Genomic DNA, 53,751 nt, shown 5'->3' with positions numbered 1-53,751 from the left:
GGGCCGCGAGCCCCGGCCAAGCCTCGAGCACGCGCGCCGCGAGTTCCTCGAACGCCACGGCGGTCGGGTCGAAGGTCAGCGTGAGGTTGTTCATGCCCGGCAGCGCTTCGCCGACGCCGGGCCAGGCCATCACCTCGGCGGCCAGCGCCCAGATGCGCTGCTGCTGCGCCAACGTGGCGGGCGCGGGCAGGTCGCACACCAGCGCCGCATCGCCCAGCGGATGCAGGCGGGGCAAGGGGGTGGCGCTCACCTCAGCGCGAAGCCTGGAGCGGGCTCATTCCCTGCCCAGGCTGCGGACTTTGGCGGTCAGCTGCTGCTCGACGTTCGGCGAGACGAACTTGTTGACCTCGCCGCCGAGCATGGCGATCTCGCGCACGAAGGTGCTGGAGATGAACTGGTACTTGTCGCTCGGGGTCAGGAACACGGTCTCGACGTCGGGCATCAGCGAGCGGTTCATGCCGGCGAGCTGGAACTCGTAGTCGAAGTCGGTCACGGCGCGCAGGCCGCGCACCATGGCCTTGCCGCCGCGCGCGACGACGAAGTCGCGCAGCAGGCCCGAGAAGCTCTCGACCGTGACCTGGTCGCTGTAGGGCTTCACCGCCTCGCGGGCCATGTCCATGCGCTCGGAGAGCGTGAACAGCGCCTTCTTGTGGTGGCCCGCCGCGACGGCGACGATCACCTTGGAGAAGAGTTGGGTTGCACGCCGCACCACGTCCTCGTGACCGAGGGTGATGGGGTCGAAAGTGCCGGGATAAACCGCGATCACGTTGCTGGCCATGGTTGGTTCTTCCTCATGCTGCCGGTGCGGCTTGTCCGGCGGATTATGCAGGCACGGACACAGCGCGGCGCAGCAGATGGGCATGCACGGCGCCGGCCTTCAGGTAGCGGAATTCCATGAGGCCCAGCGCGGCGAGTTCCTCGGCGGCCCAGCGGCGCGGCGCCTCGAGGTAGATCGCGCCGTCGGCGTGCAGCGCGCGCGCGGCGGCGCGCAGGGCCGGCTCGTACAGCGCGAGGTTGTCGAAGGGCGGATCGAGAAACACCGCCTGCAGGCTGCCCGCCGCCGCACGCTCGAGCGCGGTGACGCCGTTGCCGCGCTCCACGCGCACGGCCTCGGCCGAGAGCTTGGCCTTGGCGGCTTGCAGCTGGGCGACCAGCGCGGCGTCCTGCTCGCACAGCAGCACGTGGGCCGCGCCGCGCGAGGCAGCTTCGAGGCCGAGCGCGCCGGTGCCCGCGAAGGCGTCGATGCAGTGCCACCCCGGCAAGGCACCGCCGCCCACGCCGGCCAGGCTCGCGAGCCAGTTGAACAGCGTTTCGCGCACGCGGTCGGGCGTGGGGCGCAGGCCGGGCTTGTCGGCCACGGCGAGGCGGGTGCGCTTCCATTCGCCGCCGATGATGCGGACCTCGCTGGGCCGCGACGGGCGCTTGGCGGCGGGGGCACGCGAGACGGGCGCGGCGGCGTTCTTCTTCGGGGGCTTCTGGGGCATGCGGCGAGCTTAACGCCGCAGCTGGCCCCCCTTCACTCAGTAGCCCATGAACGCGCGACGCGCCAGCAGCGCGGCCAGCACGAGCATGGTGCCGCCGATGAGCGCATCGAGCATCTGCCAGGCGCGCGGGCGTGCAAACACCGGCGCCAGCAGCCGCGCGCCGAAGCCCAGCGCGGTGAACCACAGCACGCTGGCCAGCGTCGACCCGACCACGAACCAGGCCTTGAGCAGGCCCGGGTACTGCGCCCCGGCCGTGCCCACGAGCAGCACGGTGTCCAGGTAGACGTGCGGGTTCAGCAGCGTGAAGCCGGCGGCCTGCGCGACCACCGCGGCGCGCGAGCGCGAGGCGCCCTGCGACACCGTCTGCAACGCGCCCGGCTGGCGCGAGCGCCACAGCGCGCGCAGGCCGTAGCCGCAGAGAAAGGCCGCGCCGAAGCCCGCGAGCAGCGTCGCCAGCATCGGCCGCCCCTTCAGCGCCTGCGCCATGCCGGCCACGCCCGCGGCGACCAGCACCGCGTCGCAGACGGCGCAGAACAGCACCACAGCGCTCACGTGCTCGCGGCGCAAGCCCTGGCGCAGCACGTAGGCGTTCTGGGCGCCGATGGCGACGATGAGCACCAGGCTCATGAAGAGCCCGTTGAGGAAAGCGGTGGAGGCGTGAACGGCGGTCATGGTCCGAGCTTGCCGTCCGCAGCCGATTCAATCAAACTAAACTTTCTAACGCCAATTCAGTTTTACTTCATTCACGACCATGCTCGACTACGCCGCCCTGCACGCCCTTGCCGCCGTGGTGCGCGAAGGCAGTTTCGAGCGCGCCGCCCGCGCGCTGCATGTCACGCCCTCGGCGGTGTCGCAGCGCGTGAAGCTGCTCGAGGAGCGCACCGGCGGCGCGCTGCTGGTGCGCGGCCAGCCCTGCGTGGCGACCGAGGCCGGCCTGCAGCTGTGCCGGCACGTCGAACGCGTGGGCATGCTGGAGCACGAGCTGCGCGAGGCCCTGCCCGCGTTGGGCATGGGCAGCGGCGAGGCGCACGAGCGGGTCACGGTGCGGGTGGCGGTCAACGCCGACAGCCTCGCGACCTGGTTCATGGCGGGCGCCGCCGCCTTTGCTGCGCAGGCGCCCGACGCCCTGCTCGACCTCACGGCCGACGACCAGGACCACACGGCCGAACGGCTGCGCAGCGGCGCGGTGCTGGCGGCCGTGACCGCGCTGGCCCAGCCGGTCACGGGCTGCAACAGCGAGGCGCTGGGCACGGTGCACTACGTGGCCGCCGCGAGTCCCGGTTTCGTGGAACGCTATTTCGCCAAGGGCGTGGGGGCGCGCACGCTGGCCGCCGCGCCGAACCTGGTGTTCGACCGCAAGGACCGGCTGCAGGCGCGCTGGGTGCGCCGCATCTGCCACCGCAACGTGGAGACGCCGCGCCACTGGGTGCCCTCGCCCGCCGCCTTCGTCGAGGCGGCTTGCCGCGGCATCGGCTGGGGCATGCACCCGACCAGCATGGTGGCCGATGCGCTGCGCGACGGCACGCTGGTGGAACTGGTGCCCGGCGCGACGTTGCCGGTGCCGCTGTACTGGCAGCATGCCCGAGCTGCGCCGCGCCTGCTGGCGCAGCTCGGTGCCGCGGTGCGCGAGGCCGCGCGCAGCGGGCCGCACGCGCTGGCCTGAACTTTTCTTACTGCACCGCGGCGGCCGGCTTGCCGCCCACCACCACCGTCACCATGCGCTGCGGCTGCAGCTTGCGGGCGAACGCGGCCTGGATGTCGGCGGCCGTGACCGCGTTCATGCGCGCGGTCCAGGTGTCGAGGTAGTCCAGTGGCAGGTCGTACCAGGCGATGTTGGCGACGTTGCCGATCAGCTTGCGATTGCTGTCCAGCAGCAGCGGGAAGCCGCCGATCAGGTTGTCCTTCGCGGCCTTCAGCTCCTTCTCGGTCGGGCCTTCGGCCACGAACTTCGCGAGCACGTCGCGCGAGACCTTCGTCGCCGCCTCGGCCTGGTCGGGCCGGGTCTGGAAGCCGATGCGGAAGGCGCCCGCCTCGAGCCCCGGCGCGAAGCCGCTGTACACGCTGTAGGCCAGGCCGCGCTTCTCGCGCACCTCTTCGGTCAGCCGCGAGACAAAGCCGCCGCCGCCGAGCACGTAGTTGCCGAGCGTGAGCGCGAAGTGGTCCGGGTCCTGGCGCGGGTAGCCGGGCTGGCCGATGAAGACGTGGGCCTGGGCCGAATCGAACGCGATGCGCTCGTCCTTCGGTGCCGTGAGCGCCGCCACCGGCGCGATGGTCGGCAGCGGTGCGCAGGCGCCGGGACTGGGCAGGCGCGACAGCAGCGTGGTCGCGAGCGCCTCGGCCTCGGCGCGCGTGACCGCGCCCACGATGCTGAGCTTGGCGCGGCACGGCAGGATCAGCTGCTCGTAGCGCTGGCGCATGGCGGCGGTGTCGATGCGCGCGAGCGTCTCTTCCGTCACTTCCTGGCCGTAGGGATGCGTGCCGTACACGGCCTGCGCGAAGGCGCGGCCGACGACGGTGGCGGGCTTGGTGTTGGCTTCCTTGATGGCGGCGTTGATGCGCTCGCGCTCGCGCGACCAGATGTCGTCGGGGAACGAGGGCTCGCCGATCTCGCGTGCGGCCAGGGCCACGGCCTTGGTCAGCAGCGCCGGATCGGACAGCGTGCGCAGCGTGTAGCTGGTGCGGTCGGTGCCGGCGCTCACGTCGAAGCTGGCGCCCAGATCGGCCCAGGCCTCGCCCAGCGCGTTCTGGTCGAGCGCGGGCTCGCCGTTGCGGCCGGCGCGCACGCCCTTCTCGACCATCGCGGCGCTGGTGCTGGCCAGCCCTGCCTGCGCGGCCGGATCGCGCCGGCTGCCGGCGTCGAAATCGATCTGCACGTCGACGATCGGCAATGCGTTGGTCGACACCAGGTACACCTTGGCGCCGTTGGCCAGCGTCCAGTGCTGGATGGGCAGCGCAGCCTGCGCGCTGCCCATGCCGAACAGCGCGGTGATGCCCGCCAGGAGGGCGGTGCTTGCAATCTTCTTGAGGTTCTTCATGAGGGAATCCGGTGCCTTTCAGCGCATCTCGCCCACGGGGGCTGCGAAGCCGCGGCCGCGCTTGGGTTCGGGCGGCAGGGGCCGCAGCGTGGCGACCGTGAGCTGGTCGTCGCCGAAGTACTTGGCGGCCACGGCCTGCACCTGCGCCGCCGTCACGGCCTGCAGCCGGGCGACGATGCGCTCGCTGGCGTCCAGCGGCAGACCCATGATCCAGTTGCTGCCGAGTTCGCGCGCCTGCGCCATCACCGAATCGCGCTTGTAGGTTTCGCTCGCCACCCACTGCGTCTTGACGCGGGCCAGCTCGGCCTCGCCGACACCGTCTTTCGCCACGCGCGCCACCTGGGCGCGCAGCGCGGCCTCGACCGTCTCGGCGGTCTTGCCGGCGGCCGGCACGCCGTCGAGCATGAAGAGTTGCGGACCGCGACCGATGAAGCCCGCGTACGCGCCGGCCGAATCGGCCACGCGGCCGGGGCCCTGCGTGAGGGCGCGGTCGAGCCGCGCGCCGGCGTAGCCGTCGAGCACGGCCGAGAGCACCACCAGCGCCCAGGCGTCGCTGTTCGCGTCGTCGATGTTCGTGAGCTGCGGCACGCGGAAGGCGAGCGACACGTAGGCCTGCTCGGCCGGGGCCTTGAACTCGAGGCGGCGGATGCCGCGCTGCGCGGGCTCGGTGCGCGGCTTGCGCTCCGGCACGGCGCGCGCGGGGATGCTGCCGTAGTACTTCTCGGCCAGCGCGCGCACGCGCGCCACGTCGACATCGCCGGCCACCACGAGCACGGCGTTGGCCGGCACGTACCAGCGCTGGAAGAAGGCGCGCGCGTCGGCCGGCGTCATCGATTCGAGGTCGCTCATCCAGCCCACCACCGGACGGCGGTAGGGCGACGAGGTGAAGACGGCCGCGTTCTGCTGCTCGCCGAGCAGCGCGCGCGGCTGGTCGTCGGTGCGCAGGCGGCGCTCTTCCTTGACCACCTCGATCTCGCGCTTGAACTCGTCGTCGGGCCACTGGTTGTTGGCGAAGCGGTCCGATTCGAGCTTCATCACCTGTTCGAGGCTGCCGACCGGGATCTGCTGGTAGTAGCCCGTGGCGTCGCGCATGGTGAAGGCGTTTTCCTGGCCGCCCAGCGCCGCCACGCGGCGCGAGAACTCGCCGGCCGGCACGCTCTTCGTGCCCTTGAACAGCATGTGCTCCAGCACGTGCGCCACGCCCGAGGTGCCGTCGACCTCGTCCATGGAGCCGACCCGCACCCACACCATCTGCACCGCGGTCGGCGAGCGCCGGTCGGGCTGCACGATCACGGTCATGCCGTTGGCGAGGGTGAATTGCTGGGGGCCCGGAGCGGCGGCAGTCGAGGCCGACGCGGCGGGAGCGGGGGTGGACTGGGCCTGCGCGGGCACGGTCCACAGCGCAGAAAGCGCCAGGGCCAGCACCGCACCAGACGCAGCGCGGCGTGGCGAGAGGTGTTTCATAGAATGGGTCGGATTGTAAAAAGCTCCCGATGTTCAGTTTCTTCAAGAAAAAACCACCTGCCGATGCCCCGGTGACACCGGCCCCGCCGCCGACCACCGAACCCGCGCCCTCCCCGGCCGCGGAACCCGCACCGGCACGCTCGGTGTTCTCGCCGTCGAGCTGGTTCGGGTCGAAGCCTGCAGCGGAAGCGCCTGTTCCCGCACCCGCACCCGCACCCGCACCCGCCCCTGCGCCGCCCCCCGAGCCGGCACCGGCCGCGCCCGTGGTGGCGCCGACGCCCGCGCCAGTTCCGGTCGCCGCACCTGCGCCGATCCCTGCGCCAGCGCCCGCCCCCGTTCCTGCACCCGCCCCTGTTCCTGCACCCGCGCCCGTCATCGCGCCACCGCCGCCCCCTCCGGCGCCCGTGCCCGCACCGCCTCCCGCACCTGTCGCCGTCGCCGAACCGGCCCCCATCGCCACCGAGCGCAAGAGCTGGTTCGACAAGCTCAAGACTGGCCTGCGCAAGACCGGCACCGGCATCCAGGCCGTGTTCGTCAATGCGCAGATCGACGACGCGCTGTATGAAGAACTCGAATCGGCGCTCCTGATGGCCGACACCGGCGTCAAGGCCACCGAGTACCTGCTCGCCGACCTGAAGGTGCGCGTCAAACGCCAGATGGCCACCGACGCCGCGCAGGTCAAGCTGCTGCTGGCCGACGCCGTCACCGACCTGCTCAAGCCGCTCGAGAAGCCGCTGGTCATCGGCGAATACACGCCCACCGTGATCATGGTGGCGGGCGTCAACGGCGCGGGCAAGACCACCTCCATCGGCAAGCTCACCAAGCACCTGGCCACCGAAGGCGCCTCGGTGCTGCTGGCCGCGGCCGACACCTTCCGGGCGGCGGCGCGCGAGCAGCTGCTGGTCTGGGCCGACCGCAACACCGTCGAGATCGTGAGCAACGAAGGCGGCGACCCCTCGGCCGTGAGCTTCGACGCGGTGAACGCCGGCAAGGCACGCGGCAAGGACGTGGTGCTGGTCGACACGGCCGGGCGCCTGCCGACGCAACTGCACCTGATGGACGAGCTCAAGAAGATCAAGCGCGTCGTCACCAAGGCCGACGCCACCGCGCCGCACGAGGTGCTGCTGGTGATCGACGGCAACACCGGCCAGAACGCGCTGGCGCAGGTCAGGGCCTTCGACGAGACCCTGGGCCTCACGGGCCTCATCGTGACCAAGCTCGACGGCACCGCCAAAGGTGGCGTGCTGTGCGCCATCGCGCGCGAGCGGCCGATTCCGGTGTACTTCATCGGCGTGGGCGAAAAGCTCGAAGACCTCGAGACCTTCAACGCCCGCGAGTTCGCGCAGGCGCTGCTCGGCTGAGGCTTTCGCTTCGGATAAAAAAAACGGCCCCCGGCTTTCGCCGGAGGCCGTCAGCTCCCTGTCTTTCTTATTTCTCCCTTGTATTCCCCCTGCGTGTGGCCTGTGCGGCGTCGCGCCTCGTGTGCGAAGGCACCGGTGGTCGACGCCTGCAACGCCCCCTGATTTCGCTTCCCTGAAACCCGAAATTACGACGGGAGGCGAACGCCCGGCAGTGCCAAAAGTCATTGCATGTGTGGCCAACCGATGGGATCGGCACGCAATGAACTACAACGTATTCACTTTCAGCCGCAGGCTGTGTGCCAAACGCTACGGTGCCGGCACAAGCCCCGCCATGGCCTGCAGCAGCGCATCGGGCGCCACGGGCTTGAACAGCACCGGCACGCCCGACTCGCGCACGCGCTGCAGGCGGTCGGGCGAGGTCTCGCCGGTGATCAGCAGCAGCGGCAGTTCGGTGCCCAGGTGCCGACTCAGGCGCAGGCCCACGTCGAGGCCGTCGACGCCGTCGGCCAGGCGGTAGTCGCACATCAGCAGGCCGAAGGGCCGGCCTTCGGCGCGAGCCTGGTGCAGCGCCTCGGCCGCGGCGGCCTCGTCGGCGACGGCGTGCGCATCGATCGCGTGCGAGCGCAGCAGGCCGGTCATGGCTTCGCGGATTTCAAGTTCGTCGTCCATCAGCAGCACGCGACCGGGCAGCATGGCCGCGCGCCGACGTGCAGCCAGTTCGACACTGCCGGCCGGAAACGGGCCCACGAGCGCGCTGACCTGCGGCGGCACGGTCGGCAGCACGACGCGGAAGTGCGTGCCCCGGCCCGGGCGCGAATGCATCTGCACCGGATGGCCGAGCAGGCGCGACAGGCGGCGCACGATCGACAGGCCGATGCCCAGGCCGCGCGCACGGTCGCGGCCCGGGTTATCGATTTGGTAGAACTCTTCGAAGATGCGGTGCGACTGCTCGGGCGCGATGCCGATGCCGGTGTCGCGCACCTCGATCCACACGGTGTCGCCGCGGTCGCGCGCCGTGACGGTCACGCCGCCCTGCACGGTGTACTTCAGGGCGTTGTCCATCAGGTTGGACAGCATGCGGTGCAGCAGCTGCGGATCGCTGCGCACCCACAGGCCGCTGGCACGCACGCGCAGCTGCAGCTCCTTCTGCTCGGCCTGCGCCGAGAAGGTGTGGTTGAGCGGCAGGAACAGCGCATCGAGCTCCACCGGCTGCGGCGAAGGCGTGATGACGCCCGCGTCGAGCCGGGACACATCGAGCATGGTGTCCAGCGACGCGCCCAGCGAGTTCACCGCGCGCATCAGGCGCTCGGCGTTGCGGCTCTCGGGCCGGCCGCGCAGTTCGTTCTCGAGCGCGGCGCCGAACAGCGCGATGGCGTGCAGCGGCTGACGCAGGTCGTGGCTGGCGGCACCGAGGAAGCGGGTCTTTTCTTCGCTGGCGCGCTCGGTGGCGGCGATCTGCTCGCCCAGGCGCGCGGCCAGCGCCTCGTTCTCGAAGCGCAGCATGAGCGAGTCGGTCAGCAGCCGGTGCTGGCGCACGCCGGCGTGCAGCGTGAGCATCAGGTAGGCCGAGCCGGCCGCGGCCAGGAACAGGTGCAGGCCATCGCCCTGCCAGGCCAGCGCGATGATCATGCCCAGCGACATGGGCAGCGTGTAGCCGAACAGCGCGGGCTTGAGCGGCCACAGCGACTGCGCGGCGCGCGCGCAGCTGCCGACGATCACGGCCATCAGCAGCGAGGTCATGGGCAGGTTCTCGTGCGGCACGATGAACCAGGGCACCACCGCCGTGATCATGCTCACCAGCGTGACCATGCGCGAGATCTTGCGCGCCCAGTACGGGCTCTCGGAGGCCGGCTTGTCGGGCGTCCAGCGCGGCGTGAAGAACACGTAGATGTCGACCGCCACCAGCGCCGCCATCCAGAACAGCAGGCGCGCATCGCTGAGCTGCGAGTAGATGATGCAGCCGAACACGATCACGAAGCCCAGGTGGGTCAGCGTGGAGATGCCGTAGGTGTCGTAGACCGAGCCGACGTGCTCGCGCAGCACGCGCTGGCCCAGCAGCTGGCCGGCGGCGGCATCGCCGCGGCCCGCCAGCGTGGCGCCGCTCAACGCAGCATGCTGATCAGCTGGGCGCGCGAGCGCATGCCGAACAGCAGGAGGATGGTCGAGACATGGTTCTTCACCGTGCCCTCGCTCAGGTTGGCCAGTTGCGCGATCTCCTTGTTCGCCTTGCCTTCGAGCACCCACTGCAGCACCTGCATCTGGCGCGGCGTGAGTTCCTGCCAGGCGCTGGCGTGCGCGAACTCCGCGTACCCCGACAGCGACTTGGGCAGCGCCGCCGGCGGCAGCGGCTGCGGCGGCGTGCCGTCGGCCTCGAACAGGCCGCAGGCGCGGATGAAGCCCACCATCTCCTTCAGGTCGGCGGACTTGGGCAGGAAGGCGCTGGCGCCGAGCGCGAGCGCGCCTTGCGCCAGCGTGCTGTTGGCGGTGCCCGAGAGCACCACGACGCGCGCCGCCGGAAAGCGCAGGCGGAACTCGGCCAGGCCGCTGAGCCCGTGCGTGTCGGGCAGCGCGAGGTCGAGCAGCACGAGGCCGATGGCCGCCTCGTTCGCGGCGTAGAGCGCGAGCGCGTCGGCGATGTTGCCGGCCTCGAACACCGAAATGCGCGCGCCCGAGGTGGCGGCCTGGGCCTGCACCAGCGCGCTCACGCCCAGGCGCAGCAGGTCGTGGTCGTCCACCACCAGGATCGCGCCGGACACGCCGACAGGCACACCGGTGTCGGTGAGGGGCGGCGGGGGTGCGGAGGGGGAGTCGAAAGAGGCCACGGATTTGATCTTAGCGGCGCAAGCCCCGCGCGACAGTGCCCTAAGTCATGGCGCCCTGCCCTCGCCCCACCCGGGACGACGCCACTTGCCACGGCCCGGCGCCGTGGGCACCATGGAAGTCTTGCCGCAACGCACGGCGCCCCGGAGACCTGCCATGACCCACACCGCCGCCGCCCCGCTCGCCACCAGCGAGCGCAAGGTCGACCGCCTGCTCGCCCACTACGAGGAGAGCCACCGCCATCCGACCAACGAGCTGATCCACTTCGTGGCCATCCCCGCGATCATGCTGAGCATCGTCGGGCTGCTGTTCGCGATCCATCCGTGGGTGGCCTACGCCTTCGTGGCGGCCAGCCTCGTGTACTACGCATTGCTGCGCTCGCCGGCCTTCCTGGTCACCATGCTGGCGCTCACGGTGCTGGCGCTGGTGGCGGTGCATGCGATGGGCGCCTCGGTAGCGCCGGTGTCGGCGGCGATCTTCGTGGTGGCATGGATCTTCCAGTTCGTCGGCCACAAGATGGAAGGCAAGAAGCCGTCGTTCTTCGAGGACATCCAGTACCTCTGGGTCGGTCCGCTGTTCGTGCTGTCGAAGCTGTTCCTGAAGCTCGGCATCCGCTGGTAGACGGCGCCTCCCACCCCGTCTCCTTTTCGTTGCCGCCCTCGGGTGAACCCTGAGGGGTGATGGCGTGCATCACGTTTTCTGATTGGCCCCCGCGCGGCACGTCATGCACGATGCCGACCGACATGACCGCAAGCGCTCGCCACGAAGCGCGCGGCATGCGTCCTCGCCAACGACCTGGAGACAACACCATGCCTTCCCGCTTCACCCTGCGCACGCTTGCGCTTTCGTTCTCGCTGCTGGCCGCCGGCCTCGGCGGCGCTGCCCGTGCCGGCACCGTCACGGTCGTCACCTCCTTTCCCAAGGAGCTGACGCAGGCCTACAAGGTGGCGTTCGAGAAAGCCAACCCCGGCATCAAGCTGGAGATCCTCAACAAGAGCACGGTGCAGGGCATCTCGTACGTGCGCGAGCTGCCGGTGGGCCAGCGGCCCGACGTGTTCTGGGCCTCGGCGCCCGATGCCTTCGAGGTGCTGGCCGGGCAGAAGCTGCTGGAGAACGTGGCGGCGCAGGCCAACAAGGCGGTGCCCGAGAAGGTCGGCAACTACCCCATCAACAACCCGCAGGGCCTGTACCTGGGGCAGGCGCTGGCCGGCTACGGCCTGATGTGGAACACGCGCTACATGGCCGCCAACAAGCTGCCCGCGCCCGCGCAGTGGAGCGACCTGATGAAGCCGGTGTACTTCGGCCACGCGGCCATGAGCGCGCCCTCGCGCTCGGGCACCACGCACCTGACGGTCGAGACGCTGCTGCAGGGCGAAGGCTGGGACAAGGGCTGGAACCAGCTGCTGCAGATTTCGGGCAACAGCGCAGCCATCACCGAGCGCAGCTTCGGCGTGCCCGACGGCGTGAACAACGGGCAGTTCGGCATCGGCCTGGTGATCGACTTCTTCGGCCTGGCCGGCAAGTTCTCGGGCTTCCCGGTGGAGTTCGTCTACCCCGACGTGACGGCCGTGGTGCCGGCCAACATCGGCCTGGTCAGCGGCAGCAAGAACCCCGAAGAGGCGCGCAAGTTCATCGCCTACAGCGTGTCGACCGAAGGCCAACTGCTGCTGCTCGACCCGAAGATCTCGCGCCTGCCGGTGCTGCCGCCGTCGGCACTCGGTGGCAAGGTGCCGCCCGCCTATCCGAACCCGTTCGAGATCGCCAAGCGCGCCAAGGTGCACTTCGACTCCGACCTTTCGGAAGCCCGCTACAACGTGGTGTCGTCGCTGTTCGACCAGACCATCACCTTCCGCCACAAGGAACTCAAGGCCGCCACCAAGGCGATCCACGAGGCCACGGCCGCACTGGCCAAGAAGCCCAACGCGCAGGGCCAGGCGCAGCTCAAGCAGGCGCGCGACCTGGCCTTCACGCCGCTGGTTGGCGCGTCGATGGCGAACGACAAGGACTTCCTGGCGCTGTTCACCGCCAACAAGAAGGACGCTGCCTCGAACAAGCAGGTCACCGGCCTGGAAGACCGCTGGAGCACGCAGGCCCGCGAGCAGTACGAACGCGCCCGCACGCTGGCCGAGCAGGCCTTGGCCAGCGCCCGCTGAACACGCACTGAGCGCCACCGGACACCTCACCGATGACCACACTCACCGCCGGCACCGCGCCGGCCACTGCGCGCGCGCGCCGCTTCAGCCAGGTTCGCCCCGGCGCCTGGCTGGCCGGCGCCCTCGTGCTCGGCTTTCTGCTGCTGTTTCTCGTGCTGCCGGTCGGCCGGGTCTTCTACACCGCCTTCGTCGATGCCGACGGCGGCCTGACCTTCGGCCACTTCGGCGCCTTCTTCGAACAGGGGCTGATGCGCGAGTCGTTCTTCAACAGCCTGTTCGTGGCCACCGCGTCGGCCCTGTTCGCGGCACTCATCGCAGTGCCGCTGTCGTACTTCACTGTGCGCTTCCAGTTCCGCGGCGCGATGCTGATCCAGACGCTGGGCGTGCTGCCGCTGATCATGCCGCCCTTCGTGGGCGCGGCCGCGATGCAGCTGATCTTCGGCCGCTCGGGCTCGCTGAACCTGCTGCTCAACCAGTACTTCGGCGTCACGCTGCCGATCATGGAAGGGCTCAACGGCGTGATCTTCGTGGAGGCCATCCACTACTTCCCGTTCATCCTGATGAACCTCACGGTGGCGCTGCGCAACATCGACGGCGCCATGGAAGAAGCGGCGCTCAACCTGGGCTGCACCGGCTGGCGCCTGTTCTGGCGCGTGATCTTCCCGCTGGCCATGCCGGGCTTCGTGGCCGGCGCCTCGCTGGTGTTCGTGAAGGTGTTCGACGACCTGGGCACGCCGCTGGTGCTGGGCCAGACCAACATGCTGGCGCCGCAGGCCTACCTGCGCATCACGCAGGTGGGGCTGGAAGACCCGCTGGGCTACGTGATCAGCGTGATCATGATCGTGTTCTCGATCACGGCCATGGCGCTGTCGGCGCGCATGCTGGCGGGCAAGGAGTACTCCACGATCCAGAAGGGCGGCGCGAGCATCGCCAAGCGCCAGCTGTCGCCGCTGGGCTCGTTCGCGGCCTACGGCTGGATCTTCGTGGTGCTGCTGGTGGTGCTGAGCCCGCACCTGGGCGTGCTGCTGCTGTCGCTGGCGCAGGTGTGGAGCTTCTCGCCGCTGCCCGACGCCTACACGCTGGCCCACTACGAGACCGTGTTCCACGACGCCGGCGGCATGATGAAGAACACGCTGCTGTACTGCGGCCTGGCCGCGGGCCTCGATGTGATTCTGGGCGTGACCATCGCCTACCTGATGCTGCGCACCTCGCTGCCCGCGCGCAAGTGGCTCGACTGGATCGCCACCGCCTCGCTGGCCGTGCCGGGCATCGTGCTGGCCATCGGCTACCTGCGGCTGTTCAAGGGCGTCACGGTGCCGGGCACCGACACGCTGCTGACCAGCACCTGGATCGTGATCATGCTGGCCTACGCGGTGCGCCGCCTGCCCTACGCGCTGCGCTCCTGCGTGGCCGCGCTGCAGCAGGTGCACGTGTCGCTCGAGGAGGCGGCCGAGAGCCTGGGCGCGACCAAGATGCGCACCATCCAGCGCGTGGTGGTGCCGCTGATGGCGGGCGGCATCCTGGCGGGCTTCGTGACCAGCTTCATCACGGCGGCGGTGGAGCTGTCGGCCACCATCCTGCTGTCGTCGGCCGAGTCGCAGGCGCCGATGAGCTACGGCATCTACCTGTACATGCAGAGCGTGGCCGGCCGCGGGCCCGGCGCGGCGCTGGGCGTGCTGGCCATCGCCGTGGTGGCGCTGGGCACCTACCTGTCGCACCTGGTGGTCGAGCGCACCGGCCAGCGGCTCACGGCGCGGCCGCTCGATGAAGCGCTGCCGCCGCTGCCGATCGCGGCACCTGTTGCTGCGGACGCACCTGCCATTCCCACCGCCCCGGCGGCCAAGATCTGACCCAAGGCTTCCCATGAAAAAAGTACCTGTCCAGTGCCGCAACGTGCGGCTCGCCTACGGCACCACCGAAGTGCTCAAGGACGTCAACATCGACATCGAGCCCGGCGAGTTCTTCGCCCTGCTCGGGCCTTCGGGCTCGGGCAAGTCGACGCTGCTGCGCCTGATTGCCGGCTTCAACCGCCACCAGCACGGCGAAGTGCTGATCGACGGCAAGGACGTGAGCGACAAGGCGCCCTGGGAACGCAACATCGGCATGGTGTTCCAGAGCTACGCGCTGTGGCCGCACATGACGGTGTGGGACAACGTGGCCTTCGGGTTGGTGGAGCGCAAGGCGCCCAAGGCGGTCATCAAGGAGAAGGTGACGGCCGCGCTCGAGCTGGTGGGGCTGCTGCCGTATGCGCAGCGCCGCCCCAGCCAGCTGTCGGGCGGCCAGCAGCAGCGCGTGGCGCTGGCGCGCACCATCGTCATCGAGCCCCAGGTGCTGCTGCTGGACGAGCCGCTCTCCAACCTCGACAAGACGCTGCGCGTGCAGATGCGCCAGGAGCTGCTGGCGATGCAGCGGCGCCTGGGGCTGACCACCATCTTCGTCACGCACGACCAGGAAGAGGCCATGACCACCGCCGACCGCATGGCCGTGCTCGACAAGGGCGTGGTGCAGCAGGTCGGCGCGCCGGCCACGCTCTACGATTACCCGGTGAACACCTTCGTCGCCAACTTCGTCGGCACCATGAACCTGCTGGAGGGCAAGGTGCGCTCTCGCCGCGGCGACACGCTCTCGCTGGACGTCGACGGCGTGGGCGAGCTGCACTTTCCGCTGCCCACCGACGCGCCCGAGGCCGACACATTGCAGATCAGCTTTCGCCCGCACACGCTGCGCGTGGACGTGGCCGACGCGGCGCACGACGCGCGCTACGTGTGGGTGCCGGGCACCGTGGAGGCCAGCGAGTTCCTCGGCGAGTTCACGCGCTACCGCGTGCGTGTGGGCCACCAGAACCTGGCCGTCGATCACCCGCACCACATGGGGCTGTCGAAGTTCCCGGTCGGCGGTGCGGTGAGCCTGGGCATCGAGCCCTCGCAAGTGCGCCTGTTCGGCGCCTGACGCGCCGCGCGCCGATGGAGCTGCACCAGATCCGCGCCTTCGTCGCGGTGGCACGCGTGGGCAACGTGACGCGCGCGGCCGACGTGCTGTGCGTCACGCAGCCCGCGGTCACCGCGCAGATCAAGGGCCTGGAATCGAGCCTCGGCGTGGCCCTGTTCGACCGCGGCGCCGGCCGCATGACGCTCACGCGCGCGGGCGACCGGCTGCTGCCCCAGGCCGAGGCGCTGCTGAGCGCCGCCAGCGAGCTCAAGGGCGCGGCGCGGCGCATGCAGGGCGAACTCGGCGGACGCATCGACCTGGGCCTGCCGGGCGAGACGCCCGAGTTCCTGCGCACCGGCCACCTGGCGGTCGCGGTGCAGCGCAGCCTGCCGCTGGTGGAGCTGCACACGCGCACCCACGCCGTGGGCCACCTGCTCGACCAGGTGCGCGGCGGCGGGCTGGCGGGCGCCTTCACCATCAGCGTGCACCCGCCGCGCGACCTGCAGTGGATCGCGCTGCGCTCGGTGTGCTACCGCATTGCCTTTCCGCCGCGCCTGGCCACCGAAATGCAGCGCGGCGGCTGGCGCGTGCTGGCCGGGCTGCCGTGGGTCGACGGCACGGCGGAATCGCACGTGCACCAGATGCTGCGCGGCCTGTTCGAGCAGCAGGGCCTGGCGCCCAACGTCGTGATGCGCAGCGACGACACCAGCGCACTCGAAACCTTCGTGCGCGCCGGCAGCGCCTGCGCACTGCTGCGCGAGGAAGTCGCCGTGCCGGGCGTGGAGCGCGGCGACTGGGTCGTGTGGGGTCACGCGCGGGTGGACGCCCAGCTGTACTTCAGCAGCGCGACCGAGCGCGCCGGCGACCCGCTGGTGGTGGCGCTGACGTCGGCGGTGCAGTCGGTCTGGGGCTGATCACACCGACACGAGCGGCTCGGCCTCGTAGGCCCGGTGGAGCAGCTCCAAAAAGGCCGGCGCCGCCGGCAACGCCACGTCGCCGATGCGGTGCGCCGCCACGCCCGGCGTCCACGAGTTCATGACCACGGCGCCGGCCAGCGCAGGCAGGTCGGCCATCCGCAGCACCTGGCTGCGCTGCGGGACGCCGAGGCGATCGAGTTGCCGGCGCACGATGCCCATCGTGGTGCCGGTGAGGACGTCGGCCTCGGGCCACACCACCGCCTTGCCGTCCCAGAAGGCCAGGTTCCAGATCGACGCCTCGCCGAGCCGGCCCTGCCGGTCGAGAAAGGCCGTGTCGTCGAAGCCCTGCGCGGCGGCCTGGCGCAGCAGCTGGGTCTTGGCGCCTTCGCCGACATGCTTCACGGACGGCAGGAAACGCTCGTGTTCGATCGCGGCCAGGGTCAGCGGGCCGGCGGGGCCGTTGGAAGGCGGGCCGGTGCGGATCAGCACCTCGGGCACCGCGTCGGCCACGGTGAACTCGCCAGCCGGGGAGTAGACGGTGGCGGTCAGCGACAGGTCCGCCGGGCCAGCCGCGAGCGCGGCCCGCAGGTGGGCGCGCACCATGTCGTCGGGCAGCGCCTGGCCGAACAGGGTCTGCGAGGCGAAGCGCAGCCGAGCCAGATGGAGATCAAGGCCCCGCACCCGGCCGCCGCGCACCTGCATGGCGGTGAAATGGGCGTGGCCGGCGAAGGCCAGCGACGCCAAGGCCTCGGCGGGTGCGGGCTGGCCGTTGCGTTGCACGACGAAAGTGGAAGAAGGGGTGCTGGCGGACATGGTTTCATTGCTCCTGAAAGGGGATCGTTGTGGATGGATCTTCAAGTTCTTGAACTATCCCGCGTTGACTTCCCTTTGAGAAACGAATAGTTTTTGGAAAATTATCAAAAATCATTTGAAGATCAATGCATCCCAGACTGCTCCCCGGCACCCGCGCCCTGCGCACCTTCGAGGCTGCCGGGCGGCACCTGAACTTCACCCGGGCCGCCGAAGAGGTGGGGCTGACGCCGGCGGCCGTGAGCCACCAGATCAAGGAGATCGAAGACCAGCTGGGCGTCGTGCTGTTCACGCGCACCAGCCGCAGCATCCGCCTGACACCGGCCGGCGCGGTGTGGTTCGAGGCCACCGCCGACGCCCTCGACACCCTGCGTCGCGCCGCCGGCCGCGCCCGGCGCATGGCGCGCGGGGCGGCGACGCTGCGCGTGTCGACCAGCGCCCGCTTCGCGACCAACTGGCTGCTGCCCCGGCTGCCGCAGTTCCGGGCCGCGAACCCTGGGTTGGAACTGGGTTTCGACATTTCCGACGCGCTGCGGGATTTCGACGCCGACGACATCGACGTGGCGATCCGCTTCGGCACCGGCAAAGACCCGGGCACGCGCGCGCAGCGCCTGTTCGACACCGTGATCGTGCCGGTCTGCAGCCCCAGGCTGCTCGCCAGCGGGCCCCCGTTGGCAACGCCGCGCGACCTGCTCCAGCACACGCTGTGCTTCGTCGACTGGAAGACCGACGGCATGGTCTGGCCGAACTGGCCGATGTGGATGGCCGCCGCGGGCGTCGAGGGCTTCGACGACAGCCGCTGCATCGGCTTCGCCGACTCGAGCGACGTGGTGCGCGCCGTCACCGAGAGCGGCATGGTCGGCCTGGCCGACCTGGACATGATCGGCGCCGACCTCGCCCAGGGCCGGCTGGTGCGGCTGTTCGACATCGGCGTGCCCATGGCGGCGGGCTACGCCTACCACCTGGTCTACCCGGAAGGCAGCGCCCAGGACCCGCGCATCCTGGCGTTTCAGGACTGGCTGCTGGGGCAAGCCTCCAGGACTTGAAAAACGCCAAACGGCATACAAATATCCAACAAATCGCGACAAAAGCTATCGCAACGATAGAAACCCAAGGGAACCCTTGGCTTAGCACTCCCTCTAACCGAGTGCTAATATGGCCAACACAAAGGAGTTTCCCCTGATGACAACGCTGTCTGGAGTCTCTGCCAACCAGCTGGCCGTCGCCAACCCATGGTCGATGGTCCCCCCGCTGGGCAACCTGGATGCCTACATTTCGGCCGCCAACCGCCTGCCGCTGCTCACGCTCGAAGAAGAGCAGGGCTTCGCACGCAAGTTGCGCGACCAGAACGACCTCGAAGCTGCCGGTGCGCTGATCCTGTCGCACCTGCGCCTGGTCGTCTCCATTTCCCGCCAGTACCTGGGCTACGGGCTGCCGCACGGCGACCTGATCCAGGAAGGCAACGTCGGTCTCATGAAGGCCGTGAAGCGTTTCGACCCCGACCAGGGCGTGCGGCTGGTGAGCTACGCCATGCACTGGATCAAGGCCGAGATCCACGAGTACATCCTGAAGAACTGGCGCATGGTCAAGGTCGCAACGACCAAGGCGCAGCGCAAGCTGTTCTTCAATCTGCGTTCGATGAAGCAGAGTTTCAAGGCCGACTCGGCCGCGGCCGACAACGGCACGCACCGGGAGACGCTGAGCCCCGACGAGGTCTCGCAGATGGCCACGCGCCTGAACGTGAAGCCCGAGGAAGTGCTCGAAATGGAAACCCGCCTGTCGGGCGGCGACGTGCTGCTCGATCCGGGTCCGTCCGATGACGGCGACGAAGGCTTCGGCCCCATCGCCTATCTGGCCGACGCCACGCAGGAACCGACCGCCTTGCTCGAATCGCAGCAGCGCGACCGCCTGTCGAGCGACGGCATCGCCACCGCCCTCGAGGCGCTGGACGACCGCAGCCGCCGCATCGTCGAAGAGCGCTGGCTCAAGGTGAACGACGACGGCTCGGGCGGCATGACGCTGCACGACCTGGCCGCGGTGTACGGCGTGAGCGCCGAGCGCATCCGCCAGATCGAAGTGGCGGCGATGAAGAAGATGAAGAAGGCCCTGGCCGAGTACGCGTAAGCGTCACGACCGCCCTCCTCCACGAAAAAGCCCGGCAGTGCCGGGCTTTTTTTCGTTCGGGGACGCTTCAGGGCGTCGACTTGGTCAGCGTGCGCAGCGCCCGCTTCGCGATGTAGCGGGTCTCGGCAACCGGCGATTCGGCCACCCAGCGCGTGCACAGCGTCTCGACCCACTCGGGCTGCGTCTTGCTGGCGTCGTTGAGCCAGTTGGCGACCGAGTTCTGCACGTAGCGATGCGCGTCGGCGCGCAGCGGCTCCAGCAGCGGCAGCGCCAGCCAGGGCTCGGCCTTCAGCGCTTCGATCTGCGCGCACCACACGCCGCGCGGGCGCGTGAGTTCGCTGGCGAAGCGGCGCACGTTCGGATCGGCATCGGTCACCCAGGGCTGCAGCAGCGCCAGCGCCTCGTCGAGCGAATCGATGACGCTGTCGCGCACCGCCATCCAGGCGAACTCGCGCACGCCGAAGTGCGGGTCGGCGGCAAAGCGGCGCACGGCGTCGAGCTGGGCCGCCAGCGGCAGGCCCGACAGCGTGATCCACTGCACCGCCCAGCAGCGCGCCACGTCGCTCGCGTGCGTGGCCAGCCGGTGCGCCACGGCATCGCGTTCGGCGTGTTCGGCCGTCATGTCGTACAGCGCGCGCGCAATGTGGCTGTGGCGCTGCATGGGCTTGAAGGCGGCCAGCATGGCGAGCGTGTCGTCCAGCCGTTCGTGCGCCGCGTCGAGGCCGACATGGCCCGCCACGCTGCGCGCGAGCAGCGGCAGTTCGAGCGCGAGAAATTCGTTGAGGTTGACGGTCTCGAGCAGCCCGCCGTTCAGCGCGCCCAGCACTTCCGGCGGAATGAGCGCGATGCGGAACGCGCCCTTGCGCGACTTCAGATGGTCGACCGATGCCATGGCGTGGGCGCCCGGCTCAGGAAGCGAGCAGCGTCTTCAGGTCCGACACCATCGCCGGCACGCCCGCGCCGTAGCGCGCGTAGAGCCGCAGGCGGCCTTGCGGGTCGTAGATGTAGCTGGCGGCCGAGTGGTCCATGGCGTAGCTGGTCGGCGTCTTGCCCTCGACCTTCTTGTAGTAGACCTTGAAGTCCTTCGCGATGGCGGCCAGCTGCTCGGGCGTGGGAATGAGCGCCACGAAGCTCGGGTCGAACGCGCCCATGTAGGCCTTGAGCACCTCGGGCGTGTCGCGCGCCGGATCGACGGTGACGAACAGCACCTGCAGCTTGCTGCCGTCGGCGCCGAGCTGCTGCTTGACCTGCGCCATCTCGGTCATGGTGGTCGGGCAGACGTCGGGACACTGCACGTAGCCGAAGAACAGCACCACCGCCTTGCCCTTGAAATCGGCCAGCGTGCGCACCTTGCCGTCGGCGTCGGTGAGCGAGAAGTCTTTCGCGTAGTCGGCGCCCGTGATGTCGACCGCCTGGAAGCTCTGCTTCGGCTGCTGCTCGCTGCAGGCCGCGAGGCCCAGTCCCAGCGTGGCCGAGACGGCCACCCAGCCGGCCGTGGCGGCGATCGATTTCAGGGCATTGCGCTTGTTCATGGGCAGGTCAGGTCCGGTCAGCGGAGGTAATGGTCGACGAGCAGCGCCGCGAACAGCACGCTCAGGTGGATGAGCGAAAACCGGAAGGTCTTGCGCGCCAGCGTGTCGGAGTAGTTGCGCCACAACGCGAAGGCATAGCCGGTGAAGCCGATGCTCACGCCGATGGCGACCACGAGGTAGAGCCAGCCGCTCATGCCGTAGATGAAGGGCATCAGGCAGGCGGCGAACAAAATGAAGGTGTACAGCAGCACCTGCAGCCGCGTGAACTCGTTGCCGTGCGTCACGGGCAGCATCGGCAGGCCGGCCTTGCGGTAGTCCTCGACGCGGTACAGCGCCAGCGCCCAGAAGTGCGGCGGGGTCCACAGGAAGATGATGAGGAACAGGATCAGCGCCTCGGGGCCGACGTCGCCCGTCATGGCGGACCAGCCCAGCACCGGCGGCATGGCACCCGAGGCGCCGCCGATCACGATGTTCTGGGGCGTCAGCGGCTTCAGGATGACGGTGTAGATCACCGCATAGCCGACGAAGGTGGCAAACGTGAGCCACATGGTCAGCGGGTTGACCGTGAACCACAGCAGCGCCGAGCCGGCCGCGCACAGCAGCGCCGAGAACACCAGCGCCTGCATGTCGCTGAGTTGCCCGCGCGCCGTGGGGCGCCAGGCGGTGCGCTTCATCTTGGCGTCGATGCCCTTCTCGACCAGGCAGTTGAATGCGGCGGCCGCACCGGCCACGAGCCAGATGCCGATGCAAGCCAGCACGCCGCGCTGCACATCGGCCCACGACGGCAGGCCGGGCACGGCCAGCACCATGCCGATGAGCGCGCAGAACACGATCAGCTGCACCACGCGCGGCTTGGTGAGCGCGTAGAACTGGCGCAGCACGTTGGCGGTGCTGGCGTGCTGAACAGGAATCGGGGTGCTCACGCGGTGGCTTTCTTCGGGTTGGGGGTGCCGCGCGCATTGTCGACGGCGCGCGGAATCGGTGCAGCGGCGGCGCTTTCGCGGCGGCTCTCGCACAGCGCCCAGGTCAGGACCACCGCCAGCGCCGCGGCGCCGCCGGTGTGGAGCACGGCGGCGGCCAGCGGCCAGCCGAGCAGCACGTTGCCCAGGCCCGTGGCCAGCTGCAACAGCGCCAGGCCAGCCAGCCAGTGCGCCTGCGAACGCAGCGCCTCGAGGCGGCGCAGGCGCCAAGCCAGCAGGCCGAGCGCGACGAACACGGCATACGCCATGAGGCGGTGCGCGTAATGGATGGCGGTGAGCGCGGAAAAGTCGAGCGGCTGGCCGTCGCCGGTCACGCCGAGGTGGCGCCAGATCTCGAAGCCCTGCGCGAAATTCATCGGCGGCCACCAGCTGTCCTGGCAGGTCGGGAACTGCGTGCAGGCCAGCACCGCGTAGTTGGTGCTGACCCAGCCGCCGAGCGCAATCTGCAGCACCAGCAGCACCGCCGTGGCGATCAGCCCGTTGCGCAGGGCCGGCGACACGGCCGTGGGCAGGCGCTGCGCCGCCACCTGGCGGTAGCGCACGGCCTGGATGCACAGCAGCGCGAGCAGCACGATGGCGCCCATCAGGTGCATCGTGACGATGGCGGGGAACAGCTTCCAGGTGACGGTCATGGCGCCGAAGGCACCCTGCAGACAGACCCAGACCAGCGTGGCCGCGGGCCACCAGGCGCTGAGCACGACGTGATGGTGCGCGCTGTCGACCGGCGGCGCGGGCTGGCGCCGCTGGCGGCGGCGCACGATCCAGGTCGCGCCGGCCAGCGTGAGGATCAGCACACCGACGCCGGTCGCGAGGTAGCGGTGGACCATCTCGATCCAGGCCTTGCTGTGCGTCACCGGGCCGGTCGGCTGGGCCGCCTGCGCCATCGCGATCTCGTGGCGCGCGCCGGCCGGGCTGGCGTTGCCGTAGCAGCCGGGCCAGTCGGGGCAGCCCAGGCCCGAATCGGTGAGCCGCGTGAAGGCGCCGAACAGCGTGAGGTCGAAGGTGAGGAACAGCGTGAGCACGGTCAGCGCGTGCAGCCGCCGCGCGGGGCCGGAGCCGGCGTTGCGGCGCCACACCCAGACCAGCGGTCCGAGCGCGAGCAGCACGCCGGCGCCCATCATCCAGGCGATCGGCGTGAGGTCGTAGAGGGAGCTCGTGTCCATGGGGCGATGGTTGTTCGCGCGGGCTCAGCGGCCCGCTTCGTCCCACGAGGACGAGGCACGCAGCAGGCGGTCGATGTCGCGCTTGGCGCGGCTTGCGCCGGCGGCGTCCATGCGGGCCGGGAAACGCATCATCCAGTTGCCCATCGGATCGACCACGTAGAGGTGCTCGGACAGCGTGTGGCCCTTCACGGGCGCGAGCCAGCGGGCGAGCTGGTCGGCCGGCACGCGCAGCACGGTCGCGCCGTGCAGGCCGTTGGTCAGGCGCTCGGGCACGGGTGCCGCGTCGCTCACGAGCCAGACGCGGTCCAGGCGGTCTTTTTCGCGGCCCAGGCTCTCGCGCAGCTGGCGCTGCAGGTACAGCTGCTGCTCGCACAGCGCGTCGCAGGCCGCGTCGGCCACTGCCACCAGCAGCCACTGGCCCTTGAGCGTGGTCAGCTCGACCGGCGCGCCGCTGCGGTCGGTTGCCGTGAGGCGGGGCATCTCGTGCTGCGGATCGATCAGCTCGCCGTACACGCTGCGGCCCTCGGGCCGGATCACGTAGTAGGTGAAGTACGAGGCGATGACGGGTGCCGCGCACATCAGCAGCACGGCGATCATCTTCCAGCGCCCGTGGACGGTGCGGCGGTTCTCGGCCTCGTCGAGCGCCTGGCCCGGCGACGGCATCGAGTGCACGGTCAGGCCCAGCGGCTCGTCAGAGGCCGCGGCCATCGCGTGCGCGGCGCCGCGCGCGCCGGAAGGGGGAGATGAATTGGAACCAGACATAGAGGATGACAACGAGGGCCGACAGGCCGAACCACTGGAATGCGTAACCGTAGTGCCTCTCGAGGCCCAACGCCGGGGCCGGCCAGTCGCGCTGCAGGCCCTCGGACGCCGGCCCGCTCTGCTGCAGCGACACGTCGGTGCGCAGCGGCAACTGGGTCTCGGCACGGAATGCCTCCAAGTCGAGATTTTGCCGGATGGGGGAAGACCCCTGAATGCCCGGTGCCGGAGCGGTGGGGCCCGAGGCGGCCTGCGCCGCCGGAGCCGGCGCGGCGGCCGATGCGGCGGGCGCCGGTACGGCCTTGGCGCCGAGCTCGAACAGGTGGCTCGGCGGCGGCTCGATCAGCGCCGTGAGCTCGACGATGCCGGGCGGCGTCTCGACCACACCGAGCTGCGTGCGGTCGACGAAATTGCGCTGCACCCAGCCGCGCTGGACCATCACGGTCCGCTCGCTGCCTTCGAGCGCGAACGGCGTCAGCACATAGAAGCCCGGTGTGCCGTGCATCTGGCGGTTGTCCAGGTAGACCGTCTGCGCCGTGAGCCACAGGCCGCGCAGGTGCACCGGCCGGTGCAGCTCGCCGACCGCTTCGCCCAGCGCCAGGAACTCCGCCTGCGACAGCGGGGGCTTTTGCTTCTGCGCGTCGATGCGGGCCTGCAGCGCTTCTTTCTGCGCGGCGCGCGAGAGCTGCCAACGGCCCAGCGACACGGTGGCCGCCAGCGCCAGCACGGCCGCCAGCGTGACGATCAGGAAACGGCCCCGGCCTGCGCGGCGGCGCGGCGTGGCAGAGGAGACAAGGGGCTCGGGAGGCTCGGAGGTCACTGGAGCGGACGGGGCGCGCGGCCGATAATGCGGGTCATGAAATACTTCGTCGCCCTGATCTTTCTGGGCATCTTCGCGAGCCTCGCCTTCGCTCTCTACTTCATGCTGAAGGACGGTCGCGACGGGCAAAACAAGCGCGGGGGCATGGCCCGCGCGCTCACCTTTCGGATCGGCCTGTCGGTCTTTTTGTTCCTGTGCATGCTGCTGGCCTGGAAACTCGGCTACATCCAGCCCACCGGGCTCCCGCTCGGGAAGTAACAGATGGTGCTCGTTCCACGAGAACCATGAAAAAGGCGCCTTACGGCGCCTTTTTTCTGGAATGCCGTGAGGTTTTTCGCTCAAAGCCAATAGACCAGCACGTACAGGCCCAGCCAGACCACGTCCACGAAGTGCCAGTACCAGGCGGCGCCTTCGAAGCCGAAGTGACGCTCGGCGGTGAAGTGGCCCTTCTGCAGGCGCAGCGTGATGAACAGCAGCATCAGCATGCCGATGAACACGTGCAGGCCGTGGAAGCCGGTCAGCATGAAGAAGGTCGAACCGTAGGTGCCCGACGTGAGCTTGAGGTTCAGCTCGGTGTACAGGTGGAAGTACTCGTAGCCCTGCACACCCAGGAAGATCACGCCCAGCAGCACGGTGAGCCACATGAAGCGGATGCACTGTGCGCGGTGGTCGGCGCGCAGCGCATGGTGGGCGATGGTCAGCGTCACGCCCGAGCTCAGCAGCAGCGCGGTGTTGATGGTCGGCAGCCAGAACGGGCCGACGGTCTGGAAGGGCTCGATGATGCCGGCCGGCGAACCGGTGACACCGGCCGCGACGCTGGGCCACACGGCCTTGAAGTCGGGCCAGAGGATCGCGTTGTCCAGGCTGCCGAGCGTCGGCAGCGCGTGGGTGCGGGCCCACCACAGCGCCGTGAAGAAGGCGCCGAAGAACATCACTTCCGAGAAGATGAACCAGCTCATGCTCCAGCGGTACGAGAGGTCGATCTTGTGGCCGTACTGGCCACTCTCGCTCTCGCCGACGGCGGCGCGGAACCACACGAAGAGCGTGCCGAGCCAGATCACCATGCCCAGCAGCAGCGACCAGGCGCCCCACTGGTGGCTGTTGATCCATTGCCCTGCGCCGAGGATCACGAAGAACAAGCCGATCGCGGACACGACCGGGTAGGCCGAGGGTCCGGGCACGAAGTAGTAGGGCGTGGTGCCGTGGGTGGTTGAACTCATATCAGCTCCTGGCTTTCTTTCTTCTCTCGATTCAATGATTCTGGAGATCGTGGTTTTTTGTCTTCGGCTCAGCAGGCAGCGCTCAGGCGGCCGCGACCACATGCCGCACCAGCAGCACCAGCCCGACCACGAAGACGATCACTGCGGCAAACGCCACCACGATGACGTGCAGCGGATTGAGCTTGCCCAGGTCTTCCTTGTAGGCGCTGTTGCGACGCACCCCGAAGAACGACCAGCCCACCGCCTTCATGGTGTCCCACAGCGTGGGCTTGCGGCGCGGGCCATCGGGCGGCAACGGCGAGGTCACGAGCGCGGCTCATCGGCGACAGCATGCGAAACGGCGGCCACCGGGGCCGGAGGCGTCTTGCCGCCGACCTCGAAGAAGGTGTACGACAGCGTGATGGTCTTGACGTCCTTCGAGATCTTCGGATCGATCACGAAGGCGACCGGCCACTGCTTCTTCTCGCCCGCATCGAGCGTGTACTGGTTGAAGCAGAAGCACTCGAGCTTGTTGAAATGCGCCGCGGCCTGTTGCGGCGCGTAGCTCGGGATGGCCTGCGCGGCCATGCGGCGGTTCTGCGTGTTCTGGAACTCGTACATCACCGTGTTCAGCTGGCCCGGGTGCACTTCGATGAAGCGCTCGGCCGGCTTGAAGTCCCACAGGCCGCCGCGCACGTTGGAGTCGAACTCGACCTTGATCGTGCGGGTCATGTCGACCTGCGTGTTGTCCGGGATGCGCACGTTCTTGGCGCCGCTGGCGCCGCCCGGCACCTGGAGCTCGGAGAGCGCGAGGATGTTGATGCCGGTCATCTCGCAGATGGCGCGGTACATCGGCACCAGCGCGTAGCCGAAGGCGAACATGCCGCAGGTCACCACGGCCAGCTTGCCGACCATGCGGACGTTGGCGCGGCGGACGCGTTGACCGAGGCTCATGCTGTTGCTTCCGTTCGGGGTGCGATGCGGTGCGGTGCGGTCAGCGACCGCTGAACCAGACCATGCGGGCGATGAAACCGATGAAGAAGATCACCGCGATGGAGGCCAGCGTGAGCCCCATGCGTCGGTTGTTCTTTCTTTGTTCAGGCGTCGTCATCGTCGTTCAGTCGTTGTGCGTGTCCGGCGTGTGCGGGTGATCAGCCGATCACCTTGGTGGCGGTCACGTCGAGCTTGGGCGGGTTCTCGAAGGTGTGGAACGGGGCCGGCGACGGCACTTCCCACTCGAGGCCTTCGGCCGCTTCCCACGGCTTCTGGGCTGCTGCTTCACCCTTGCCGCGCATCGAAGGCAGCACGATGAACAGGAAGAAGTAGACCTGGGCGAAACCGAAGAAGAACGCACCCACCGAAGCGATGGCGTTGAAGTCGGCGAACTGCATGGGGTAGTCGGCATAGCGACGCGGCATGCCGGCCAGACCCAGGAAGTGCATCGGGAAGAAGGTGACGTTGAACGAGATCAGCGACCACCAGAAGTGGACCTTGCCGCGCGTTTCGTTGTACATCACGCCGGTCCACTTGGGCGCCCAGTAGTAGAAGCCCGAGAACATGGCGAACAGCGAGCCGGCCACCAGCACGTAGTGGAAGTGGGCCACCACGTAGTAGGTGTCCTGCAGCTGCGTGTCGATCGGCGCGACCGCGAGGATCAGGCCGGTGAAGCCGCCCATCGTGAACACGAAGATGAAGCCGACCGCGAACAGCATGGGCGTCTCGAAGGTCATCGAGCCCTGCCACATCGTGGCGATCCAGTTGAAGATCTTCACGGCCGTGGGCACGGCGATCAGCATGGTCGCGTACATGAAGAACAGCTGGCCCGTGAGCGGCATGCCGGTCGTGAACATGTGGTGGGCCCACACGATGAACGACAGGATGGCGATCGACGAGGTGGCGTACACCATCGAGGCGTAGCCGAAGAGCTTCTTGCGGGCGAAGGCCGGAACCACCTGGCTGATGATGCCGAAGGCCGGCAAGATCATGATGTAGACCTCGGGGTGGCCGAAGAACCAGAAGATGTGCTGGTACATCACCGGGTCGCCGCCACCGGCGGGGTTGAAGAAGCTGGTGCCGAAGTGACGGTCGGTCAGCGTCATCGTGATGGCGCCTGCGAGCACGGGCATCACGGCGATCAGCAGGTAGGCGGTGATGAGCCAGGTCCAGCAGAACATCGGCATCTTCATCAGCGTCATGCCGGGAGCGCGCATGTTCAGGATGGTGACGATGATGTTGATCGAACCCATGATCGACGAGGCGCCCATGATGTGCATCGCGAAGATGCCGGCGTCCATCGAGGGGCCCATCTGCAGCGTGAGCGGGGCGTACAGCGTCCAGCCGGCCGCGGGGGCGCCGCCGGGCATGAAGAACGAACCGGCCAGCATGATGGCCGCCGGGATCAGCAGCCAGAAGCTGAAGTTGTTCATGCGCGCGAACGCCATGTCGGATGCGCCGATCTGCAGCGGGATCATCCAGTTCGCGAAGCCCACGAAGGCCGGCATGATCGCGCCGAACACCATGATCAGGCCGTGCATGGTGGTGAACTGGTTGAACAGCTCGGGGTTCACCAGCTGCAGGCCGGGCTGGAACAGCTCGGCACGGATCAGCAAGGCGAGCACGCCGCCGATCATCAGCATCGTGAAGCTGAACAGCAGGTAGAGCGTGCCGATGTCCTTGTGGTTGGTCGCGAACACCCAGCGGCGCCAGCCGGTCGGCGCGTGGTGGTCGTGATGCTCGTCGTGTGCGTGGCCGCCGGGGGCGTGACCGTGGGGGTCGAGGACTGCGCTCATGTCGTTGTTCCTTGCAATTTCTTCTTCGCGGGGCGCCGTCGGATCACTTGCCGCGCAGGGCCAGCACTTCAGCCGGTTGCACCAGCTGGCCCGTCTTGTTCGACCAGCTGTTCTTGGTGTACGTGGCCACGGCCGCGAGGTCGGTGTCGCTCAGCTGTTTCCAGGCAGGCATGGCACCGTTGTTCTGGCCGTTGAGCAGCACCATCAGCTGCACCTTGTGGTCGGAATCGGTCACCTTGGCTGCGCCGTCGAGCGGCTTGATCGGGCCTGCGCCCTTGCCGTTGGCCTGGTGGCAGGCCGCGCAGTTGGAGGCGTAGACCTTCTCGCCGCGTGCCAGCATGTCGGGCAGCGTCCAGACCTTGGTCGGGTCGTCGAGCTTGGCGGCGGCTTCCTTGCGCTTGGTGGCGACCCAGGTCGTGTAGTCGGCGGCCGAGACCACCTTCACGTGGATCGGCATGTAGGCGTGTTCCTTGCCGCACAGTTCCTGGCACTGGCCGTAGTAGTCGCCCACGGTCTCGGCGCGGAACCAGGTGTCGCGCACGAAGCCGGGAATGGCGTCCTGCTTGAGGCCCAGCTGCGGCACGGCGAAGGCGTGGATCACGTCGTTCGCGGTGGTGATGATGCGGACCTTCTTCTGCACGGGCACGACCATCGGGTTGTCGACCTTGAGCAGGTAGTCGTCGGGCATGGCGCCCTTGGCACCGGCGTCGGACATGGCGCGCTGCGAGCTGTCGAGCGTCGAGATGAAGGCCAGGCCCTCGCCTTCGCCGTTCAGGTAGTCGTAGCCCCACTTCCACTGGTAGCCCGTGGTCTTGATCGTGAGGTCGGCGTTCGTGGTGTCCTTCTGGGCCACGAGCACCTTGGTGGCAGGCAACGCCATCACGATCACGATGAGGAAGGGCACGATGGTCCAGATGACCTCGACCACCACCGATTCATGGAAGTTGGCGGCCTTGTGGCCCACCGACTTGCGGTGCTTCCAGATGGAATAGAACATCACCGCGAACACGGCGACGAAGATGACCGTGCAGATGATCATCATGATCGTGTGGAGCAGATGCTGCTCCTGCGCGATCTTGGTCACGCCGACCGGAAGATTCAGCTGGCGCACCGAAGGGCCGCCGGGCAGATCGTTGACTGCGTGCGCCGCGTTGCTGAACGCCGCGCCGGCCGCCAGCAACAGATTCGCCGGCCTGTACTTATTGCGCCAAATGCTCTTCATCGTGTTCACGTTTCTTCAATTTTTCGAAAACCCAACCGTGCAGCACCGCGCGAGCCCCCTCAGGCGCCACGCAACGCCATGCGAATCTCGCGCGCCAATGCGGCTCGCAACTCCGGGCGTACATAGCGCCCCACCCTGACCGATCGACCCTGCCCCGAGACCTCGATCAGCGAACGATCGCCGGTCTGCGGTTCGATCCGCACCTGGTGCGGAAGAAATTCCGTGCGTTCGTAGTGCCCACCGTTCTCAAGCTCCACGACGAGGCGTCCGCCTTGCAACGCGATCCGTTCGCCATCGGTGGCATGCCGCGCGTACATCATGAACGCAAAGCCCACCGCGGCCAGTTCGAGCCAGGCGAATGGCAATACCAGCGGCGCACCGTGCAGCCAGAACACCATGCCCGTTCCCAGAGATACCACGCACAGCGAGGCGTAGAGCCAGCCCAGCTGGCTCGGCGTCACCGAGCAATTGCGTTTCAGGAACCAGTGGATGTTCTGGCCTGAGACGGTGGCAAAACGAAACACGGAATTCGACACGGGCGAGTTCAGCAAATCGGTGCGTCGATGGTGGCCAAACCCCTCGTACAAACAGGATCCGACACCCCTCGATCACGGGACAATACCCGCGAGTTTCACGCAACGGCGGATTGTAGCGGGTAGAGCGCGGGCCCCGCGCACCGAATGAGGGCTGCCGGGTCGCTCAGGCGCCAGGGCGGCCGCGCTGGAGCATCGATCGCATCTCGCGCAGCGAGACCGCGCTCTCGGGCGACAGCGCGACGCGCGGCGTCGGCTTGAAGGCGTGGCCGTAGATGACCTCGAAGGTCAGTGCGATGCGGCCCTCGCCTTCCGCGGCCGGCGCCAGCTCGGGCAGGGCCTGCTTGAGCGCGCGGTGCCAGGCCTTGCCGCGCAGTGCGGGAAAGCGCGCCGGATGCAGGTTGCGCCCCAGCGTGCGCAGCTCGGCCAGGGCAGCCTCGGGGGTGGCCCAGGTCAGCACGATGCGCTCCATGTCCATCACGGGCTCGGCGAAGCCGGCGTGCACGAGCATGTCGCCCCAGTCGTGCATGTCGGTGTATTCATGGCCGGCGGCGGGCCAGCCGAGGCGGGCATGCAGGGCCCGCAGCTCACGCACGGTGTCCGGGCCGAGGCAGGAGAACATCAGGAAGCCGTTGGTCGCGACCAGCCGGTGCCACTGCGCGATGAGCGCCTCGGGGTCGGCCGCCATGTGCAGCGACATGTTGGCCCACAGCAGGTCGACGCCGTCTTCGGGCGTTGCGTCGAAGCGGGCCTTGCCGCCCTGCCAGCGGCGCGCGCTCCACCAGGGCGCGGTCAGCGCCTCGCCGGTCCGGTCGGCCAAGGCGGGTTCGGATTCGATGACGAAGGCTTCGGCGTCGCGGTAGCGGCGGGCCAGCAGCGCGTGCGCTTCGAGGCCGCCGCGCAGCGGCGACCAGTCGGCCCACGTGCGGGGCTGGGCCTTGATCCATTGCAGCCGGTCTTCCATCCGGCGGCCGATTTCCTCGTGCAGCCAGGGCGAGCCCTCGGCGGGCGCGAGCCGGCGCCAGCGGTCGGCCGCCGTGGGATCGATGGTCGGCGGTCTTCTTGCGGGGTCGGTGGCCATGGGGCCGTGAGTATATTGAGGCATGCACAACCGCCGGGCCCTGAGGCCTTTCACCTCGCTGCTCGCGCGGCTGCCCAGCCAGTGCGAGGTCTGCCGCGCCTGGCCGGCGCAGCGCGTGTGCGACGCCTGCGTGGCCCGCTTCGCGCCGCCGACCCCGCGCTGCGGCGGCTGCGCGCTGCCGATGCCCGAGGGCGTGACGCGTTGCGGCGAGTGCATCAAGCACCCGCCGCCGCTCGACGCCTGCCTCGCGGCCTGCACCTATGCCTGGCCGTGGCCCGATTGCATCGCCCAGTTCAAGTTTCGCGGCGAGGCGGGCTGGGCCGGCCCGCTGGCCACCTTGCTGCGCAGCGCGCCGTGGGTGGAGCCGGCGCTGGAGCGGTGCGACCTCGTGCTGCCGATGCCGCTGGCGCCCGGCCGCCTAGGCGAACGCGGCTTCAACCAGGCGCACGAGCTCGCGCGCCGGCTGGCACCTGCCAAGACCGACGCCAGCCTGCTGCTGCGCACGCGCGACACGCCCGCGCAGAGCGGCCTGCCGCGCGCCGACCGCTTGCGCAACCTGCGCGGGGCCTTCGCCGTGGAGCCGCTGCGCGCCGACGGCCTGCGGGGGCGGCGCGTGGTGCTGGTGGACGACGTGATGACCAGCGGCGCCTCGCTGTTCGCCGCGGCCGCCACCTTGCGTCTGGCGGGCGCGGCGCACATCACCGGCGTGGTGCTGGCGCGGACCGACCCGCCGCGCTGAAGCCACCGGCGGCGCCCGCGACAATCGGCGCATGTTCCATATCGTCCTGGTCCACCCCGAAATTCCGCCGAACACCGGCAACGTGATCCGGCTCGCGGCCAACACCGGCTGCACGCTGCACCTGGTGGAGCCGCTCGGCTTTTCGATGGACGACCGCCTGCTGCGCCGCGCCGGGCTCGACTACCACGAGTACGCCGAGGTCAAGCGCCACGCCGACTGGGCCGCGCTGCTGGCCACGCAGCAACCACCGGCCGAACGCATGTTCGCGCTGACCACACGCGGCACCCGCGCCGTGCACGACGTGCGCTTCCAGCCCGGCGACTGGCTGGTGTTCGGCTCGGAAACCGCCGGCCTGCCACCCGCGATCCGCGACGGCTTTGCCGAGGCGCAGCGCCTGCGGCTGCCGATGCGCGCCGGCCAGCGCAGCCTGAATCTGTCGAACGCGGTGGCGGTCACGGTGTTCGAGGCCTGGCGGCAGAACGGTTTCGCCTGACGGCCCTTCGCACGGCAGGGGCACATCCGATCGGCACCGCGCGGCGTATGGGAAGGCATGCCGGTGATTCGCACCGGCATCCGCCCCCTCAACGCCGACTGCCAAGGAGTCCCGCCATGCACACCACTCTGCGCCTCATCACCCTCGCCGCCCTCGCCTTCGCCGGCGGCGCCCATGCCTTCCAGGGCGAGCAGAACCCGCTGCCGCCCGCGCCCTTCCAGTCCTCGCTGACGCGTGCCCAGGTCCAGCAGCAAGCCCTGCAGCCGCTGCAGATCAGCAACGGCGGCACCGGCGTGGCCCGCCCGACCGCCGGCAACGTCGACCGCGCGGCGGTGCGCGCGAGCGCCGTCGGCATCACCCGGCAGGGCGCCGCCGCCTACGGCGAAGTCACCGACCGTCGGATGTAAAGAGAAGCAGAGAAGAAGAAAAACCGCTCAGGGAAAACGGCGCACCACCGACTCGGCGACGCACGCCGGCTTGGCGGCGCCTTCGAGTTCGATGGTGGTTTCCCAGGTCATCTGCAGGCCGTTGTTGGGAATCGGCTCGGCGCTCAGCAGCTTCATGCGGGCGCGCAGGCGCTGGCCCACGGGCACCGGCGACATGAAGCGCACGCGGTTCAGGCCGTAGTTCACGCCCATGCGCGACTCGACCACGTCGATGGCGGTCTCGAAGAACTTCGGCAGCAGCGACAAGGTGAGAAACCCGTGCGCGATCGGCGCGCCGAAGGGGCCGGACTTGGCCCGCTCCACATCGACGTGGATCCACTGGTGGTCGCCCGTCGCTTCGGCGAACTGGTTGACCTGCTGCTGCGTCACGCTGATCCAGTCGCTCACGGCGACTTCCTGGCCGACGCAGGCGGCGAGATCCTGAAGGGTCTGGAATGTCTTTTTGGTCATGCGGGGCATTCTGGTGCCAAGGGCACAAGGCTGGCTGTCGGACTTGCGACAACCGGGAATCGGGGAAATCCGGGGTCAGTTCAGGCGTCGAGCCATTCGCAGATCGGCGCCCACTGGTCCAGGTCGCGCTGCACGCGCCCCGGCGCAATGTCGAACAGCGTGAGCCCGCGCGCGGCCAGTTGCACGTAGTTCTGCGTGTCGCGCAGCTCGCCCAGCACGGGCACGCCCAGGCCGGCGATGAACTCGTGCAGCCGGTCGGCCGCCAGCGTGCGAGCGTTCACGCGCATGCCGACCAGGCCGATGCGGGTCTTCTCGGCGCGGCGGTTTTCCAGCAGGCGGTCGAGGAAATCGCGCGTGGCGTAGATGTCGAAGATGCTCGGCTGCAGCGGCACGATCACGCGGTCGGCCAGCGCCAGCACCTCCTTGAAGCGCCAGCCGTGCAGGCCGGCCGGCGTGTCGAGCACCGCGTGGGTGGTGCCGCGCGGCGGGCGCACCACGGTGCTGTCGCCGGTGGCTTCCCAGGTGGCGATGGGGCGGGCCTGCGGCGGGCGCAGGCCGAGCCACAGCCGCGAGGACTGCTGGCGGTCCACGTCGCCGAGCATCACGGCATGGCCGCGGCTCGCGAAGTAGCCCGCGATGTTCGTTGCAATCGTCGACTTGCCCACGCCTCCCTTGGGATTGGCGACCAGAACCACCGGCATGAGGATCTCCTCCAGAACGGGAACAGGGCTGGATGGTAGTCGCCCCGGGTTGCGCGTCGGCGACGGCGGGCCGTCTGCGTTATGTTCGCCACATGACGACAACAACATCCACGGAGAACCCCGCCAGCATCTATGTGCTGGCGGCCCACCCCCACTGGCGCGACTCGCGCGTGAACCGCCGGCTGTTCGCCGCGGCGCAGCGCGTGCCCGGCGCCGAGGTGAACGACCTGTACGGCAGCTACCCCGATTTCGCCATCGACGTGGAGGTCGAACGCGAGCGGCTGGCCCGCGCGGACCTGGTGGTGCTGCTGCACCCGATCCAGTGGTACTCGATGCCGCCGCTGCAAAAGCTCTGGGTCGACGACGTGCTGGGCTACGGCTGGGCCTACGGCCCCGGCGGCACCGCGCTGCAGGGCAAGGACTGCTGGCTGGTCGCCACCACCGGCGGCCCCGAGCCGAGCTACCACCCGCAAAGCTACAACCGCTACTTCTTCGACGCCTTCCTGCCGCCCTACGAGCAGACCGCCGCGCTGTGCGGCATGCGCTTCCTGCCGCCGCTGCTGCTGCACGGCGCCCGCCGCGCCAGCGAGGCCGAGGTGGCCGCGCACGTCGAGGTGTTCGTGCAACGTCTGGAAAGCTACCCGGTGTGGCCGGAGATGGACGAGCTCGATGCCTGCATCGCCTGCCCGGTGCCCGAGACCGACCGCCCCGCCGAATCCGACGACGTGGGCCAGGTGATGGCCGGCGCGTTCCACAGCGCGATGACGCACGGCCTGGCCGTCGCCAACGGCAGCAACAGCACCCACAAGGCGGCCTGAGCATGGAACACGCACCCGCCTGGCTGACCAGCAGCCTGATCTACCTGAGCGCCGCCGTGCTGGTGGTGCCGCTGTCCAAGGCCCTGGGCCTGGGTTCGATCATCGGCTACCTCGTGGCCGGCATCGCCATCGGCCCCTGGGGCCTGGGCCTCGTGTCCAGCGTGGAAGACGTGCTGCATTTCGCCGAGTTCGGCGTGGTGCTGATGCTGTTCCTGGTGGGCCTCGAACTCGAGCCCAAGCGGCTGTGGAGCCTGCGCCGCCCGATCTTCGGCTGGGGGTCGGCGCAGGTGCTCAGCTGCGCGGCGGTGCTGTTCGCCGTCGGCTGGGCCGTGGGCGCACCGTGGCGCGTGGCGCTGGTGGCCGCCCTCGGGCTGGCGCTGTCGTCCACCGCGATCGCGCTGCAGGTGTTCGGCGAACGCAACCTGCTGAAGACGCCCAGCGGCCAGGCCGGCTTCTCGATCCTGCTGTTCCAGGACGTGGCGGCGATCCCGATCCTCGCGCTGCTGCCGCTGCTGGCCGGTGCGACTGCGGCCGAACAGTCCATCAGCGGCCTGGACCGCGCACTCGAGGCGCTGAAGATCGTCGGCGTGATCGCCGGCATCATCCTCGGCGGCCGGCTGCTGCTGCGCCCGATCCTGCGCTGGATCGCGCGCAGCGACACGCCCGAGATCTTCACCGCCGCCGCGCTGCTGCTGGTGGTGGCCATCGCGGCGCTGATGCAGTTCGTCGGCCTGTCGATGGCGCTGGGCGCCTTCCTTGCCGGCGTGCTGCTGGCCGAAAGCGAGTACCGGCGCGAGCTGGAGACCGACATCGAGCCCTTCAAGGGCCTGCTGCTCGGGCTGTTCTTCATCGCGGTGGGCATGTCGATCAACTTCGGCGTGCTGCTGGCCAACCCGGGGGTCATGGCCTTGCTGGTGGTGAGCTTCCTGGTCATCAAGCTGGTGGTGATCTACGCGCTGGCCAGGGCCATGGGCCTGGCCTACCAGGAGCGGCCGGTGTTCACGCTGCTGCTGGCGCAGGGCGGCGAGTTCGCCTTCGTGGTGTTCCAGGCCGCCGGGCCCGACGTGCTGCCGCCGCAGACCACCTCGCTGCTGATCGGCGCGGTGGCGCTGTCGATGCTGCTGTCGCCGCTCCTGCTGGTGCTGCTCGACAAGTTCGTGCTGCCGCGCTACAGCCACGCGGGCGGGCCGCAGCTGGAGGAAATCTCGGAGCAGCAGGACGCCAAGGTGCTGATCTGCGGCTTCGGGCGCTACGGCCAGATCGTCGGTCGCCTGCTGATGTCGCAGGGCCTGCGCGTGACGGTGCTCGACCACGACGCCGACACCGTCGAAGGCCTGCGCCAGTTCGGCTTCCGGGTGTTCTACGGCGACGCCACGCGGCTGGACCTGCTGCGCACCGCGGGCGCCGGCACGGCGCGCGCCATCGTGGTGGCGGTGGACGACATCGAGCAGTCGCTGGACATCGTCGACCTGGTGCGCGAGAACTTCCCGCAGGCGCGCATCATTGCGCGCGCGCGCAACGTGACGCACCTGTTCCAGCTGCGCGACCGCGGCGTGCAGGACATCGAGCGCGAGGTGTTCGAGTCGTCGCTGCGCAGCGCGCGCTCGGCGCTGGAGGCGCTGGGCTGGCCGGCGGCCGAGGCGCGCGAGGCGTCGATGCGTTTCCGCCAGCGAAACCTCAAGCTCAGCGACGAGATCTACCCGCACTACAAGGACCGCGCCAAGCTGATCGCCGCCAACAAGGCGGGCCGCCAGCAGTTCGAGGAGCAGATGGCGCGCGAGCGCGAGGAACGCAAGCTGCGCTCGGGCCAGGACTGGGACCGGCTCGGCGAAGACGAACCAGCGGGCGACGCGAAGGCGCCCTGAGGCCCCAGGTCAGACCGGCACGGTCAGGTACACGCCCTCGCGGCCGATCACCGGTGCGCGGGTCGGCATGAAGATCGTGCAGCCGTCGCAGGGCGAGCGGATCTCGCGCCCGGCCTGCACCGCGATCAGCGCGCCCTGGTCGAAGGTCTCGAAACCGAGCACGGGCCGCACGAAGGCGAAGTCGTCCGACGTGACCATGTGGACCTCGAGCAGCCGGAAGCGGCGCGCGGCGACCGGCACGCGCGGCACCGGGTCGACGAGCCCGAGGTGGGCCAGAAAGCGCAGCGACACGTCGGTGGCCAGGTCGGCCGCCGACTGCGCGAAGTGCTGGCCGCACTCGACCACCACCGCGCCGCCGTCGATGCCCGGCTCGCCGTGGCGGCCGTAGGCGGTGACGCCCGTGCCGGGCGCGGCGCCCACGGGCATCACGAGGTGCACCGCCGGGCCGCCGACGGCCTGCGCCAAGCCTGCATTGCGTTCGAACTCCGGGTAGACCCAGAAGGGCTGCACGGGCGCGCGCGTGGAATGGATGTCCAGCACGTAGTCGGCCGCGTCGAGCACCGGCCGCAGCTCGCGCGCGCGGCGCAGCTCGGGGCTGTGTTCGGTGCCGTCGAGCAGCTCAGGCGACCAGATGCGGTTCAGGTTGTGCACCAGCTGGCGGTTCTCGTAGGGCCGGTCGATGTCGAAAGCCTCGTAGGCCTCGACGTTCGCGAAGCTCACAGTGAGCGTGCCGATCTTCGGGCGCACGCCGGTGTCGAGCAGGTGCGTGGCCGCGACCATGCCGCAGATCTCGTTGCCGTGCGTGAGGGCGTTGACGAGCACGTGCGGGCCCGGCTTGCCCGACGCGAAGCGGTGCACGTAGTCGATACCGGTGTTGCCCTGGCGGTAGGCCGAGAGGTCGCGCGGGAGCACCTCCAGCGGGGCGGTGTCGGGTGCGAAGGCCTGCAGTGTCTGCGTCATGGAACCAGCCGCCCGCTCACTCGCCGCGGATGCCGGCGCGCTTGACCATCTCGCCGTACAGCGCGAGCCGCTCCGACATCATGGCCGTGAACTGCGCGGGCGACTGCGCCTCGGGCGCGAGCGAGCCGCGCGCCAGCAGCGCCTCGACCATCGTCGGCTGCTCGGCCACCGTGCGCACGGCCTTGTGCAGCGCGGCGATGACCTCGGGCGGCGTCTTCGCGGGCGCGGCCAGGCCGATCCACGAGGTGGTGTTCAGCACCGGATAGCCCAGCTCGGTGAAGGTCGGCACGTCGGGCAGCGCCGCGACGCGCGTGGGCGAGGCCACGGCCAGCGCGCGCAGCTTGCCGGCCTGGATGTGCGGCAGGAAGGGCGCGAGGTTGTCCAGGCCGAACTGCACTTCGTTCGAGATCAGCGCGGTCACCAGCGGGCCGCCGCCGCGGTAGGGCACGTGCGTGGCGTTGAGCTGCAGCTGCGACTTCATCAGCTCCACGTTGAGCTGGCCCATGCTGCCCGGCCCGGCGCTGCAGAAGTTGAGCTCGCCCGGGCGCGACTTCACCAGCGCCACGAACTCCTTGAAGGTCTTGGCGGGCACGGCCGGGTTCACCAGCAGCACGTTGATGGAGCGCGCGAGCTGGCTGATCGACAGGAAATCCTTGATCGGGTCGTAGCCCGGGTTGGCCTGCGTCAGCGGGTTGGCCAGGTGCGAGCTCTGCGAGGACACCACGAGCGTGTAGCCGTCGGGCTTGGCGCGCGCCACCTGGGCGCTGGCAATGGAGCCGCCGGCGCCGGCGCGGTTGTCGATGACCACCGGCGTGCCCAGTGCCTTCGACAGCGGCTCGGCGTACAGCCGCGCGATCAGGTCGACCGAGCCGCCGGCCGGGAACGGCACCACCAGCGTGACCGGGCGGGCCGGAAAGGCCTGGGCGCGCGCGGACAGGGGCAGCAGCGCCGCCGTCAGGCCGGCGCCGAGGATCTCGCGCCGGCGCAGGGCGGGCACGGCGGGGGTGGTGGAACGCATGGCAAGGTCTTTCTGCAAGGGAAGGCGAGCGGGCAAAGGCTCAGCCCGGATTTGTGCATTCATTTTTGCAAGGAGGCCCTATTTTTGCAATACTCGTTGCAAACATGAGGTTTCTCCGATGCCGCACGCAGACACCCCCGCCGCCCCCAGCCTGACCCAGCGCATCTCGGGCTACGGCAAGAAGCTCACGAAAAGCGAGCGACGCCTGATCGAGGAATTGCAGGCGCACCACCCGCAGGGGCTGCTCGAATCTGCAACGAGCCTTGCAAGAAAGGTGGGCACCAGCGCCTCGACCGTGGTGCGGCTGCTCGCCAAGCTGGGCTACGAGAGCTACGCGCAGGCGCAGATGGAGGCGCGCGCCGAAGTCACCGCCCTGCTGGCCTCGCCCGCCACGCGCGCCGACGCGGTCATCGGCGACGACACCTCCGTGCGCAGCTGCCTGGACAACGCGCTGCTGCACGACCAGCACAACCTGGCCGCCACCTTCGCGGCGCTCGACGTGGGCGCATTCGAGGCGGCGGTGAAGCTGCTCACGCAGCGCAAGGTGCGCGTGCACGTGCTCGGCCAGCGCAACGGCGTGCCGCTGGCCAGCCACCTCGCGCTGAACCTGAACCTGTGTCTGCCCGACGTGCGGCTGCTCGGCGGCGCGGGCGCGCTGCCGCTGGAAGACCAGCTGCTGCGCATCGACGACAACGACCTGCTGCTCACCCTCACCTTCCGCCGCCACTCGCTCGCGATCGCGCGCACGGCGGCCTACTTCCGCGAGAAGGGTGCGAAGGTCGTCATGGTCACCGACAGCCCCACGGCGCCCGCGGCGGCCTCGGCCGATCACCTGCTGCTGGTGCGCACCTCCAGCGCCTCGCCCTTCGATTCGTACACGGCGGCGCTGTCGGTCTGCAATGCCTTGATCACCGCGGTGGCGCAGCGGCGCAAGAAGGAGCTAGCCGCCGTGTTCGAACGCGGCGCGGCGCTGTGGGAGCCGCACTGGAACGAGGCGGCGACGCGCGCCGCCTGAGCCTCAGGCCGCCGGGGTTCCGAGCCCCAGCAGGCGCACCGCGTTGTCCTTGAGGATGCCGGGCATCACCTCGGGCTTGAAGCCGGCGGCCTCGAAGTCCTTCATCCAGCGGTCGGGCGTGATCAGCGGGTAGTCGCTGCCGAACAGCACGCGGTCCTTGAGCAGCGTGTTGGCGTACTGCACCAGCTGCTTCGGAAAGTACTTGGGGCTCCAGCCCGACAGGTCGATCCACACGTTGGGCTTGTGCGTGGCCACGCTCAGCGCCTCGTCCTGCCAGGGGAAGCTGGGGTGGGCCATGACGATCTGCATGTCGGGGAAGTCGATGGCCACGTCGTCCAGGTGCATCGGGTTGCTGTATTCGAGCCGCAGGCCGCCGCCGCAGCGCATGCCCGAGCCGATGCCGCTGTGGCCGGTGTGGAAGATGGCCGGCAGCTTGTACTCGGCGATCACCTCGTAGATCGGCCAGGCCATGCGGTCGTAGGGGTGGTAGCCCTGCACGGTCGGGTGGAACTTGAAGCCCTTCACGCCGTGCTCCTCGATGAGCCGCCGCGCCTCGCGCGCGCCCATCTTTCCCTTGTGGGGATCGACGCTGCCGAAGGCAATCATGATGTCGCTGTTCTGCGCCGCCGCCTCGGCAATCTCTTCGTTCGGGATGCGGCGGCGGCCCATGTTCGACTCGGCGTCGACCATGAACATCACCAGCCCGATCTTCCTTTCACGGTAGTACGCCACGCTCTCGGCGATGGTAGGGCGGCGGTTCGAGCCGAAGAACTTGTCGGCCGCGCGGTCGTATTCCTCGCCGTAGTTGTCGAAAGGGTTCCAGCAGCTCACTTCGGCGTGGGTGTGGATGTCGATCGCGATCAGGTTCCGTGGGTCCATGTCGTTGTCTCCGGTTCGGGTAAGTCCCTAGGTTTCGGGAGGCTCCAATGCCTTGAATTGATTATTTCTCATAACCATAATCCAACGCAACCCCGCACACCATCATGACCAATCCAGACCTTCACCTCGACATCCGCGACGACGTCGCCATCGTTCGTCTCACGCGCGGCGCCAAGCGCAACGCGCTGTCCGACGGCCTGATCCTCGCGCTGCGCGACACCTTCGAGACGCTGCCCGCCACCGTGCGTGCGGCCGTGCTCGACGGCGAGGGCCCGCATTTCTGCGCCGGCCTGGACCTGAGCGAGCTCAAGGAGCGCGATGCCGGCCAGGGCATGCAGCACTCGCGCCTGTGGCACAGCGCGCTCGACCTGATCCAGCACGGCCCGGTGCCGGTGGTGGCGGCGCTGCACGGCGCGGTGGTGGGCGGTGGGCTCGAACTGGCCAGCGCCTGCCACATCCGCGTGGCCGACCGCTCCACCTTCTACGCACTGCCCGAAGGCTCGCGCGGCATCTTCGTGGGCGGCGGCGGCTCGGTGCGCATTCCCAAGCTGATCGGCGTGGCCCGCATGACCGACATGATGATGACCGGCCGCGTCTACAACGCCGAAGACGGCGAACGCGCCAACTTCGCGCAGTACCTGGTCGACGAAGGCACCGCCTTCGACAAGGCCCTGGAGCTTGCCAAGCGAATCGCCACCAACGCGCCGCTCACCAACTACGCGCTGATGCACGCGCTGCCGCGCATCTCCGAGCAATCGGCCGACCACGGCTTCTTCACCGAAGCGCTGATGTCGGGCATCGTCCAGGCCGCGCCCGAAGCGAAGGAACGCGTGCGCGACTTCCTCGAAGGCCGCGGCGCCAAGGTGAGCAAGGGATGACCGCCGTCCGCTACCGCCCGCTGGCCTTCGGCGTGACGCGCGCGGTGCTGCGCGACGGCGCGCCGGGCACGCGCTACCTCAGGGCCGAGACGCCGCTGCAGGCCTACCGCGAACGCATGACCGACCGGCTCGCGCACTGGGCGCAGGTGGCACCCGATCGCACCTTCATCGCACGCCGCGAGCGCCTGCCCGACGGCCGCACCGGCGACTGGCTGCGCGTGAGCTACGCGCAGGCGCTGGAAGAAGCGCGCGGCATCGGACAGGCCCTGCTCGATCGCGGCCTGAACGCCGAGCGCCCGGTCGTGATCCTCAGCGAGAACGGCATCGAGCACGCGCTGCTCGCGCTGGGCTGCCTCTACGCCGGCGTGCCCTACTGCCCCGTGTCGCCGCCCTATGCGATCGTGAGCCAGGACTACGACAAGCTGCGCCACGTCATCGACACGCTCACGCCCGGCCTGGTGTTCGCCGCCGACGCCGCGCGCTTCGCCAAGGCCATCGCGGCCACCGTGCCCGCCGGCACCGAGGTCGTGCTCGCCGAAGGCACGCTCGAAGGCCGCGCCACCACGCGCTTCGACGTGCTCGCCGCCACGCCGGCCACGCCCGCCATCGACGCGGCGATGCAGGCCACCGGCCCCGACACCATCACCAAGTTCCTCTTCACCTCGGGCTCGACCAAGATGCCCAAGGCGGTGATCAACACGCACCGCATGTGGTGCGCCAACCAGCAGCAGCTGCGCCAGTCGATTCCCGCCCTGGGCGACGAGCCGCCGGTGCTGGTCGACTGGCTGCCCTGGAACCACACCTTCGGCGGCAACCACAACGTGGGCATCGTGCTGGACAACGGCGGCACGCTGTTCATCGACGACGGCAAGCCCACGCCCGCCGGCATGGCCGAGACGCTGCGCAACCTGCGCGAGATCGCGCCCACCATCTACTTCAACGTGCCCACCGGCTTCGAGGCGATTGCCAACGCGATGGAAAGCGACGCCGTGCTGCGCCGCAACCTGCTGTCGCGCGTGAAGATGTTCTTCTACTCGGGCGCCGCGCTCACGCAGCCCGTGTGGGACAGCCTGCACCGCACGCAGGAATCGGAAGTCGGCGAGCGCATCGTGATGGGCACCGGCCTGGGCATGACCGAGTCGGGCCCCTTCGCGCTGTACGTGACCGGCCCCGACGTGAAGTCGGGCGACGTGGGTCTGCCGGCCGCCGGCATCGAGCTCAAGCTGATCGAGGTCGACGGCAAGACCGAGGTGCGCTACCGCGGCCCCAACATCACGCCCGGCTACTGGCGCGCGCCCGAGGCCACGGCCGAGGCCTTCGACGACGAAGGCTTCTTCTCCACCGGCGACGCGGTGAAGTGGATCGACGAGCACGACATCCATCGCGGCCTGCGCTTCGACGGCCGCATCGCCGAAGACTTCAAGCTCGCCACCGGCACCTTCGTGAGCGTGGGCCCGCTGCGCGCGAAGATCATCGCGGCCGGATCGCCCTATGTGCAGGACGCGGTGCTCACGGGCATCAACCTGAAGGAAGTCGGTGCGCTGATCTTCACTACGCAGAAGGTGCGCCAGCTCTGCGACCTGCCCGCCGACGCCCCGCTGCAGCAGGTGCTCGAAAGCGCGCCCGTGCAGGCGCACTTCCAGCAGGTGGTGAACACGCTCGCGGCCGGCGCCACCGGCAGCGCCAACCGCATCGCGCGGCTGCACCTGATGGCCGAGCCGCCCTCGATCGACAAGGGCGAAGTGACCGACAAGGGCTCGATCAACCAGCGCGCCGTGCTCAAGCACCGCGCCGCACTGGCCGACGCGCTGCACACCGACACGCTGCCTTTCACGCTCAAGCCCCGCTAACCCATTCAGGAGACACACCATGAAGATCGAAGGACAAGCCGCACTCGTCACCGGCGGCGCCTCGGGCCTCGGCGAGGCCACCGCGCGCGAACTCGCGCGCCTGGGCGCCAAGGTCGCGGTGCTCGACCGCAACGCCGCACTCGCCGAAAAGGTGGCCGCAGAGATCGGCGGCGTCGCCTGCGTCTGCGACATCACCGACACCGACAGCGTGAACGCCGCGCTCGACAAGGCGCAGGCCGCACACGGCCCCGCGCGCATCTTGATGAACGTCGCCGGCATTGGCAGCGCCAAGCGCATCGTCGGCAAGGACGGCAACCCGGCGCCGCTCGAAGACTTCGTGCGCGTGGTCAACATCAACCTCATCGGCGGCTACAACATGGCGCGCCTGTTCGCGGCGCGTTGCGCCAAGCTCGAAGCCCAGGACAACGGCGAGAAGGGCGTGATGCTCTTCACCGCCTCGGTCGCGGCCTTCGACGGCCAGGTGGGCCAGCAGGCCTACAGCGCCTCGAAGGGCGGCCTCGTCGGCATGACTCTGCCGATGGCGCGCGACCTCGCGCAGCACGCCATCCGCGTGTGCACCGTGGCGCCCGGCCTCTTCGCCACGCCGTTGCTGCTGGAGCTGCCCGAACCGGTACAGCACTCGCTGGCCGCGTCGATCCCGTTCCCGCCGCGCCTGGGCAAGCCGTCGGAGTTCGCCGAGCTGGCCTGCCACATCGTCACCAACGGCCACCTCAATGGCGAAGTGATTCGCCTCGACGGCGCCTTGCGCATGGCGCCGCGCTGATTCCCGCCCCCGCAGACAACCAGGAGACAAGACCATGACCACCCGACGCCAATTCACGGCGGCGCTCGGCGGCACCGCCGCGCTCGCCGCATTGCATCCCCTTGCCGCACTCGCCCAGGCGGTGCAGCAGCAGGTGAAGATCTATTACGGCTTTCCCGCTGGCAGCGCGGGCGACAGCGTGGCCCGCCGCGTGGCCGACAAGCTGGGCAACACGCCCTTCACCGCCACCAACCCGGTGGTCGAGAACAAGCCCGGCGCGGGCGGGCGCATCGCGCTCGACACGCTCAAGACCTCGCCGGCCGACGGCGCAGTGCTGTGCCTCGCGCAGGCCTCGGCGCTGTCGATCTACCCGCACATCTACACCAAGCTCAGCTACGCCATCCCCGACTTCGCGCCCATCTCCATCGGCGCCGTGATGACGCACGGCCTGGCCGTCGGCCCGATGGTGCCGGCCAGCGTGAAGACGCTGAAGGACTACATCGCCTGGGCCAAGGCCAACCCCGGCCAGGCCAGCTACGGCTCGCCGGGCGCGGGCTCCACGCCGCACTTCCTGGGCGCGCTGCTGGGCCTGAGCACCGGCACCGACCTGCGCCACGTGCCCTACCGCGGCTCGCTGCCCGGCATCAACGACGTGGTGGGCGGCCAGATCGCCTCGTGCCTGACGCCCGCCGGCGACTGCCTGCCCTTCGCCAAGGCCGGCAAGCTGCGCGTGCTCGCCACCTCGGGCGCGCAGCGCCCCGCCTACCTGCCCGACGTGCCCACCTTCACCGAGCAGGGCTTCCCGGAAATCGTGGCCGACGAGTGGTTCGGTTTCTTCGCACCGGCCAAGACGCCGGCCGCGACCATCGCCGTCGCGAGCACCGCGATCCAGGCCGCGCTGAAGGACAAGGCCGTGGCCGACGGCCTGCTGTCGGTGGGCCTGATCGCGCACGGCTCCTCGCCCGAGGAGATGAAGAAGTCGCTGCAGTCCGAGTACGAACGCTGGGGCCCGCTGGTCAAGAAGATCGGCTTCACCGCCGAGTCCTGAACCCCATGCACTACCAGCCTCGCCCCGAAGACGTCCGCTTCCTGTTGAACGCGGTGCTCGATGCGCCCACGCGCCTGCGCGCACTCGCGCCCTTCGCGGAGGTCGACGCGCCGCTGCAGTCGCAGGTGCTCGAAGAAGCCGCACGCTTCGTCGGCGAGGTGATCGCGCCGCTGAACCGCGAAGGCGACGAGGTGGGCTGCCGCTTCGACGGCGGCGAGGTCGTCACGCCCCCGGGCTTTCGCGCGGCCTACCAGGCCTTCGTGGACGGCGGCTGGCCGGCGCTCTCGGCCGCCACCGAAGACGGCGGCCAGGGCCTGCCCGCGGTGCTCGAAGCCATCCTCTACGAATGGCTCAGCGCAGCGAACCACGGCTTCACCATGGCGCCGGGGCTGCTGCACGGCGCGTACGCCTGCCTCAAGCACCACGGCAGCGACGAACTGAAAAGTCGCTACCTGCAGAAGATCGCGACCGGCGAATGGCTCGCGACCATGTGCCTCACCGAAGCGCATGCCGGCAGCGATCTCGGCCAGGTACGCACGCGCGCCACGGCGCAGGCCGACGGCAGCGTGCGCGTGAACGGCAGCAAGATCTTCATTTCAGGCGGCGAGCACGACCTCACGCCGAACATCGTGCACCTCGTGCTGTGCCGCCTGCCCGATGCACCGGCGGGGCCCAAGGGCCTGTCGCTGGCGCTCGTGCCCAAGGTGCTGCCCGACGGTGCGCGCAACGCGGTGCACTGCGAGCGCATCGAGGAAAAGATGGGCCTGCACGGCAGCCCGACCTGCACGATGCGCTTCGACGACGCCACCGGCTGGCTGGTCGGCGAACCGGGGCGCGGGCTGGCCGCGATGTTCGTGATGATGAATGCAGCGCGCCTGCACGTGGCGCTGCAAGGCATCGGCCTGCTCGATGCCGCGTGGCAGAAGGCCGACGCCTATGCGGCCGAGCGCCGTCAGATGCGCGCGCCCGGCGCCGCGCCCGCCAGCCGCGGCACGGAGGCAGCCGACCTGATCGCCGAGCATCCGGCCGTGCGCCGCATCCTCGACACCCAGCGCGCCTGGATCGACGGTTCGCGCGCGCTGGCCTACCGCAGCGCGCTGATGCTCGACATCGCCACGCACGACAGCGACGCCAAGGCTCGCGAGCGCGCGCAGCGCTGGTGTTCGCTCGTCACGCCGGTGCTCAAGGCCGCCTGCACGCAGCAGGCCTTCCACGGCGCGAGCGACTGCCTGCAGGTGTTCGGCGGCCACGGCTACGTGCGCGAATGGGGCGTCGAGCAGGTGGTGCGCGACGCGCGCGTGACCATGATCTACGAGGGCACCAACGAGATCCAGGCCATCGACCTGCTGGTGCGCAAGGTGCTGCCCGACGGCGGCGCGGCGCTGTCGGCCGTGCTGCTCGAGCTGCGCGACACGCTCGACGCCTCGCGCGAAGCCGATGCCGACGTGCAGCGCCGGCTGGCGCAGCTGCGCTACCTGGGCACCACGGTGGCAATGGCGGCGCACGCCAACCCCGTGCTGCCTTACGAGGTGGCGGACGACTTCCTGCGCGTGGTGATGCTCACGCTGATGGCGTGGGCCTGGGCCTGCATCGAGGTGGCCGCGCCCGCCGATGCGGATCGCCTTCGCGCCGCGGCGGCCTTCCGGCGCTGGGTGCTGCCCGAGTTCGAGATGCGCCTGGGCATCGTCAAGCGGGCTTGTGAGGGTGTCGCACTGGCGCATTCCGCACAAGAGGCGTCACGCTAGTTGTTCGAGAAAGCAACGCGCGGTTACGCTCGCTGCATGCCTCCTTCCCCCGCGAAAAAAACGTCCGCCAAGACCGACACCGCCGCCGCGCCGTCTCCCCGGTCGGACCGGCTCGACGCCCGCGTGCTCGAAGGGCTGGTCGGCTACAACGCCCGGCGCGCCTGGCTGATCGTGAGCACCGTGTTCGCCGACCGCATGGCGCCCTACGGCCTCAAGCAGATCGACTTCTCGGTGCTCTCGCTGCTGGCGCACAACCCGGGCGCCACCTCGCGGCAGCTGTGCAACACGCTGGACATCCTGCCGCCCAACCTCGTGAGCCTGGTGGCCACGCTGGACGGCCGCGGCCTCATCGAGCGCCGCCCGCATCCGTACGACGGCCGCGCCGTCGGCCTGCACCTCACGCCGACCGGCGAGACGCTGATCCGCGAGGCCGAGCAGGCCGTGGTGCAACTGGAAACCGAAGCCAGCAGCCGCCTGAGCACGCGCGAGCGCGAGACGCTCATCAAGCTGCTGCAGAAGATCTATCTCTGAACATTGAGCGCCGCCGCTACAGGCCGCGCTCCACCATGTCGATCAGGCGCTGTCCGAGCGCATGCGTGGCCGTGGCGTCGACGCCGCGCAGCGGGCCGTCGATGATGAGCAGCGCCAGCCCGTGCACCGCCGACCACGCGAGGTATTCGGCATCGGGGCGCCGCGCCGGGTCGAGCACGCCCGCATCCACCAGCCGGTCGATGGCTGCGCCCAGCAGCTGGAACGGGTCGAGCCCGCTGGCGCCCGCGCCGTCGGCACCCACGTCGCCCTGCGCCTCTTCCGACACCACGAAGGCCGTGCGGAACAGCCCCGGCTGCGCCTGCGCAAAGCGCAGGTAGGCGGTGCCGATGGCGCGCACCTGGGCGCGCGCGAAGTCCGCGGGCGGCTGGTCGCAGGGCAGCACGGCGAGTTCGCTTTCCATCGCCTTGGCGGCCTCCGACAGCGCCGCGGCGCGCACCGCCAGCAGCAGGTCGTGCCGGCTGGCGAAGTGGCGGTAGGCCGCATTCGGCACCACGCCCACGCGGCGCGTGGCCTCGCGCAACACCACCGCATCGGGGCCACCGTCCCGTGCCAGTTCGATGCCCGCATCCAGCAGCGCACGGCGCAGATCGCCATGGCGGTAGGTGCTGCGCGCGGGCGGCAGGCTTTCGGGCACGTTGTTGAGCTTCATCACTTCTCCCATGTGGACACTGTCCATTATCTCTGCTATTCTTTGTGGACGGTGTACACAAAGTAATTCCATTGTTTTCGCGCAGACCCGTTGTGCCCGTGAACCAACCGAAAGGAAACGCCATGAAAGTCCAGTCTTACCTGTCCTTCGAAGGTCGTTGCGACGAAGCCATCGCCTTCTACAAGAAGGCGCTCGGCGCCGAAGTCGTGCAGCTGATGCGCTACAGCGAGGCGCCGGCCAGCGGCGGCCCCGAAGGCAACCCCGAAGCCGGTTGCGCCGGCGGCATGCCCAGCCCTGACAAAGTGATGCATTCGGTGGTGCGCATCGGCGACACCGAACTCATGCTGTCCGACGGCAGCTGCTCGGGCCACGCGGAGTTCAAGGGAATCATGCTGTCGCTCACCGCGAACAGCGACGCCGACGCCCGCAAGTGGTTCGACGCACTGGCCGACGGCGGCCAGGTGATGCAGCCGCTGATGCCGACCTTCTTCACCTCCAGCTTCGGCATGCTCGGCGACCGCCTCGGCGTGGGCTGGCTGCTGGTGGTGGCCCCGCCCGCCGCGTGATGCGCGAGGGCTTGCTCTTCCTTCTTCTCACACGTCTTTCATCATGCTCAAGACCATCGTCCTCGCCGTGCTCGCGCTGATTGCCGCACTGCTCATCTACGGCGCCACGCGGCCCGACAGCTTCCGCGTCGAGCGCACCACGCGCATCGAGGCGCCGGCCGAAAAGATCTTTCCGCTGATCGACGACTTCCACCGCTGGGGCGCGTGGTCGCCCTACGAAAAGCTCGACCCGGCCATGAAGCGCAGCTACGGCGGCGCCGCCAGCGGCAAGGGCGCGACCTACGCCTGGGAAGGCAACAGCAAGGCGGGCGCGGGCACGATGGAAATCACCGAGTCGCAACCGGCGTCGAAGGTCGCGATCAAGCTCGACTTCATCAAGCCTTTCGAAGGCCACAACACGGCCGAGTTCACGCTGCAGCCGCAGGGCGGCGCCACGCAGGTCACCTGGGCCATGTACGGCCCGAGCCCCTACATGGCCAAGCTCATGGGCATCTTCTTCGACATGGACACCATGATCGGCAAGGACTTCGAGGTGGGCCTGGCCAATCTGAAGAGCGCCACCGAGAAATAAACGCCTCGTCCCTTCATCAACTCACCTCCATCATTCAAGGAACTCTCATGTCCCCCATCAACGCTTACCTCACGTTCGACGGCAACGCTGCCGAGGCCATGCGCTTTTACGAGAAGACGCTGCGCGGCACCATGCAGATGATGATGACCGTCGGCGAAGCGCCCGGCACCGAGCAGATGCCGGCCGAGGCCAAGAAGCGGATCATGCATGCGTCGCTCACCTACGGCGACGGCATCCTCATGGCCTCCGACACCATGCCGGGCCAGCCCTTCGACGGCATGAAGGGCTTCGGCGTGGCGCTCACGCTCGACACCGTGGCCGAGGCGCGGCGCATCTTCGACGCCTTCGCCGACGGCGGCTCGATCGGCATGCCGTTCGAGAAGACCTTCTGGGTCGAAGCCTTCGGCATGGTGACCGACCGCTTCGGCACGCCATGGCTGATCAACGGCGGCAAGCCGCTGGTCTGACCTTTTTCTTCTTCCTCATCGTCCTGTCTGCAGGAGCTCACCTTCCATGACCGAAACCCTCGACAACCGAAAGCGCTGGCTCGCCCTGATGGTGCTGTGCCTGGGCGTGCTGATGATCGTGCTGGACACCACGATCGTGAACGTGGCGTTGCCTTCGATCCGCACCGACCTCGGTTTTTCCGAGACGTCTTTGGTCTGGGTGGTGAACGCCTACATGCTGACCTTCGGCGGCTTCCTGCTGCTGGGCGGTCGGCTGGGCGACCTGTACGGCCACCGCCGCGTGTTCCTCGCGGGCCTGGTGCTGTTCACGCTGGCCTCGCTGGCCTGCGGGGTCTCGACCTCGCAGGGCCTGCTGGTGGCGGCGCGCGCGGTGCAGGGCCTGGGCGGCGCGGTGGTGTCGGCGGTGGCGCTCTCGCTCATCATGAACCTGTTCACCGAGCCGGCCGACCGCGCCAAGGCGATGGGCGTGTACGGCTTCGTGTGCGCGGGCGGCGGCAGCATCGGCGTGCTGCTGGGCGGCCTGCTCACGAGCACGCTGAGCTGGCACTGGATCTTCCTGGTCAACCTGCCGATCGGCGTGGCGGTGTATGCGCTGTGCGTGGCGCTGCTGCCCAACGCACGCGGCCATGCGCACGGCGAGAAGCTCGACGTGGCCGGCGCCATCACCGTCACCTCGTCGCTGATGCTCGCGGTGTACGGCGTGGTCAACGGCAACGAGGCGGGCTGGGGCTCCACGCAGACGATCGGCCTGCTCGGCGCGGCCGTGGTGCTGCTGGCCGTCTTCATCGCCATCGAGGCGCGCGTGCAGCATCCGCTGATGCCGCTGGGCCTGTTCAAGCTGCGCAGCGTGTCGGTGGCCAACGTGGTGGGCGTGCTGTGGGCCGCGGCCATGTTCGCGTGGTTCTTCATCTCGGCGCTGTACATGCAGCTGGTGCTGCAGTACACGCCGATGCAGATCGGGCTGGCCTTCCTGCCGGCCAACGTGATCATGGCGGTGTTCTCGCTCGGCCTCTCCGCGAAGATCGTGATGCGCTTCGGCATTCGCAAGCCATTGGCGGCGGGGCTGTGGCTCGCGGCGCTCGGGCTGGCGCTGTTCGCGCGTGCGCCGGTCAACGGCAGCTTCGTGCTCGACGTGCTGCCCGGCATGGTGCTGCTGGGCCTGGGCGCGGGCATGGCCTTCAACCCGGTGCTGCTGGCGGCCATGAGCGAGGTCGACCCGGCCGACTCGGGCCTGGCCTCGGGCGTGGTCAACACCGCCTTCATGATGGGCGGCGCCCTGGGCCTGGCCGTGCTGGCCAGCGCCGCGGCGGCACGCACCACCGCCATGGCCACCGCCGGCGCGCAGACGCCGCTGGCGCTCACCGGTGGCTACAACCTGGCATTCCTGGTCGGCGCCGTGTTCGCGGCGGCGGCGGGTCTGATCGGGGTCTTGCTGCTTCGCCCGGCCTCGCCGGGACACACCCACAACAACAACGAAGCAGCGTCGGCCCCGGGCGCGGCGGGCAAGACAGCGTCGCCGTGAACGCGACGGCGCCATGCAGCCCCCGCTTTTTCTTTTTCAACGTTTCTATCCCCTATTCAGGAGAACAGACATGGCTCGTTATGTAGACGGATTCATCGTCGCCATTCCCACCAAGAACGTCGAGGCCTACCGCAAGCTGGCGCGCAAGGCCGGCAAGGTCTGGATGGAGTACGGCGCGCTCGAGTACGTGGAGTGCATCGCCGACGACGTGAAGCCCGGCAAGCTCACGTCGTTCCCGCAAAGCGTGAAGCTCAAGGCCGACGAGACCGTGGCCTTCTCGTGGATCACCTACAAGTCGCGCAAGCACCGCGACACGATCAACAAGAAGGTCATGGCCGACCCGCGCCTGGAGGCCATGATGGACATGAAGAACCTGCCGTTCGACGGCAAGCGGATGATCTTCGGCGGCTTCAAGTCGATCGTGGAACTTTGATGCTTTCTCAGGCCAGGAAGCCGTCGTAGACGAGCTTGAGGCCCGTGAGCAGCATGCCCAGATAGACGAAGCGATAGAACCACGTCGCATCGATGCGGCGTGCGATGCGGATGCCGATCCACACGCCCAGCGGTGCGATCGGCATCAGCACGAGCGAGGTGGCCAGCGTGCGAAAGTCGAGCAGGCCGAGCCACGCGTAGGGAATCCACTTGCTGAGATTCACCACGAAGAAGAAGTAGGCCATGGTCGCCGTGAACACCACCGGCTTGAGCTTCAACGGGATCACGTAGGCATTGATCGGCGGCCCGCCCGCATGCGCGATGAAGCTGGTGAAGCCCGACACGGTCGTCAGCACCGCGCCCACCGCGCGCGACGGCAGCGGGTCGTTGGGCTTGGGCGGAAACAGCAGGCGCTGCGCCAAAAACACCAGCGTGAACACACCCACGATGCCCGCCACCGTGTGGGCCGACAGCACGCGAAACAGCAGCGTGCCGATCACCGTGCCGACCAGCCCGAACGGAATCAAAAACTTGAGCAGCGAGCGGTCGAAGTCGCGCCGGAACGCGGCCAGGCCGAGCAGGTCCATGAGCAGCAACAGCGGCATCAGGATCGCCGCCGCCTGCGGCACGGTGACGGCCAGCGCCATCATCGGCACGGCCAGCGACCCGAAACCGGCGCCGAAGCCACTCTTGCTGATGCCGAGCAGCAGCACGGCGGGGACGGCGACCGCGTAGAACGACGGGTCGGTGATGAGGGGAAAAACCATGGAGAAACCAGCAGCGCAGAAAAAAGCCCGCCAGGAGCAGGCGGGCCGTGCGGGAGCGTAGCAGGAAGCCGGTTTCCTGCCGACGGCCCACCCCGGCCACGCCCCGCTCCCCCCTCACGGGACAACCCGCTTGACAGCGTTTTCGAGATTTATGACATTTATGATCATAAATACCCGAAACGCAGATGCCCCCTTCCCAACCCAAGCCTTCGCTCACGCGCGACAAGCGCGTGAAGCGCTCCGACCAGGTGGTCGACAACATCAAGCGCTGGGTCGTGCAGACCCAGCAGCAGGTCGGCAACAAGCTGCCGCAGGAGAAAGAGCTGATCGAGCAGCTCGGCGTGTCGCGCGGCACGGTGCGCGAGGCGCTGGCCGCGCTGCAGGTGCAGGGGCTGGTGGCGATCAGCACCGGCCCCAACGGCGGCGCCACGCTCACGCAGGCCTCGTACGAGCAGTGCCTGCAGGCGGTGTCGAACTTCCTGTACTTCCAGCCGGTCGACATCACGATGCTGTACGCGCTGCGCCGCGTGGTCGAGCCCGAGCTGGCCGCCAACGTGGCCACGCGCCTCACCGAGGCCGACCTGGCCGCGCTGGAGGCGCTGATCGGCCACAGCCATCCGGCGCACGGCGGCAGCGCCGACTGGAACGAGCGCCGCGAGGCCGACCTGCTGTTCCATGACCGCCTGGCCGAGGCCTGCAGCAGCCCCTTCCTGGCGCTGGTGTGCCGCCTGCTCAACGACGTGATCCGCCGCGTGATCATCGTGCGCAACGCGCTCACGGAGTTCGACCAGTTCGACGAGGAGATCGTCGACAGCCACACCGAACTGCTCGACGCGCTGCGCGCCCGCGACCCCGCGCGTGCGCGCGAGGTCATGCGCGTGCACATGGAACACGCCGAAGCCCTGGCCCTGGAGGCCGAATCCCGCGTCGACCGCGGCAGCCTGCTCATGAAGAAACCGACCGGCTGACGCCCGCGCGGCGCGGGCTGACCCGCCGCCCTCTTCTCCTGCTCTCTCTTGCCTTCACCCCGGTCGCGCCGGGGTGCGGGGTTTCCTTTGCCTGAACTTTCCCGAAGACCTCCCATGACTGCATCCCCCGCCCTCTGGCAGCGCAGCGCCACCGACCTCGCCGACGCCGTGCGCCGCCGCGAGGTGTCCTGCCGCGAAGTGACGACCAGCGTGCTCGCGCGCATCGCCGAACTCAACCCGCGCCTCAATGCCCTGGCCGAGGTGCTGGCCGACGAAGCCCTGGCCAGCGCCGACGCCGCCGATGCGCGCACCCTGAGCGGCGAGCCGCTGGGCCCGCTGCACGGCGTGCCGGTGAGCATCAAGGTCAACGTCGACCAGGCCGGCCACGCCACCACCAACGGCGTGATCCCGCTGA

General features: G+C 69.2%; 59 protein-coding genes (2 of these 59 only partly in view). 29 read left to right on the top strand and 30 right to left on the bottom strand.

Annotated elements, in window-relative coordinates:
- The 4 genes in view from pxpB to AC07Q9_RS21520 are tightly spaced (at most 43 nt apart) and all read right to left on the bottom strand, a layout consistent with a single transcriptional unit that may run on beyond the window.
- Nucleotides 1-235, bottom strand: the start of a protein-coding gene (pxpB, locus tag AC07Q9_RS21535; protein WP_492680388.1) for a 5-oxoprolinase subunit PxpB. The gene continues 413 nt to the left of window position 1, outside the view; only the first 235 of its 648 coding nucleotides appear in the window; the start codon lies at nt 233-235; its stop codon lies off the left edge, out of view.
- Between the two features lie 39 nt (nt 236-274).
- Nucleotides 275-778, bottom strand: coding sequence for a pantetheine-phosphate adenylyltransferase (gene coaD / locus AC07Q9_RS21530; RefSeq protein WP_062481439.1), 504 nt, complete (start codon nt 776-778; stop codon nt 275-277).
- 43 nt (nt 779-821) lie between these two features.
- The gene (locus tag AC07Q9_RS21525) at nt 822-1,484 is read right to left on the bottom strand and encodes an RsmD family RNA methyltransferase (RefSeq protein ID WP_492680324.1); all 663 of its coding nucleotides are present in this window, start codon (nt 1,482-1,484) and stop codon (nt 822-824) included.
- A 36-nt stretch (nt 1,485-1,520) separates the two neighbouring features.
- Nucleotides 1,521-2,156, bottom strand: coding sequence for a LysE/ArgO family amino acid transporter (locus tag AC07Q9_RS21520; RefSeq protein ID WP_095746682.1), 636 nt, complete (start codon nt 2,154-2,156; stop codon nt 1,521-1,523).
- 79 nt (nt 2,157-2,235) lie between these two features.
- Here AC07Q9_RS21520 and AC07Q9_RS21515 point away from each other — a divergent pair, with 79 nt between their 5' ends.
- Nucleotides 2,236-3,147 (top strand): LysR family transcriptional regulator ArgP, encoded by a 912-nt coding sequence (locus AC07Q9_RS21515; protein WP_070061978.1) that lies wholly within the window; start codon nt 2,236-2,238, stop codon nt 3,145-3,147.
- Nucleotides 3,148-3,154: 7 nt separating this feature from the next.
- Here the strand turns inward: AC07Q9_RS21515 and AC07Q9_RS21510 are convergent, their stop codons facing one another.
- Complete coding sequence (locus tag AC07Q9_RS21510) at nt 3,155-4,519, bottom strand: M16 family metallopeptidase (RefSeq protein WP_492680322.1); 1,365 nt, start codon at nt 4,517-4,519, stop codon at nt 3,155-3,157.
- An 18-nt stretch (nt 4,520-4,537) separates the two neighbouring features.
- Entirely contained in the window at nt 4,538-5,983 is a 1,446-nt protein-coding gene (locus AC07Q9_RS21505) for a M16 family metallopeptidase (RefSeq protein WP_492680320.1), read from the bottom strand.
- Between the two features lie 29 nt (nt 5,984-6,012).
- Here AC07Q9_RS21505 and ftsY point away from each other — a divergent pair, with 29 nt between their 5' ends.
- Nucleotides 6,013-7,344, top strand: a complete 1,332-nt coding sequence (gene ftsY / locus AC07Q9_RS21500; protein WP_492680318.1) for a signal recognition particle-docking protein FtsY — start codon at nt 6,013-6,015, stop codon at nt 7,342-7,344.
- Nucleotides 7,345-7,650: 306 nt separating this feature from the next.
- On the opposite strand, the gene AC07Q9_RS21495 is transcribed toward ftsY, so the two are convergent.
- Both AC07Q9_RS21495 and AC07Q9_RS21490 read right to left on the bottom strand, forming a co-directional pair.
- Nucleotides 7,651-9,450 carry an ATP-binding response regulator gene (locus tag AC07Q9_RS21495; RefSeq protein ID WP_489057702.1) on the bottom strand — a complete coding sequence of 600 codons (1,800 nt, stop codon included), beginning with the start codon at nt 9,448-9,450 and terminating at the stop codon, nt 7,651-7,653.
- Nucleotides 9,447-10,166, bottom strand: coding sequence for a response regulator transcription factor (locus tag AC07Q9_RS21490; protein ID WP_492680316.1), 720 nt, complete (start codon nt 10,164-10,166; stop codon nt 9,447-9,449). Before AC07Q9_RS21490 ends, AC07Q9_RS21495 begins: the two co-directional genes overlap by 4 nt.
- Before the next feature lie 154 nt (nt 10,167-10,320).
- Here AC07Q9_RS21490 and AC07Q9_RS21485 point away from each other — a divergent pair, with 154 nt between their 5' ends.
- From AC07Q9_RS21485 to AC07Q9_RS21465, 5 genes are all read left to right on the top strand, one after another.
- Nucleotides 10,321-10,785 carry an Mpo1 family 2-hydroxy fatty acid dioxygenase gene (locus tag AC07Q9_RS21485; protein ID WP_492680314.1) on the top strand — a complete coding sequence of 155 codons (465 nt, stop codon included), beginning with the start codon at nt 10,321-10,323 and terminating at the stop codon, nt 10,783-10,785.
- A 188-nt stretch (nt 10,786-10,973) separates the two neighbouring features.
- Nucleotides 10,974-12,317, top strand: coding sequence for an ABC transporter substrate-binding protein (locus AC07Q9_RS21480; RefSeq protein WP_492680312.1), 1,344 nt, complete (start codon nt 10,974-10,976; stop codon nt 12,315-12,317).
- A 32-nt stretch (nt 12,318-12,349) separates the two neighbouring features.
- Nucleotides 12,350-14,167, top strand: a complete 1,818-nt coding sequence (locus AC07Q9_RS21475) for an ABC transporter permease (protein ID WP_492680310.1) — start codon at nt 12,350-12,352, stop codon at nt 14,165-14,167.
- A gap of 13 nt (nt 14,168-14,180) precedes the next feature.
- A complete protein-coding gene (locus AC07Q9_RS21470; protein ID WP_489057697.1) occupies nt 14,181-15,266 on the top strand; it encodes an ABC transporter ATP-binding protein in 1,086 nt (361 codons plus the stop codon).
- Nucleotides 15,267-15,280: 14 nt separating this feature from the next.
- Nucleotides 15,281-16,159, top strand: a complete 879-nt coding sequence (locus AC07Q9_RS21465) for a LysR family transcriptional regulator (protein ID WP_099792672.1) — start codon at nt 15,281-15,283, stop codon at nt 16,157-16,159.
- Here the strand turns inward: AC07Q9_RS21465 and AC07Q9_RS21460 are convergent, their stop codons facing one another.
- On the bottom strand, nt 16,160-16,975 hold the full coding sequence (locus AC07Q9_RS21460; RefSeq protein WP_492680308.1) for an aminotransferase class IV family protein: 816 nt from the start codon (nt 16,973-16,975) through the stop codon (nt 16,160-16,162).
- Nucleotides 16,976-17,100: 125 nt separating this feature from the next.
- Between AC07Q9_RS21460 and AC07Q9_RS21455 the strand changes: the two genes are divergently transcribed.
- Nucleotides 17,101-18,018, top strand: a complete 918-nt coding sequence (locus tag AC07Q9_RS21455; protein WP_492680306.1) for a LysR substrate-binding domain-containing protein — start codon at nt 17,101-17,103, stop codon at nt 18,016-18,018.
- 136 nt (nt 18,019-18,154) lie between these two features.
- A complete protein-coding gene (gene rpoH, locus AC07Q9_RS21450) occupies nt 18,155-19,096 on the top strand; it encodes an RNA polymerase sigma factor RpoH (RefSeq protein WP_099792678.1) in 942 nt (313 codons plus the stop codon).
- Nucleotides 19,097-19,163: 67 nt separating this feature from the next.
- Here the strand turns inward: rpoH and AC07Q9_RS21445 are convergent, their stop codons facing one another.
- Genes AC07Q9_RS21445 through AC07Q9_RS21420 form a run of 6 tightly spaced genes read right to left on the bottom strand, consistent with a single transcriptional unit; the run spans nt 19,164 to nt 24,350 of the window.
- Complete coding sequence (locus tag AC07Q9_RS21445) at nt 19,164-19,988, bottom strand: DNA alkylation repair protein (protein WP_492680304.1); 825 nt, start codon at nt 19,986-19,988, stop codon at nt 19,164-19,166.
- Between the two features lie 16 nt (nt 19,989-20,004).
- On the bottom strand, nt 20,005-20,628 hold the full coding sequence (locus AC07Q9_RS21440) for an SCO family protein (RefSeq protein WP_492680302.1): 624 nt from the start codon (nt 20,626-20,628) through the stop codon (nt 20,005-20,007).
- A gap of 17 nt (nt 20,629-20,645) precedes the next feature.
- The gene (gene cyoE, locus AC07Q9_RS21435; protein ID WP_095950890.1) at nt 20,646-21,551 is read right to left on the bottom strand and encodes a heme o synthase; all 906 of its coding nucleotides are present in this window, start codon (nt 21,549-21,551) and stop codon (nt 20,646-20,648) included.
- Nucleotides 21,548-22,771, bottom strand: a complete 1,224-nt coding sequence (locus tag AC07Q9_RS21430; protein ID WP_492680300.1) for a COX15/CtaA family protein — start codon at nt 22,769-22,771, stop codon at nt 21,548-21,550. The genes cyoE and AC07Q9_RS21430 overlap by 4 nt, the downstream gene beginning before the upstream one ends.
- Before the next feature lie 24 nt (nt 22,772-22,795).
- Nucleotides 22,796-23,479 (bottom strand): redox-active disulfide-containing membrane protein, encoded by a 684-nt coding sequence (locus AC07Q9_RS21425; RefSeq protein ID WP_492680298.1) that lies wholly within the window; start codon nt 23,477-23,479, stop codon nt 22,796-22,798.
- Nucleotides 23,463-24,350 carry an SURF1 family protein gene (locus tag AC07Q9_RS21420; protein WP_492680296.1) on the bottom strand — a complete coding sequence of 296 codons (888 nt, stop codon included), beginning with the start codon at nt 24,348-24,350 and terminating at the stop codon, nt 23,463-23,465. Before AC07Q9_RS21420 ends, AC07Q9_RS21425 begins: the two co-directional genes overlap by 17 nt.
- Before the next feature lie 27 nt (nt 24,351-24,377).
- Between AC07Q9_RS21420 and AC07Q9_RS21415 the strand changes: the two genes are divergently transcribed.
- On the top strand, nt 24,378-24,608 hold the full coding sequence (locus tag AC07Q9_RS21415; RefSeq protein ID WP_062481367.1) for a twin transmembrane helix small protein: 231 nt from the start codon (nt 24,378-24,380) through the stop codon (nt 24,606-24,608).
- A gap of 80 nt (nt 24,609-24,688) precedes the next feature.
- Here the strand turns inward: AC07Q9_RS21415 and AC07Q9_RS21410 are convergent, their stop codons facing one another.
- The 8 genes from AC07Q9_RS21410 to AC07Q9_RS21375 form a co-directional block, all read right to left on the bottom strand.
- The gene (locus tag AC07Q9_RS21410) at nt 24,689-25,570 is read right to left on the bottom strand and encodes a cytochrome c oxidase subunit 3 (RefSeq protein WP_307695018.1); all 882 of its coding nucleotides are present in this window, start codon (nt 25,568-25,570) and stop codon (nt 24,689-24,691) included.
- An 82-nt stretch (nt 25,571-25,652) separates the two neighbouring features.
- Nucleotides 25,653-25,820 (bottom strand): DUF2970 domain-containing protein, encoded by a 168-nt coding sequence (locus tag AC07Q9_RS21405; RefSeq protein ID WP_082818316.1) that lies wholly within the window; start codon nt 25,818-25,820, stop codon nt 25,653-25,655.
- Between the two features lie 53 nt (nt 25,821-25,873).
- Nucleotides 25,874-26,503 carry a cytochrome c oxidase assembly protein gene (locus AC07Q9_RS21400; protein WP_492680294.1) on the bottom strand — a complete coding sequence of 210 codons (630 nt, stop codon included), beginning with the start codon at nt 26,501-26,503 and terminating at the stop codon, nt 25,874-25,876.
- Nucleotides 26,504-26,543: 40 nt separating this feature from the next.
- Nucleotides 26,544-26,660: a cytochrome oxidase small assembly protein gene (locus AC07Q9_RS21395; protein WP_216846572.1), complete on the bottom strand. Its 117-nt coding sequence runs from the start codon at nt 26,658-26,660 to the stop codon at nt 26,544-26,546.
- A 40-nt stretch (nt 26,661-26,700) separates the two neighbouring features.
- Nucleotides 26,701-28,338 (bottom strand): cytochrome c oxidase subunit I, encoded by a 1,638-nt coding sequence (gene ctaD, locus AC07Q9_RS21390; RefSeq protein ID WP_369630066.1) that lies wholly within the window; start codon nt 28,336-28,338, stop codon nt 26,701-26,703.
- Between the two features lie 43 nt (nt 28,339-28,381).
- Nucleotides 28,382-29,560 (bottom strand): cytochrome c oxidase subunit II, encoded by a 1,179-nt coding sequence (gene coxB, locus AC07Q9_RS21385; RefSeq protein ID WP_489057690.1) that lies wholly within the window; start codon nt 29,558-29,560, stop codon nt 28,382-28,384.
- 59 nt (nt 29,561-29,619) lie between these two features.
- Entirely contained in the window at nt 29,620-30,096 is a 477-nt protein-coding gene (locus AC07Q9_RS21380; RefSeq protein WP_056578078.1) for a DUF2244 domain-containing protein, read from the bottom strand.
- Between the two features lie 163 nt (nt 30,097-30,259).
- Nucleotides 30,260-31,174 (bottom strand): class I SAM-dependent methyltransferase, encoded by a 915-nt coding sequence (locus AC07Q9_RS21375; protein WP_062481352.1) that lies wholly within the window; start codon nt 31,172-31,174, stop codon nt 30,260-30,262.
- A gap of 22 nt (nt 31,175-31,196) precedes the next feature.
- On the opposite strand from AC07Q9_RS21375, the gene AC07Q9_RS21370 reads away from it, so the two are divergent.
- The 3 genes from AC07Q9_RS21370 to AC07Q9_RS21360 all read left to right on the top strand — a co-directional run bounded on the left by AC07Q9_RS21370 (nt 31,197) and on the right by AC07Q9_RS21360 (nt 32,813).
- Nucleotides 31,197-31,913 (top strand): ComF family protein, encoded by a 717-nt coding sequence (locus AC07Q9_RS21370; RefSeq protein WP_492680292.1) that lies wholly within the window; start codon nt 31,197-31,199, stop codon nt 31,911-31,913.
- Nucleotides 31,914-31,944: 31 nt separating this feature from the next.
- Nucleotides 31,945-32,406, top strand: coding sequence for a tRNA (uridine(34)/cytosine(34)/5-carboxymethylaminomethyluridine(34)-2'-O)-methyltransferase TrmL (trmL, locus tag AC07Q9_RS21365; protein ID WP_495311734.1), 462 nt, complete (start codon nt 31,945-31,947; stop codon nt 32,404-32,406).
- A gap of 116 nt (nt 32,407-32,522) precedes the next feature.
- On the top strand, nt 32,523-32,813 hold the full coding sequence (locus AC07Q9_RS21360) for a DUF4148 domain-containing protein (protein ID WP_062479481.1): 291 nt from the start codon (nt 32,523-32,525) through the stop codon (nt 32,811-32,813).
- A 27-nt stretch (nt 32,814-32,840) separates the two neighbouring features.
- On the opposite strand, the gene AC07Q9_RS21355 is transcribed toward AC07Q9_RS21360, so the two are convergent.
- Nucleotides 32,841-33,311: a MaoC family dehydratase gene (locus AC07Q9_RS21355; protein WP_062479484.1), complete on the bottom strand. Its 471-nt coding sequence runs from the start codon at nt 33,309-33,311 to the stop codon at nt 32,841-32,843.
- A 71-nt stretch (nt 33,312-33,382) separates the two neighbouring features.
- A complete protein-coding gene (locus AC07Q9_RS21350) occupies nt 33,383-34,003 on the bottom strand; it encodes a nucleotide-binding protein (protein WP_495311733.1) in 621 nt (206 codons plus the stop codon).
- Nucleotides 34,004-34,095: 92 nt separating this feature from the next.
- On the opposite strand from AC07Q9_RS21350, the gene kefF reads away from it, so the two are divergent.
- The gene (kefF, locus tag AC07Q9_RS21345) at nt 34,096-34,821 is read left to right on the top strand and encodes a glutathione-regulated potassium-efflux system oxidoreductase KefF (RefSeq protein ID WP_369630069.1); all 726 of its coding nucleotides are present in this window, start codon (nt 34,096-34,098) and stop codon (nt 34,819-34,821) included.
- 2 nt (nt 34,822-34,823) lie between these two features.
- Entirely contained in the window at nt 34,824-36,686 is a 1,863-nt protein-coding gene (kefC, locus tag AC07Q9_RS21340; RefSeq protein WP_495311732.1) for a glutathione-regulated potassium-efflux system protein KefC, read from the top strand.
- 9 nt (nt 36,687-36,695) lie between these two features.
- On the opposite strand, the gene AC07Q9_RS21335 is transcribed toward kefC, so the two are convergent.
- Nucleotides 36,696-37,646 carry a M14 family metallopeptidase gene (locus tag AC07Q9_RS21335; RefSeq protein WP_495311731.1) on the bottom strand — a complete coding sequence of 317 codons (951 nt, stop codon included), beginning with the start codon at nt 37,644-37,646 and terminating at the stop codon, nt 36,696-36,698.
- Nucleotides 37,647-37,662: 16 nt separating this feature from the next.
- Nucleotides 37,663-38,664, bottom strand: coding sequence for a Bug family tripartite tricarboxylate transporter substrate binding protein (locus AC07Q9_RS21330; RefSeq protein WP_070061958.1), 1,002 nt, complete (start codon nt 38,662-38,664; stop codon nt 37,663-37,665).
- A gap of 118 nt (nt 38,665-38,782) precedes the next feature.
- On the opposite strand from AC07Q9_RS21330, the gene AC07Q9_RS21325 reads away from it, so the two are divergent.
- Nucleotides 38,783-39,679, top strand: coding sequence for a MurR/RpiR family transcriptional regulator (locus AC07Q9_RS21325; protein ID WP_495311730.1), 897 nt, complete (start codon nt 38,783-38,785; stop codon nt 39,677-39,679).
- 3 nt (nt 39,680-39,682) lie between these two features.
- Here the strand turns inward: AC07Q9_RS21325 and AC07Q9_RS21320 are convergent, their stop codons facing one another.
- A complete protein-coding gene (locus AC07Q9_RS21320; protein WP_070061956.1) occupies nt 39,683-40,558 on the bottom strand; it encodes an amidohydrolase family protein in 876 nt (291 codons plus the stop codon).
- Between the two features lie 104 nt (nt 40,559-40,662).
- Between AC07Q9_RS21320 and AC07Q9_RS21315 the strand changes: the two genes are divergently transcribed.
- Genes AC07Q9_RS21315 through AC07Q9_RS21290 form a run of 6 tightly spaced genes read left to right on the top strand, consistent with a single transcriptional unit; the run spans nt 40,663 to nt 47,373 of the window.
- Nucleotides 40,663-41,436, top strand: coding sequence for a crotonase/enoyl-CoA hydratase family protein (locus tag AC07Q9_RS21315; RefSeq protein ID WP_095746702.1), 774 nt, complete (start codon nt 40,663-40,665; stop codon nt 41,434-41,436).
- Nucleotides 41,433-43,286, top strand: a complete 1,854-nt coding sequence (locus tag AC07Q9_RS21310) for a feruloyl-CoA synthase (protein ID WP_495311729.1) — start codon at nt 41,433-41,435, stop codon at nt 43,284-43,286. The genes AC07Q9_RS21315 and AC07Q9_RS21310 overlap by 4 nt, the downstream gene beginning before the upstream one ends.
- 19 nt (nt 43,287-43,305) lie before the next feature.
- The gene (locus AC07Q9_RS21305; RefSeq protein ID WP_495311728.1) at nt 43,306-44,070 is read left to right on the top strand and encodes an SDR family NAD(P)-dependent oxidoreductase; all 765 of its coding nucleotides are present in this window, start codon (nt 43,306-43,308) and stop codon (nt 44,068-44,070) included.
- Nucleotides 44,071-44,104: 34 nt separating this feature from the next.
- Entirely contained in the window at nt 44,105-45,097 is a 993-nt protein-coding gene (locus AC07Q9_RS21300; RefSeq protein ID WP_447746960.1) for a Bug family tripartite tricarboxylate transporter substrate binding protein, read from the top strand.
- Between the two features lie 5 nt (nt 45,098-45,102).
- The gene (locus AC07Q9_RS21295; RefSeq protein WP_495311727.1) at nt 45,103-46,842 is read left to right on the top strand and encodes an acyl-CoA dehydrogenase family protein; all 1,740 of its coding nucleotides are present in this window, start codon (nt 45,103-45,105) and stop codon (nt 46,840-46,842) included.
- Between the two features lie 36 nt (nt 46,843-46,878).
- Nucleotides 46,879-47,373: a MarR family winged helix-turn-helix transcriptional regulator gene (locus AC07Q9_RS21290; RefSeq protein ID WP_489057679.1), complete on the top strand. Its 495-nt coding sequence runs from the start codon at nt 46,879-46,881 to the stop codon at nt 47,371-47,373.
- A 16-nt stretch (nt 47,374-47,389) separates the two neighbouring features.
- Here the strand turns inward: AC07Q9_RS21290 and AC07Q9_RS21285 are convergent, their stop codons facing one another.
- Nucleotides 47,390-48,043, bottom strand: coding sequence for a TetR/AcrR family transcriptional regulator (locus AC07Q9_RS21285; RefSeq protein ID WP_492680274.1), 654 nt, complete (start codon nt 48,041-48,043; stop codon nt 47,390-47,392).
- A gap of 122 nt (nt 48,044-48,165) precedes the next feature.
- Between AC07Q9_RS21285 and AC07Q9_RS21280 the strand changes: the two genes are divergently transcribed.
- The 5 genes from AC07Q9_RS21280 (at nt 48,166) to AC07Q9_RS21260 (ending at nt 51,602) form a co-directional block, all read left to right on the top strand.
- The gene (locus tag AC07Q9_RS21280) at nt 48,166-48,609 is read left to right on the top strand and encodes a VOC family protein (RefSeq protein ID WP_495311726.1); all 444 of its coding nucleotides are present in this window, start codon (nt 48,166-48,168) and stop codon (nt 48,607-48,609) included.
- Nucleotides 48,610-48,652: 43 nt separating this feature from the next.
- Complete coding sequence (locus AC07Q9_RS21275; protein ID WP_495311725.1) at nt 48,653-49,180, top strand: SRPBCC family protein; 528 nt, start codon at nt 48,653-48,655, stop codon at nt 49,178-49,180.
- 47 nt (nt 49,181-49,227) lie between these two features.
- Nucleotides 49,228-49,647 (top strand): VOC family protein, encoded by a 420-nt coding sequence (locus AC07Q9_RS21270; RefSeq protein ID WP_495311724.1) that lies wholly within the window; start codon nt 49,228-49,230, stop codon nt 49,645-49,647.
- 46 nt (nt 49,648-49,693) lie between these two features.
- Nucleotides 49,694-51,169 (top strand): DHA2 family efflux MFS transporter permease subunit, encoded by a 1,476-nt coding sequence (locus AC07Q9_RS21265; protein WP_495311723.1) that lies wholly within the window; start codon nt 49,694-49,696, stop codon nt 51,167-51,169.
- 70 nt (nt 51,170-51,239) lie between these two features.
- Nucleotides 51,240-51,602 carry a DUF1428 domain-containing protein gene (locus tag AC07Q9_RS21260; RefSeq protein WP_062479540.1) on the top strand — a complete coding sequence of 121 codons (363 nt, stop codon included), beginning with the start codon at nt 51,240-51,242 and terminating at the stop codon, nt 51,600-51,602.
- Nucleotides 51,603-51,609: 7 nt separating this feature from the next.
- Here AC07Q9_RS21260 and AC07Q9_RS21255 read toward each other — a convergent pair whose 3' ends face one another.
- The gene (locus tag AC07Q9_RS21255) at nt 51,610-52,368 is read right to left on the bottom strand and encodes a sulfite exporter TauE/SafE family protein (protein ID WP_062479543.1); all 759 of its coding nucleotides are present in this window, start codon (nt 52,366-52,368) and stop codon (nt 51,610-51,612) included.
- A 185-nt stretch (nt 52,369-52,553) separates the two neighbouring features.
- On the opposite strand from AC07Q9_RS21255, the gene AC07Q9_RS21250 reads away from it, so the two are divergent.
- Together AC07Q9_RS21250 and AC07Q9_RS21245 are read left to right on the top strand one after the other, a co-directional pair.
- Nucleotides 52,554-53,336 (top strand): FadR/GntR family transcriptional regulator, encoded by a 783-nt coding sequence (locus AC07Q9_RS21250; protein ID WP_070061946.1) that lies wholly within the window; start codon nt 52,554-52,556, stop codon nt 53,334-53,336.
- Nucleotides 53,337-53,450: 114 nt separating this feature from the next.
- A protein-coding gene (locus AC07Q9_RS21245) for an amidase family protein (protein ID WP_495311722.1) crosses the window boundary here: on the top strand, nt 53,451-53,751 show its 5' end (the start). It continues 1,109 nt past the right edge of the window; only the first 301 of its 1,410 coding nucleotides appear in the window; its start codon is at nt 53,451-53,453; the stop codon falls past the right edge of the window.

The sequence above is a fragment of the Variovorax sp. GW821-FHT09A10 genome (genome assembly GCF_059418385.1).
This window is presented reverse-complemented; position numbering and strand designations above follow the sequence as displayed.

Coding starts and splice junctions, on each gene's coding strand:
- coaD (WP_062481439.1), bottom strand. CDS start 778: ATGGCCAGCAACGTGATCGCGGTTTATCCCGGCACTTTCGACCCCATC.
- AC07Q9_RS21525 (WP_492680324.1), bottom strand. CDS start 1,484: ATGCCCCAGAAGCCCCCGAAGAAGAACGCCGCCGCGCCCGTCTCGCGT.
- AC07Q9_RS21520 (WP_095746682.1), bottom strand. CDS start 2,156: ATGACCGCCGTTCACGCCTCCACCGCTTTCCTCAACGGGCTCTTCATG.
- AC07Q9_RS21515 (WP_070061978.1), top strand. CDS start 2,236: ATGCTCGACTACGCCGCCCTGCACGCCCTTGCCGCCGTGGTGCGCGAA.
- AC07Q9_RS21510 (WP_492680322.1), bottom strand. CDS start 4,519: ATGAAGAACCTCAAGAAGATTGCAAGCACCGCCCTCCTGGCGGGCATC.
- AC07Q9_RS21505 (WP_492680320.1), bottom strand. CDS start 5,983: ATGAAACACCTCTCGCCACGCCGCGCTGCGTCTGGTGCGGTGCTGGCC.
- ftsY (WP_492680318.1), top strand. CDS start 6,013: ATGTTCAGTTTCTTCAAGAAAAAACCACCTGCCGATGCCCCGGTGACA.
- AC07Q9_RS21485 (WP_492680314.1), top strand. CDS start 10,321: ATGACCCACACCGCCGCCGCCCCGCTCGCCACCAGCGAGCGCAAGGTC.
- AC07Q9_RS21480 (WP_492680312.1), top strand. CDS start 10,974: ATGCCTTCCCGCTTCACCCTGCGCACGCTTGCGCTTTCGTTCTCGCTG.
- AC07Q9_RS21475 (WP_492680310.1), top strand. CDS start 12,350: ATGACCACACTCACCGCCGGCACCGCGCCGGCCACTGCGCGCGCGCGC.
- AC07Q9_RS21470 (WP_489057697.1), top strand. CDS start 14,181: ATGAAAAAAGTACCTGTCCAGTGCCGCAACGTGCGGCTCGCCTACGGC.
- AC07Q9_RS21465 (WP_099792672.1), top strand. CDS start 15,281: ATGGAGCTGCACCAGATCCGCGCCTTCGTCGCGGTGGCACGCGTGGGC.
- AC07Q9_RS21460 (WP_492680308.1), bottom strand. CDS start 16,975: ATGTCCGCCAGCACCCCTTCTTCCACTTTCGTCGTGCAACGCAACGGC.
- AC07Q9_RS21455 (WP_492680306.1), top strand. CDS start 17,101: ATGCATCCCAGACTGCTCCCCGGCACCCGCGCCCTGCGCACCTTCGAG.
- rpoH (WP_099792678.1), top strand. CDS start 18,155: ATGACAACGCTGTCTGGAGTCTCTGCCAACCAGCTGGCCGTCGCCAAC.
- AC07Q9_RS21445 (WP_492680304.1), bottom strand. CDS start 19,988: ATGGCATCGGTCGACCATCTGAAGTCGCGCAAGGGCGCGTTCCGCATC.
- AC07Q9_RS21440 (WP_492680302.1), bottom strand. CDS start 20,628: ATGAACAAGCGCAATGCCCTGAAATCGATCGCCGCCACGGCCGGCTGG.
- AC07Q9_RS21430 (WP_492680300.1), bottom strand. CDS start 22,771: ATGGACACGAGCTCCCTCTACGACCTCACGCCGATCGCCTGGATGATG.
- AC07Q9_RS21425 (WP_492680298.1), bottom strand. CDS start 23,479: ATGGCCGCGGCCTCTGACGAGCCGCTGGGCCTGACCGTGCACTCGATG.
- AC07Q9_RS21415 (WP_062481367.1), top strand. CDS start 24,378: ATGCGGGTCATGAAATACTTCGTCGCCCTGATCTTTCTGGGCATCTTC.
- AC07Q9_RS21410 (WP_307695018.1), bottom strand. CDS start 25,570: ATGAGTTCAACCACCCACGGCACCACGCCCTACTACTTCGTGCCCGGA.
- AC07Q9_RS21405 (WP_082818316.1), bottom strand. CDS start 25,820: ATGAAGGCGGTGGGCTGGTCGTTCTTCGGGGTGCGTCGCAACAGCGCC.
- AC07Q9_RS21400 (WP_492680294.1), bottom strand. CDS start 26,503: ATGAGCCTCGGTCAACGCGTCCGCCGCGCCAACGTCCGCATGGTCGGC.
- AC07Q9_RS21395 (WP_216846572.1), bottom strand. CDS start 26,660: ATGACGACGCCTGAACAAAGAAAGAACAACCGACGCATGGGGCTCACG.
- ctaD (WP_369630066.1), bottom strand. CDS start 28,338: ATGAGCGCAGTCCTCGACCCCCACGGTCACGCCCCCGGCGGCCACGCA.
- coxB (WP_489057690.1), bottom strand. CDS start 29,560: ATGAAGAGCATTTGGCGCAATAAGTACAGGCCGGCGAATCTGTTGCTG.
- AC07Q9_RS21375 (WP_062481352.1), bottom strand. CDS start 31,174: ATGGCCACCGACCCCGCAAGAAGACCGCCGACCATCGATCCCACGGCG.
- AC07Q9_RS21370 (WP_492680292.1), top strand. CDS start 31,197: ATGCACAACCGCCGGGCCCTGAGGCCTTTCACCTCGCTGCTCGCGCGG.
- trmL (WP_495311734.1), top strand. CDS start 31,945: ATGTTCCATATCGTCCTGGTCCACCCCGAAATTCCGCCGAACACCGGC.
- AC07Q9_RS21360 (WP_062479481.1), top strand. CDS start 32,523: ATGCACACCACTCTGCGCCTCATCACCCTCGCCGCCCTCGCCTTCGCC.
- AC07Q9_RS21355 (WP_062479484.1), bottom strand. CDS start 33,311: ATGCCCCGCATGACCAAAAAGACATTCCAGACCCTTCAGGATCTCGCC.
- AC07Q9_RS21350 (WP_495311733.1), bottom strand. CDS start 34,003: ATGCCGGTGGTTCTGGTCGCCAATCCCAAGGGAGGCGTGGGCAAGTCG.
- kefF (WP_369630069.1), top strand. CDS start 34,096: ATGACGACAACAACATCCACGGAGAACCCCGCCAGCATCTATGTGCTG.
- kefC (WP_495311732.1), top strand. CDS start 34,824: ATGGAACACGCACCCGCCTGGCTGACCAGCAGCCTGATCTACCTGAGC.
- AC07Q9_RS21335 (WP_495311731.1), bottom strand. CDS start 37,646: ATGACGCAGACACTGCAGGCCTTCGCACCCGACACCGCCCCGCTGGAG.
- AC07Q9_RS21330 (WP_070061958.1), bottom strand. CDS start 38,664: ATGCGTTCCACCACCCCCGCCGTGCCCGCCCTGCGCCGGCGCGAGATC.
- AC07Q9_RS21325 (WP_495311730.1), top strand. CDS start 38,783: ATGCCGCACGCAGACACCCCCGCCGCCCCCAGCCTGACCCAGCGCATC.
- AC07Q9_RS21320 (WP_070061956.1), bottom strand. CDS start 40,558: ATGGACCCACGGAACCTGATCGCGATCGACATCCACACCCACGCCGAA.
- AC07Q9_RS21315 (WP_095746702.1), top strand. CDS start 40,663: ATGACCAATCCAGACCTTCACCTCGACATCCGCGACGACGTCGCCATC.
- AC07Q9_RS21310 (WP_495311729.1), top strand. CDS start 41,433: ATGACCGCCGTCCGCTACCGCCCGCTGGCCTTCGGCGTGACGCGCGCG.
- AC07Q9_RS21305 (WP_495311728.1), top strand. CDS start 43,306: ATGAAGATCGAAGGACAAGCCGCACTCGTCACCGGCGGCGCCTCGGGC.
- AC07Q9_RS21300 (WP_447746960.1), top strand. CDS start 44,105: ATGACCACCCGACGCCAATTCACGGCGGCGCTCGGCGGCACCGCCGCG.
- AC07Q9_RS21295 (WP_495311727.1), top strand. CDS start 45,103: ATGCACTACCAGCCTCGCCCCGAAGACGTCCGCTTCCTGTTGAACGCG.
- AC07Q9_RS21290 (WP_489057679.1), top strand. CDS start 46,879: ATGCCTCCTTCCCCCGCGAAAAAAACGTCCGCCAAGACCGACACCGCC.
- AC07Q9_RS21285 (WP_492680274.1), bottom strand. CDS start 48,043: ATGAAGCTCAACAACGTGCCCGAAAGCCTGCCGCCCGCGCGCAGCACC.
- AC07Q9_RS21280 (WP_495311726.1), top strand. CDS start 48,166: ATGAAAGTCCAGTCTTACCTGTCCTTCGAAGGTCGTTGCGACGAAGCC.
- AC07Q9_RS21275 (WP_495311725.1), top strand. CDS start 48,653: ATGCTCAAGACCATCGTCCTCGCCGTGCTCGCGCTGATTGCCGCACTG.
- AC07Q9_RS21270 (WP_495311724.1), top strand. CDS start 49,228: ATGTCCCCCATCAACGCTTACCTCACGTTCGACGGCAACGCTGCCGAG.
- AC07Q9_RS21265 (WP_495311723.1), top strand. CDS start 49,694: ATGACCGAAACCCTCGACAACCGAAAGCGCTGGCTCGCCCTGATGGTG.
- AC07Q9_RS21260 (WP_062479540.1), top strand. CDS start 51,240: ATGGCTCGTTATGTAGACGGATTCATCGTCGCCATTCCCACCAAGAAC.
- AC07Q9_RS21255 (WP_062479543.1), bottom strand. CDS start 52,368: ATGGTTTTTCCCCTCATCACCGACCCGTCGTTCTACGCGGTCGCCGTC.
- AC07Q9_RS21250 (WP_070061946.1), top strand. CDS start 52,554: ATGCCCCCTTCCCAACCCAAGCCTTCGCTCACGCGCGACAAGCGCGTG.